Raw genomic sequence first — 57,671 nt, 5'->3', positions numbered from 1 at the left:
GCCTTTTTCGTCAAAGCTTACTTTTGTTACAACTCCTTGATAATCTTGCACTTTGCGAACTTCTTCTGCTACTTGTTGACGTGTTGGAAGCTTGTTGCCATTTGCTTTAATTGCATTTTCAAGTCCTTTAAGCAATACGCCCATTGCATCGTAGCCGTATGCAGAATAAGACTCGATCTCTTTACCGAATTTTTGTTTATATTTTTCCGCAAATTGTTTTCCAGCGTCTGTTGCTGTCGCTAAACCAGCAGCTGAAGTCATGTACGTATTTTTCACCGCATCGCCAGCGATTTGGACAAGCGTCGAAGAGTCTAGCCCGTCACCGCCCATAATCGGCACATTAATGCCTTTATCGCGCGCTTGTTTAATCAATAAACCACCTTCTGTGTAAAGGCCGCCGAAGTAAATTAAGTCAGGTTTTTTCGCCAATACTTGGTTCAAGACGCCGTTAAAGTCTTTTTCCCCAACGGTAATTCCTTCAAAACCAAGAATTTGCGCACCAAGTTCTTCCGCGCCTTTTTTGAACGCTTCCGCTAAACCAGTACCGTAAGCGGTTTTGTCTTGAATGATAAAGATTTTCTTCGCGCCAAGTGTTTCAACGGCGAATTTCGCGCCTGCAGGTCCTTGGAAATCGTCACGGGCACAAATGCGGTTAACTGTTTTTAGCCCGCGGTCTGTTACGTCTGTTGCTGTGTTTGCTGGAGAGACCATTGGAATGCTGTACTTTTCATAAATTTCTGACGATGGAATCGCTACGCCGGAGTTTAAGTGACCAACAACACCAAATACTTGTTTATCAGCGCCGATTAACTGCGCGTTCGCTACCCCTTTTTTCGGGTCGCCTTGGTCATCGTATGGAACAAGCTCTAATTTAAAGCCAAGCTTTTCAAAGTTCGCTTGTTGTTCTTCCAACGCCAATTGCGCACCGAGCTTAATTGATTCGCCCAGCGTTGCACTTCCACCAGAAAGCGGGCTTTGCGTCGCAATTTTAATGACGTTGCTGCCGCCACCGCCACCTCCGTTTCCACCGTTATTGGCAGTGTCGTTTTTCTGACCACCTGAGCATCCGGCTAAAATACCGACTGCCAGTGTCGTTGTTGCAAGAATGGAAAGCGTTTTCTTTAAGACCATTCGAATCCCCCTTTTTCACTTTTGAAAATTTTTTTTATTTTAAGAAAAATATAATATGAATTGTCCAAATAGACAAGCATTATTTTTTTACTGGAAAAAACTTTTTTCGTCATAATGCGCTTTTCAACACGGGAATAATACATTTATGACGCTTTTGCGGCACAATATTTCGTCCCTCTAAATATTATCGTTACAAAAGTTACTAAATATTTTCCTATTGCAATTCAGTGCTGTTTTTTTAAAAAACGTGATGTCCATCACATTTGCTCAAAATTTCACAAATCATTCACGAATGGGTACTCCCGCTTTTTTATAAATGTAGTATGCTATATCTAGAAACTGTTATATAGATTTTTGCGACTCTGTTATAGTCTTTAATAAATAAGGGGGAAGCTGATATGGAACAAATGGTAATGACAAAAACTCCGTTAGATCCGTGGCGAAACTTTAAAGGATCGAAATGGAAAAAGGAAATTAACGTCCGCGATTTTATTTTAAACAACGTCACTGTGTACTATGGAGATGAATCGTTTTTAGAAGGACCGACGGAAGCAACGAAACAGCTATGGGAACAAGTGATGGAATTGTCGAAACAGGAGCGGGAAAAAGGCGGCGTTCTTGATATGGACACCGAAATCGTTTCGACGATTACTTCCCATCAACCTGGCTACTTAAACAAATCGTTAGAGAAAGTCGTCGGTTTCCAAACTGATAAACCGTTTAAACGTTCTCTTATGCCGTTTGGCGGCATTCGCATGGCGGAACAATCGTGCGAAGCGTACGGCTACGAAGTGAGCGACGAAGTGAAAAAGATTTTTACGGAATATCGTAAAACGCATAACCAAGGGGTGTTCGACGCCTACACAGACGAAATGAAAGCGGCGCGAAAAGCTGGGATTATTACTGGTCTTCCTGACGCATACGGCCGTGGCCGCATTATCGGTGACTACCGCCGCGTGGCATTATACGGCGTTGACCGCTTAATGGAAGAGAAGAAAAAAGACTTGCGCAACACGGGCGCACGGACGATGAGCGAAGATATTATTCGCCTTCGCGAAGAACTATCGGAACAAATTCGTGCGCTTCAAGAATTAAAACAAATGGCGCTAAGCTACGGCTACGACATTTCGGAACCAGCACGCAACGCTCGCGAAGCATTTCAATGGCTATATTTTGCGTATCTTGCAGCGATTAAAGAACAAAACGGCGCGGCAATGAGCTTAGGGCGTGTATCAACGTTCCTTGACATTTATATCGAGCGCGACTTGCAAGAAGGGGTCTTAACAGAAAAAGAAGCGCAAGAACTCGTCGACCATTTCGTCATGAAATTGCGCCTTGTCAAATTCGCAAGAACGCCGGAATATAACGAGCTATTCAGCGGCGACCCGACATGGGTAACAGAGTCGATCGGCGGCGTCGCGATTGACGGACGTCCGCTTGTGACGAAAAACTCGTTCCGTTTCCTTCATACGCTTGATAACTTAGGCCCGGCGCCAGAGCCGAACTTAACCGTGCTTTGGTCGAAACAATTGCCGGAAGGCTTTAAAGAATATTGCGCGAAAATGTCGATGAAAACAAGTTCGATCCAATACGAAAACGACGATTTAATGCGCGCAGAATTCGGCGACGATTACGGCATTGCGTGCTGCGTATCGGCGATGCGAATCGGTAAACAAATGCAGTTCTTCGGCGCGCGGGCAAACCTTGCGAAAGCATTGCTATACGCGATTAACGGCGGTGTCGATGAAAAATTAAAAATCCAAGTTGGCCCAGAATTTGCACCCGTTACTTCGGAATACTTAGACTATGAAGAAGTCATGCGCAAATACGACCAAGTGTTAGAATGGCTCGCAGAGCTTTACATTAATACATTAAACATTATTCATTACATGCACGATAAATATTGCTATGAGCGGATTGAAATGGCGCTTCACGATACGCATATTTTACGCACAATGGCAACTGGTATCGCTGGATTGTCGGTTGTCGCTGACTCATTAAGTGCGATTAAATATGCGAAAGTAAAAACAATCCGTGACGAAAATGGCTTAGCCGTTGACTTTGAAATCGAAGGCGACTTCCCGAAATACGGAAACAACGACGACCGCGTCGACTCGATTGCTGTCGACATTGTCGAACGGTTTATGACAAAATTGAAAAAACATAAAACATATCGCGATTCGAAGCATACGACATCGATTTTAACGATTACATCGAACGTCGTATACGGCAAAAAAACAGGAAATACGCCAGATGGTCGCCGCGCAGGCGAACCGTTTGCACCAGGGGCTAACCCATTGCACGGCCGCGACACAAAAGGCGCGTTAGCTTCGTTAAGCTCTGTCGCCAAATTGCCTTATGAACATGCACTAGACGGTATTTCGAACACGTTCTCGATTGTACCGAAAGCACTTGGGAAAGACGAGCAAACTCGCGTCCGCAACCTTGTCGCCATTTTAGATGGTTATGCAGAAAAAGGCGGACACCATCTCAACATTAACGTCTTTAACCGTGAAACGTTGTTAGATGCCATGGAACATCCGGAAAAATATCCGCAATTAACAATTCGCGTTTCTGGATATGCGGTAAACTTTATTAAATTGACGCGCGAACAACAAATCGATGTCATTAACCGCACATTCCACGAAAGCATGTAATAAACTCCCCCTCACGCCTCGCTGTTCGTGAGGGGGTCATTTCTATTTGGAAGGAGAAATTTCCATGAAAGGATTTGTTCATTCGATTGAATCATGCGGCACGGTAGACGGTCCTGGCCTTCGCTACGTCGTTTTTATGCAAGGGTGTTTGCTGCGCTGCCAATATTGCCATAACGCCGATACGTGGGAAATTGGCAAAGGAAAAGAAATGACCGTCGAGGAAATTATCGCTGACTTACAGACGTATCTCCCATTTATTACTGCCTCCGGTGGCGGAATTACCGTCAGCGGCGGCGAGCCACTTTTACAGATCGATTTTTTAATCGAACTATTTAAAGAATGCAAAAAGCTTGGCATTCATACGACGATTGATTCGTCTGGTGGCTGCTACACAACGGAAGCATCATTTCAACGGAAATTAGACGAATTGCTTCAATATACGGATTTAATTTTGCTCGATTTAAAACATATCGATGAAAAAAAACATCGTAAACTAACTGGGAAAACGAACACCCATATTTTACAGTTTGCCAAGCTCTTATCCGAAAAGCGAATACCGGTTTGGATTCGTCACGTGCTCGTTCCGACGATTACCGACGACCCAGACGATTTGCGCCGGCTTGCCGCGTTTATTCGGACGTTGAACAATGTAGAGAAAATTGAAATTCTCCCTTATCATAAATTAGGAGTATATAAATGGAAAGAACTCGGGCTTGCATATCCGCTCGAGGGCATTGAACCACCTTCAGAAGAAACGGTTCAAATGGCGTACAACATTTTGCACGAAGCTGCCCCTCTTACGTAAGAGGGGTAGTTCGTTTAAACACGCGCTTCAATTGTTCCCACGTCACTTGCTCTGTTCGTTCGACAAGCCAATCTGGTGACAGCGGAGCTAAATGCTTTCCAATTCCGACCGAGAACATGCCCGCTTGCTTAATCGCTTGAATGCCTGCCTCTCCATCTTCAATAGCCACACAATCACGTGGATTGACACCTAGCTCGCTTGCTGCAGCTAAAAAAATCTCCGGATGGGGCTTCAATTGCGCAATCGTTTTCACGTCTACAATAACATCAAAAAACGAGCGAATTTCGAGGCGCTCTAAGACGGTGAATGCATTAGAACTAGACGATGCCAATGCGATTGGCACACCGTCGTTGCGAATCTGTTGCAAAAGCGAATACATTCCCGGCAATATATGTTGCGGGGTTAATTGCTCAATTAATTCCCGATAATACATCCCTCGACGTTCCCCAAGCTTCATCTTTTCCTCGTTCGTCCATTCACATGCTTTTTCTCCAAGCAGCGCTTCAACCATCGCCTGTCGACTCATTCCTTGAAGCTGCTGATTGAGCTGATGGTCAAACGGAACGCCAATTTCATCTGCCACCCGCTTTGTCGCAATATAATATAACTCCACCGTATCGGCAATGACCCCATCTAAATCAAAAATAACGGCTTGAATCATTACGACCCTCCTATTTTTTACCTATCTACCAAAACTAGCACCTGCTTACTTTCAACAATAAGTAAGTCAATGTTATTTTTCAATAAGAAAAGCGTAAAGCGCCCGCCTATCGGCGAAGATCGCACAAGCCCCACCGAGGAGGTTTTCTTACCTTTCAAAATAAAAGCTGAGGCAATTGCCTCAGCTCCAGAGGGGAGGTTAGGGATCTATGATTATACTCCTTTAAACGCTTGTCGGTAGATGTCTGCTAAATCACTGACAAGCGGGAGTTTCGGGTTAGCGGTTGTACATTGGTCTTCAAAAGCAAGTTCTGCTAATTTGTCGACTTTGCTTTCGAATTCTTGCTTGCTGACACCGCATGCTTCAATGCTCAACGGAATATCCAATTCTTTTGCCAGCTTAATGATTGCTTGGATGAGGCTTTCGACGCCTTCTTCCGTCGTTCTTGCTGGCAAGCCGAGCATTCTTGCGATTTCCGCATAACGTTGATCGGCAATGAAATATTCGTATTTCGGGAACGCTGTAAACTTTTTCGGCTTCGTTGCGTTATAGCGAATAACGTGCGGCATTAAAATCGTATTCGCGCGTCCGTGTGGAATATGGAATTCCGCACCAAGTTTGTGCGCTAAACTATGGTTAATGCCTAAGAACGCATTCGCAAACGCCATCCCTGCAATTGTCGATGCGTTATGCATTTTTTCACGAGCTAATTCATCGTTGCCATTTTTATATGCTCTTGGCAAGTATTCGAATACAAGCTGAATTGCTTTCATTGCCAAACCGTCTGTGTAGTCGTTTGCCATGTTCGATACATATGCTTCGATCGCATGTGTTAATACGTCCATTCCTGTATCGGCTGTGACATGTTTTGGCAACGTCATGACAAATTGTGGGTCAATGATCGCAACGTCTGGCGTTAATTCATAGTCTGCCAATGGGTATTTTACATTGTTTTCTTTATCGGTAATGACCGCAAACGATGTCACTTCTGAACCTGTTCCAGACGTTGTCGGAATCGCCACAAATTGTGCTTTATGACCAAGCTTCGGATATTTGAAAACACGTTTGCGAATATCTAAAAATTTTTGTTTTAATCCGTGGAAGTCTGTTTCTGGATGTTCGTAGAACAACCACATTGCTTTTGCTGCGTCCATTGCCGAACCGCCACCAAGCGCGATGATGACGTCTGGTTGGAAGCTTCTCATCATTTCGGCGCCTTTCATGACCGTTGTAAGCGATGGATCTGGCTCGACTTCTGAGAAAATTTCACAATGGACATAGTCCGGGCGTTTCCGCAAATAGTAAAGCACTTTATCGACATAGCCAAGTTTCACCATGCCAGGGTCAGTAACGATAAATGCTTTCGAGATATTCGGCATTTTCGCCAAGTATTGTGTCGAGTTTTTCTCGAAATAAATTTTTGGCGGTACTTTAAACCATTGCATATTGACCGTCCTTTTCGCCATTTTCTTGATATTAATGAGGTGGATTGCACCTACGTTCGTCGATACTGAGTTTCCGCCAAACGTACCGCAACCAAGCGTTAAGGACGGAATGTACGCGTTATAAATGTCACCAATTGCCCCTTGCGAAGATGGCGCGTTCACAATGATACGACCTGCTTTCATCCGTTGTCCGAATTGAGTAATGACATCTTGGTCATCGGAATGAATGACTGCTGAGTGTCCTAATCCGCCGAACGCTAACATTTCTTCGCAACGTTTTAGCCCTTCTTCTGTGCTATTTACTTTATAGCAAGCCAATACCGGGCTTAATTTCTCACGAGAAAGCGGATATTGCGGTCCGACCCCTTTTAATTCCGCCACTAAAATTTTTGTATCTTTCGGTACGTCGACACCAGCCATTTTCGCAATTTCGTATGCTGGTTTGCCGACGATGTCTGGGTTGACAGCACATTTGTCTTCGTTAATAACCAATTTTTCTACTTTTTTCTTTTCTTCTTCATTTAAGAAATAGCAACGGTTGTCGATCATTTCTTTTTTCACTTGATCGTAAATTTCTTTATCGATAATAACCGCTTGTTCCGAAGCACAAATCATTCCGTTGTCAAATGTTTTCGATAAAATTAAGTCGTTTACCGCACGTTTAATGTTCGCTGTTTTTTCAATATAGCAAGGCACGTTACCAGGCCCTACCCCTAACGCTGGTTTTCCTGAACTGTACGCAGATTTTACCATACCCGCGCCACCAGTCGCTAAAATGAGCGAAACGCCTGGATGCGTCATTAATTGTTGCGTTGCTTCCAATGAAGGAGTTTCAATCCATTGAATGCAATGTTCTGGCGCCCCTGCTTTAACCGCTGCATCACGCAACACTCTTGCTGCTTCGCTGCTACATTTTTGTGCAGATGGGTGGAAAGCAAAAATAATCGGGTTGCGTGTTTTAATGGAAATTAATGCTTTGAACATCGTCGTCGATGTTGGGTTCGTGACTGGTGTCACCCCAGCGATAACCCCAACTGGTTCGGCAATTTCCACAATTCCTTCATGCGGATTTTCGCGAATAATGCCAACCGTTTTATCGTATTTAATGTTGTGGTATATATACTCTGTGGCAAAAATATTTTTGATAATTTTGTCTTCATATACACCACGTTTTGTTTCTTCTACTGCCATTTTCGCTAACGGCATGTGCTGATCGAGTCCAGCGAGCGCCATTTCTTTGACAATTTTATCGATGGTTTCTTGGTCGTAGTTGCGGAATTTTTCTAGCGCTTTTTGAGCGTTTGCGACAAGCTGGTCAATCATTTTCGTCACTTCGATCTTTTTCTCTAATACTTTTTCTTCCACCGCCATGTTGATGCCCTCCTAATTATTTGTGAAACACTTCACAAAACAGAAGAAAAATTTTAGATGAGCGTTTCCTCATCTAGTACAATTTCATTATAAACGATGTACTGGCACTTAGGTATGTCAATTTTGTGAAATGTTGAACAAACTTTTTTACAAAATTTCTCATTAGAAGGGGGCCAAAGCCCCCTTCATTCACAGACAGGGTTTCGTGGAATTTTCGTGAAGGAAATATCGTTATACATACGTGTATTTCGTTTAATAATGACAACATAGTTCACTGTCCATATATAAGAAGGAATATCGTTTCCTTCTTCAAACATCATCGCCTCAAACTCATCACCAATCATTTCTTCAAAGCTTTCTAACGTATACGTAGCTGCGTCTGTCGAAAAGTCCCGCCATTCACAAAGAATCATCGTCTTCACTCCTACCTGCTGTTTGTCTTTATTGTAATATGTTTTTCCTTATTATCACGTACAATACATTGAACAAATTATGAATCTTGTATTGTCACATATGCTTGACGTGGGTGGTTTGGCTGCTCGGGATATTTCAACCGTATTTTTCCTTCCTCTAATAATTTAGACAAGTAGTTATTGCGCAATCCGTCTGCCGTCCGATCCAATAAATAGGACAATTCTTTTAGCATGAGCGGGCGTTTCGCACAAAGCTGTAAAATAATTTGCTCCATCATCGCTGGAGAAAGCCTTCTTTTCTTCCGCGCTAAAGAAGCAATTTGCCATAACGAATCCTCCACCTCTATATGCTCCTCACCGCTTTTATTATTTACGGACTTAGAATGCTTATTTACGTAGTCCGGTTTGTTATTCACGGAGTTTTCGCGGTTATTCACGGAGTTGATATTATTATTTACGGAGTAAATCTCGTTATCCACGGAGTTAAGGGAGTTATTTACGGAGTAGTCCCCGTTATTTAAAGAGTTTGAATTTTTATTTATGGAGTTCGGCGCGTTATTTATGAAGTCGGCAGTTAGATCCTCTCCCCAGTCAACAAACTCTACCTCTCCATGCTGTATTACTAATGGTTGTTCTTCTGTTTCAGATGCCACTGCCGTTTCTTCTGGAAACATGACAGCGCTCGGTTCTGTCGGTAATACAAATATCGTACGTGCTGGATCCGCTTGTTGAATGACCTCCGGCTGTTTCCAACGTTGTCCTTCCCATACGGACGAAAGGTATGGAAGTCCGAATCCCGCTCTTTTGCATAACCCAATTAAAATAAACATCTTAAACACATTCGGATTGCGTAAATGGCTCATTCCACTTGTCCAAGCAGATTCTACCGGAATGCGAAGCAATCCCGGATTAGAAAGCCGATAGGTGTTACGTTCTTTCTCAATAACAATCCCGCCTTCCCCGAAATAATCGGCATGAACAAGTGCGTTAATGACCGCTTCATGCAACGCTGGTGCAATGGAGCGCTCATGTGGGGAAATGGTATCCATTACTTTAAAATAAAAATCGTATACGTTTCCTGACCATGTTCCATCTTGAGAAGTAAATCGCTTCGACCAGCCACCTTGATAAGTTGTTTGTATTTCACGATACTCTAAAAAATATTGCGGCAGCACCTCTGTAATGATTCGTTCTTCGCTGAACATTAAAAGCCCTGCGATCGTAATGCCTTCTTTACTGCTGTTTCTCAATTTCCCCCATGCACCAATTTTGTATAAAAATTCTTTCATCTCTAGCCCATTCCACGGGTGATTCGGTTTTGCCTCCGCAAATTTTTCCCGATAATGCTTGACAGATTCAAAATTTAATTCGTTCAACCCGTAATGTTCTAAAATGACGTTATCTTTCCATCCAGAGGAATGATGCTCTAAGTTATTTGTATAATTATTCACTTCCAATCTCCCTCTTACGCTATAGTATGAAAATAAATCCCTTTTCTCTCTGTTTCTTATTTTATCACCTTTCTTGGAACGAGAGGCAAAAAAGAAAATGAACGAGTCACGGATAATTTTTTTAGTTTAAGGAAATTTATGTATGTAGATAGAATCAGAAGGAGGAATAGCAAATGCACTCACTTCCGCAACTTGTCGAACCGTATTGGCGAACGTCCACTGTGCTCCCGTCTTTTTCGCCGTTAACAGAAAATATTCATGTCGATACAGTCATCGTTGGTGGCGGTATTTCCGGTATTACAACCGCCTATTTATTAGCGAATGCTGGGGTAGATGTTGCGCTTATTGAAGCCGACCGTCTATTAAACGGAACAACGGGGCACACTACCGCAAAAGTGACAGCGCAGCACGATCTGATTTACGATGAATTGCTTCATCATCTTGGCGTCGAAAAAGCGAGGATGTATTACGATGCCTGCACAGAGGCGATGCAATGGATAAAAACAACGATTGAGGCACAACGTATCGACTGCGATTGGAAAGAGGAAGAGGCGTACATTTATTCAACAACAGACGCTTCACTCCATAACCTAATTAACGAATGGAAAGCGTATGAAAAACTAGGTATTTCTGGTGCAGTTCAAGAAACGATGCCGCTATCGCTACCTATTCGTGCAGCGCTCGTCATGAAACACCAAGCCCAATTTCATCCATTGAAATATTTACAAAAGCTTGTCGAAGCCATTCAACAAAAAGGTGGAAAAATATATGAGCAAACGCCCGCGGCTGATGTAGAGCAAGGGGAAACGTTAACCGTCATTACAAGGCAGCATAAACGGCTCACATGTCGCCATCTTGTCGTCTGTTCCCATTTTCCGTTTTATGACGGTGGGTTTTATTTTTCGCGCATGTATGCGGAACGCTCGTATGTGCTTGCCGTTCAAAGTGATAAAAAATATCCCGGCGGCATGTATTTAAGCGCCGATGAGCCGAAACGATCCATTCGCTCAGTGGACACGCCTAATGGGGAACTGCTTCTTATCGGCGGAGAAAGCCATAAAACCGGGCAAGGAATACCGACAATCGAACATTACGGGGCATTGCGGTCGTTTGCGTCCGAGTTATTTCCAGTCACTGCCATTCCTTATCGCTGGTCCGCCCAAGACTTAATAACGCTTGATAAAGTGCCGTACATCGGCCATATGACAGCCAACACAAAAAACGTCTATGTCGCGACAGGCTACCGAAAATGGGGGATGACAAACGGGACAGTGGCAGGCTTGTTGTTAAGCGATTTAATTTTAGGGCGGGACAATCGTTACAGCGAGCTTTATACGCCGTCGCGCTTTTATGCCGACCCGAGCGTCAAACATTTCGTCGTGCAAAATGCAGATGTCGCCAAGCACCTTGTAGAAGGAAAAATCGAGGTCGTCGTACGGACGCCAGACGATTTAGCGAATGGGGAGGGCGCGGTTGTCCTTGTTAACGGCAAACGAGCAGGTGCCTATAAAGATGAAAACGGAATGTTGTCGATCGTCGATACGACATGCACCCATTTAGGATGTGAAGTCGAATGGAATAGCGGCGACCGCACATGGGACTGTCCATGCCATGGCTCTCGTTTCTCTGTCCACGGTGACGTCATCGAAGGTCCAGCACAGCAACCGTTACAAAAAATCGAATGAGCATGGAGCGGGGCTGACCAAAAAGAGTATCTTTCTTCAAAGAAAATACAGTATATAGTTTTTAAAAGGTGTTTCGCGCGTATATGTTGTTATAAGAAAGGGTGTCCCGTGCCTTTCGGGACACTCTCACTCTACGTTCATTCCGATCCGAAGCGACGCCGCAATGTGACGGGCGGTACGCTCTATGTAATCCGCAGCCTTTTCCATCGCTTCCGAAAGCGATACAACACCTGGAACGATCGTATAAAGGGCGTCTACTCCATAATCGAGAACAACGTCGCTGTCGTCTGCTAGCGACCCGGCCAATGCAATGACCGGAATGTTTTTCGTTTTTGCTGCTTTCGCAACGCCAATTGGCACTTTCCCATAAACGGTTTGGCTGTCAATTCGACCCTCTCCTGTCACGACAAGCGACGCATTCGCTAACTTTTCCGCGAATTGAACCGCTTCCAGCACGATGTCAATTCCTCGTTTTAATTCGGCAGGCAAAAATGCTAATAACCCTGCACCGAGTCCTCCTGCCGCTCCAGCACCAGGAACATTGATTTGTTTCCCGAGCGTTTTAGCGATGATGTCTGCATAGTGCTGTAAATGGTCATCTAGCTGTCGCGCCATTTCGAACGTGGCGCCTTTTTGCGGCCCGAAAACAAACGATGCTCCTGTTGGCCCTGTTAACGGATTCGTTACGTCGCACGCGACGTCCATCTTGACGTGTCTTAGCCGTGGATCTAGCAAAGACATGTCAATTTGTGCTAGTCGCGACAGGCTGCCGCCACCAAATCCAATTTCTTCCCCGTTCTCATCTAATAGTTTTACTCCGAGCGCTTGCGCCATCCCTGCACCACCGTCATTCGTCGCGCTTCCACCGAGTCCGATGATGATATGCTGTACCCCATAATCAAGCGCTGCCTGAATAAGTTCACCTGTCCCACGGGTTGTCGTAACGAGCGGATTCCGCTTTTCCCGCGGGACAAGATGCAGCCCTGACGCAGCCGCCATCTCAATCACCGCCGTTTTTCCATCGCCAAGCAAACCAAAAAAAGCGGAGACCGGTTCACCTAACGGTCCGGTAACTTGCTTTTCGATGATTGTTCCTCCTGTCGCATCTACAAGCGCTTGAACCGTTCCTTCTCCACCGTCCGCAAGCGGAACTTTTACATACTCCGCCTCCGGAAAGACGCGACGAAATCCTCTTTCGATGGCGTTAGCGACTTCCAATGCCGACAAACTTTCCTTAAACGAATCCGGTGCAATGACAATTTTCATCTTCGCTCCCTCCTTTATTTCCATCATATTACTTTTACAAGATGGCGACAAACAAAAAGCTGGTTCGCAATAGAACCAGCATCCAGCTTCCTTATTTTTTCAATTGTCCAGCTACTTTTTTCGCAACGACTTGCTCTTTGTTCTCCATTTTGCGATATTCGATGTGCAACGGGTCTAATCCGTATCCTAAAGAGCCGTATACGTTTCCTTGACGCGGTTCAATCAGCTCGGTTTGTTGATAATAAAGCCTCGGTGTTTTCCAAAGCGCCCGCAACGCTTGCAACATCGGCATTTCATGATAGCGGTCTGGCCACATTTTCTTAATGTGTGCTTTTACCAGTGGGTAATATTTTGAACTCATGCTTGGAAATAGATGATGCTCCGTATGGTACGAAAAGTTAAAATGGAGCACATCGACCCATTTCGGAACGGTGACCGATAAGCTATTGGCCAGTGGGTCGTTCACGGGCACTAATGGATTTAAGCGATGGTTCGTCGAAATGTAGCTCATGACGATGAAATTAGCAATCAATAGCGGCAATAAAAAGATAAAGAACCAATTAGAAAATCCTACAACGAACAATAAGCCAATCCATGTTACCCACGGCAACAAAAACTGAAAGAACACAATGCCGCGATTTTTCGGGTGAAAGTCTTTGAGAAAATAAAACAACATCCTTGTCGAATGAATGGTAAACGTAATCGCTAACGAGCAAAAAGCAAAAAACGCTCGAATCGTAAACGGAATAGTATACACCCAGCGCAAGAAGCGGCTTTTAGCTAATTTTTCTACCGCTGGCCATGCATCCGGGTCCTTCTCTTCATCTTGTGTATGGGCATGGTGTGTGACATTATGCCACTTTCTCCATAGTTTCGGACCTGTACATAGCGGCCAAAAAGCAACCGCGCCAAGAAAATCGCGCAACCACGGGGTTCGCACGACAGTACCGTGCAAAATTTCATGCCCTAAAAACCCTAACGCAGCAAAACTAAACCCTAGCACCACCGAAATGATCGTTTTCCATATTGGATGAAGATCAAGTAAAGAAATAGCGAGGATACCGCTCAACGCGATAAGCAAATACGCTAGACCACCGAAAAGACGAGAAGGGACGGGTTGAAATGCTTTTTTCGGCAAATGCGGGGAAATTCTCGCCGCATACCAGCCGAACGAATGAAATTCTTTCATTTAATGGCTCCTTTCAAAATGAACCTTCTGCCGAATCAAAATGGACAAAAGGCATTGCACATTCGCCGCACAATCAGTCGCAATATTCTGAAAAGACCGTTTATGCGGTTATTCTTACTTATGCTTCATCCTACCATCTTTCCTCTTGTCCTGTCAATTATTTTTTATTACCAGGTATTATTATTACGTGCTAATTTTCAACAAAAAATCGCTTTTCTGCCTCCGACTCACCTAAAGCAGAAAAGCGATACTTATCTTATGCGGACGTTCGACTTTTGGAATAGTGGCTTCGTTCAGGCAAATATTTTTTATAAACGTAAGGAGACGTCATAAGTGAAATAAGTGCACCGTAATCAACGTTGAATTTTACTTCATCCCCAACCTTTAACTCGATATTTTTCGTATCAAGAATAATATGGTCGCTGCTTGCCCCAAGAATGTCTATCGGCAATAGCGGTGTTAACCCTGGCACGAAGACATCTTGCCGACCGATGCCAACGATGGCACGCCGGATGAGCCCGCGATCGCCAAACGTAATCGTTTCGCCAAATGCGTTTCGCCCTCGCTCTCCAAATGGCACCGACGGCTTCGTTTTTGCTTCAATCACTTCCGCTACTAAGCAAAACGCATCTTGGTACAGCCCAGGAATCGGAGTTCCGTTCACTGTTTCCCTTCCTAAAAAAATCGATTCCCCGAGGCGAATATGGTTTACCGTTCCGACATCTTTTGTTTGTTTCACCCAATGGTAATTAGCAGAGTTGCCGCCCGAAACATATGGGAGAAATAACGAAAACCGCTTTTGGATTTGTTTTACGATAGAGGAAAATTCACACATTTTTTGCTCAGTCGGAATCACGCCGCCAAAGCAAGCGAAATTCGTGCCAAGACCGACAAGCTGAATGTTTGGCAACTTTAACACTTCTTCGATCATCGCAGGCAAATCTTCGGGCATAACCCCTTCGCGCAAGTCGCCCATTTCGACCATTAAAATAATCGAATGTTTCTTCTGTTGCTTTGCTGCTTCGTTTGCCAATGCACGAATCACATCTAGTTCTGTGTTCATGCTAATGTCAGCAACTTGAACGACGGACGCCACTTCGCTTAATGCTGGCGTCCTTAACAACATGAGCGTCGCATTCAAACGCGTTGCTTTTAATCGTCGGAGGCGGGAAATTTTCGTATCGGCTAAACTTGTAATCCCGCTTTCCACGAGCGTTTTCGCAATCTCGATACTAGCGTCTACTCCTTTGACGACCGCTGTCACTTGAACACCTTTTTTCTCATATAATTTTTTTAGCACGCTAGCATTATGGCGAATTTTGTGCAAATCAATTTCCACCCTCGGGGTGAGCGCTGTTCTCATACGGCCACCCCTGACGGACGTTTCTTTTTCAATGACGGGAAGTAGTCGATAAGACGGTCAATTACTTTATCTGGTCCCATTTTTAAGACGTCTGTTACTGGCATGCGGAACGTTTGTTCATATTCTATAATCGTTTTTTGTAGTTCATCATCCGTCATTCCTTCGTGGTTTAACGTAATCGCGACGACTTTTGTTTGGCCGAAATGTTCAATTAACTCGATTTCGCTTTGAACAGACGGCATTTTCATGAACGGGAAATCGCCGAGAACTTTTCGTTTTGGCGGATGTTGCAAAATTACTGCTTGCGGCCTTGCTCCTTTTAAAATGCCGCATGAACTGACGTACGCAGGATGGCTTAATGCTCCTTGTCCTTCGACGATAATAATGTCCGGCTGCTCCGTTTCGTACGCTCGGACGATTTCTCGTTCCAATTCTCCAATCATATATTGGAGCGGAAACGCGTCCATGGCGAAACCGTAAGAAGCGCCTTGAATGAGTCCTGTCTGCCCAGTAGCAATAAACGCAGTGCGATAGCCGCGCGCTTGTAGTCCTTTGTCCACAATCATTGCCGTCGTCCGTTTGCCACACGCCCCATCGGTGCCAAGCACAGCAACGACTGGTGCCTTTACTTGCAAAATGCGTCCGGTAAATAGCGTCCATTCTTTTTTCGGCCGCGGTTTGCGAATATCGCGAATTTCTACGCCGCAACGTTTGGCAATTGCCATCATTTCTTCATCTTCTGTCAAAAATTCTTGTAGGGGATTAATAATATGCATTCCTGCTTCCATTGCATCGATTACTACTTGCCGTTCTTCTTGTTTGAGAAAAGCATTTGCAGGAGCAATTCCAAGGATAAAGTAGTTCGGTTTTTCTTTCACAGAGGTAATCGCTTCTTGAAGGTCTTTGTAAATCGGAATACCGTTTCGTTTTTTGTCTAATACTTCACCTGCATCTTGTCCAGCTTTCGTACTGTCAATAACCGCCGCAATTTCATACAGTCCAGAATTGCGGACTAATCCGTTTGCCGTTTTTCCATCCATGGAACCAAATTGATTTTCACAATAAACAATGGCATACTTCTTCACGAGAAACCCCTCCATTTCATGTGAAATCAATTTTTTCCACGAAAAAGAACACCTTAACCCTTGTTTCGGAAAGATGTTCCTTCATAAAAATAGTCATTCTATCAATAATTATAAAAAATTTAGTGAAAAATGTAAAATATTTTCCCTTTGCATATCCACAAGGGGAAAACTAGCTATTTGTGGTATGGTTCCCCCCGATTAATCCGAAATGCGCGGTAAATTTGTTCTAGAAGGATTAAGCGCATCAGCTGGTGCGGGAACGTCATTTTAGAAAAAGAGAGCAGTTCGTCAGCACGCTCGATCACTTGGCGGCTTAGACCGAGCGAGCCGCCGATGATAAAGACGACTTTACTTTTGCCGTAAGTCGCAAGCTTATCTAAACTTTCAGCAAATTGCTCCGAGGATTTCATCGTTCCCTCAATGGCTAAGGCGATAGTATACGCATCATGCGGGATTTTCGCTAAAAGGCGCTCGCCTTCTTTCGCTTTTATTTGCTCCATCTCTTGCTGGCTTAAATGTTCTGGCGCTTTTTCATCCGCCACCTCAATGATCTCTATCTTCGCATACGTCGATAACCGCTTCGCATATTCATCGATTCCTTGCTTCAAATATTTTTCTTTTAACTTACCAACAGATAAAACCGTTATATTCACATAACATCCCCACTTTACAAACAAGTTATCAACAGTATTTATCCACATATACACATAACCAATCCACATATTGTGCTAAAAACATTCGTTCCCTACCATATATTCTGCTCGTTTCGCGCAAAATTCACACAATTTCGTTTGTTTATCCACAGGTATTGCTATGATTTCTGGTGCTCGCTCTTTGTTATCCACATACATATCAATCGCTACCTCCACATGTTCGAAACAACAATACATATTATTCGCCCCCTTATCCACTTGTGGACAAAGAAAACAGGAGCGTCGTTTTCGCTCCTTGTTTTTTATCCACAATCATTCTGTCTTCTTGCAACGAGATGTTTCGTTAAAACGATTCTTTCGTCAACCGCACCGTCACCGTCGCCTTTTTCCCATCACGGTAAAATGTGACTTTTAAATCATCGCCAATCGTCTTTTTCGTATATAAATATTTTCGTAAGTCTAACACGTTTGTGATTTTTTGCCCATCTAACGCGACAATGACATCAAATTGGCGCAACCCTGCTTGTGCTGCTGGCGATCTCGGCACTACTTGAATAATCGCAACCCCTTCGGTTACGTTTGGCGGTAAATGCAACGTTTCTTGCAAGTGATACGATGAAATATCGCTTAACGACCGAAGCTCTACCCCTATATATGGTCGACGGACTTGCCCGTACTTTTCTAAATCGGCAATAATCGGTCTTGCCGAGTTAATCGGAATCGAAAAGCCGATTCCTTCCACCGCTTCTTGGGCAATTTTCATCGAATTAATGCCAATCACTTGCCCTTCAATATTGACTAATGCTCCACCACTATTGCCAGGGTTAATTGCCGCATCGGTTTGCAATACTTCTGCATTCCAATCTGGCAACCCGTCTTGGTCTAAATCAACTTCAATCGTCCGATTTTTTCCTGAGATAATTCCTTGCGTCACTGAGCCAGCAAATTGTAACCCGAGCGGGTTCCCAATTGCAATCACTGGTTCCCCTAACTTTACAGCATCCGAATCACCGAACTCTGCGACTTTTTTCACATGCTTTGCATCAATTTCGAGCACTGCTAAATCTGTTAATGCATCGCTTCCTAATAAGCGCGCACGAACGCGCATCCCATCTTTTAAACTCACTTCCAATTGGCTTGCATTTTCCACGACATGGTGGTTCGTGACGATAAATGCTTTACCGTTCGCTAGTTTATAAATGACTCCTGAACCAGTTCCAGCCTCACCGCCTTGTGACCAAAAATTTGCTTCTTGAATATTCACAACGCCGACAACGGCATCGGATACTTTGTCAATCGCCTTCGTCACTTGCGACACAACGTTTACTGATACGTTTTCTTGGACGGTTGGCTGATTACCCGCCTCTTCCTTGCTCGTCTGTCCGCGCTCTTTTGGCGTTACTGAATAAGGCAAGACATCCCATGTGGAAAGCACAGGAATGGAAAACACCACTAATAATGCCCCGAGCAATGCACCGACTAAAGCAGCGAGGAACGTGCCGCGCCGATTCCCTTTTTGCTTTTGCCGATACGGTTCATAATGGTCGTCATAGTAGCCCATCTTTCCCTCACCTATCCTTTCTCGCTAGTATGTACCCATCTTTTTATTATACTGCTTTCGCTTGCCAAAAATCCATGTCAAACACATTAGCCCATCTTTCCCAAAATAGCGCCTACACATACGCTAAGTCTGTCGGGATTTTCGGATCCGTATCATAAAGAACGAATTGCTCCCCGACCGAAAACCCTCGATTAACCAATAGTTGTTCCACCGTCATACGAGCAAGCTCTTTCATATTGTTATCTTGGCTTAAGTGAGCTAAATAAATTCGCTTCGTCCTCTCCCCAATTACATCAGCAAGCGCTAGCGCCGCATCTTCGTTCGACACGTGACCAACGTCGCTCAAAATGCGGCGCTTAATGCTCCACGGATAAGGACCCATCCGTAACATCTCGACATCGTGATTGCTTTCAAATACAAACACGTCGGCATGTTCAATCGTCCGTTTCATCCGTTCACTCACATATCCTGTATCCGTCATTAGCGCTAGCTTTTTTCCCTCATGATGAAACACATAAAACATCGGCTCGGCCGCATCATGAGAAACGCCGAACGATTCGACATCTATCCCCCGAAATGAACGAATCGAGCCGGTTGGAAAGACAAATTTTTGGTCGGTCGGAATTTCACCGACCAACCCTTCCATCGCTTTCCACGTTTTTTCGTTTGCATAAATCGGCAGTTGGTATTTGCGGGCAATGACCCCCAACCCTTTAATATGATCGCTATGTTCATGCGTCACTAAAATTGCCGTCACATCTTTTAGATGACGGCCAATTTGTTGAAAAAGTTGCTCGAGCTGCTTGCCGCTCAACCCTGCATCGACAAGCAGCCGCTCTGTTTCTGTTTCCACGTAAAAAGCATTCCCTGTACTTCCACTAGCAAGCACGCTAAATCGCATCATTCCACTCACTCCAACACGCTTCCTTCATCGTTAATAATTTGTCCTTCAAATGCATGAATAAAATAATCTTTCTTCCCATTTACGACTACGTGCCAAGTCGGTGTTAACACTTGTGAAGCTGTAAACTGTACGAGCGCATAATACCCGAGTTCAATTGTTGTCACCCGATCGCCAGGTTTTAAATAATCTTTTTTATACAGCGTTTCAATCGCTTTTATCGCTGGAATAATGTCTTGTTTTTTCTCGTATTTCTCTAAATCGTCTAACATCGTTTGCTCATATGAAACCACTTCTTTTTTGTCATTCAAATGCAATAAAAGCATGCTGCTGACGTTTTTATAAATCATTTTATTGCCATATGTTTGAAAACAAACGATTGTTCGCGATTTCTCATCAAATGTCCAAAAAGCATACGATTTCCCATTAATAATGTTCTTCTGTAAGAAATCACTTAAGCTAATCGGATCTTTCACATCGGTAAGCGCTACCGGATGAGTAAACACTGACTGCAATACCGACTGATTGCTCGTCGTAATTTTTTGGTTTGTCAATTTCTCTATTTCTTGTCGGGTAAAAATTTTGCTTTTGCCACTTACGTACGATGCTTTCGTCACTTCTTTCGGAATATCAACATACGTAATCCCGTTTGCCTCTAACTGTTCTTCAATCGTTGTTTCTAAAATGACATCCAGCTGGCTACTAGTCCGCTTTTGCATAAATTGATAGCCTAAAAAAAGGTCGAGGATAAGGAACGTAATGATAAAAATCGTTTTCGTCTTACTCCAATCCACCGACTCCCCCTCCTCGTCCTCCGGTTGTTTCTTTTAACGAAATCGGTTTCCACGTTCCATCATACAGGCAAAACCATGCTGGTTCCAAAACAATAACCTTTCCTTTTCCTTGATCTTTTACTAGTTTGTATCCGAGCGCAATGCCATCGACTAATTCCTTTCGAAACCCTTTTTGTTTTTCAAGTTGTTTTATCACTTCTTGACCAGCCCACACTTTTGTCGATACGCTCACACGGTCAGGAATTTCTAAGCGGAACAACGGACGCTGGTATTTATTCACCTCATTTGCTCCCCATATTTGAATGATTTCCGACATCCCGTAATCATTAAAGACAGGGTAGTTATTCGCATAAAGCCGAAAGACAATTTTCCGTTTTTCCTGATCCCATTCTGCAAAATGATACATATCCGTCCATCCGCCATGTTCGTTCACAAAATCAATGCTTTTTTGAATTAATGCTGCGCTATCTTCGTTCGCTGAACCTTTTGTGTTTTTCGCCGCTGGATTTACATATAAAAGCAATTTTTGCAGAAAGTCAACGTCCATCAACCTTGACCCATCCGTATATTCCTCACCAAATGCTAATATATCCTTTTTCACAAAGCTAGGATCGCTAAATAGTGCTTCTTTAAATTTATCCGGATCAAGCTCATCCGTATAATATTGTAGCCGGCTCATCACCATTTCCTTTTCCGGCAAAAAAAATGTTTTCGTTTCGCTCACGTTATAGGCTAAATAGCGCGGGAGTTTTTCCGCTTTTTCATAAAACTGATTAATTTCTCCTAACGACACATCACTCACCGTCGCTTTATACACTCTGCGATGGTCAGTCGAAATGAAATAAGCAATAACATCTTTGTTTTTCTCAATTGGAACAACAATCGTATTAAAACTAACCCCGTCCATCCCTTTATCATCAATTTGGAAAAGATCGCGGTAAATATTCATTGGGATATCGTCGGGATAAATGATTTCAATCGCTTCTTTCCGATGGACAAATGATAAAAACTCTTCTTTGGAGATGGTGGACGAAATGTTTTCAAAATCATCGAACGTCCATTTTTTCATCTCTTTCAGAAGCTTCGTCATCTCCCCTTCATCTACCATCCCGTAATGAGCATCATTTTTATGAATGATGATTTGTGAAGGACGGACAATCATTGATGTTTCCACTTGGGTGTTGCTAATCGATACGTTTTGAATATATTCATCGGTTTGAATCGCATCATACTGCGGATGATACGTCCACAATTCCCACGTAAACGCAATGCTTGTCAACACTAAAAACGTTAACAAAATCGTTTTCGCTGTCTCATACTTCATCCCAGTCATCCTCTTGTATTCGTTCAAATGGCAATGTAAAGAAAATTGTCGTTCCTTTATTTTCTTGGCTTCGCGCCCAAATTCTTCCCCCATGGGCGACGACTACTTCTTTTGCGATTGCTAGCCCTAACCCTGTTCCGCCAAGCTTCCGTGAGCGTGCTTTATCGACACGGTAAAACCGCTCAAATACTTTCGATAAATCTGATTTAGGGATGCCTACCCCTTCATCGGTGACACTGACTAAAATTTCATCGTTTAACTCTTTCACACGAAACGTAATGTTTCCACCATGCGGAGAATATTTTAAGGCGTTCGAGATAATATTATCGAGCACTTGCGTAATTTTATCTTCGTCAATTTCAATAAAAATTGCTTCGTCCGGTATTTTGCGAATGAATGTAATATTCTCATTTTTCGTTAGCTCAAATCGGTCAATGACTTGGTGAAAGTAATGGGAAAAATTGACCCATGATTTGCTTAATTTATAATCTTTGCTGTCTAGTTTCGAAAGCTGCAATAAGTCGTTCACAAGCCGAATCATTCGTTCGGTTTCTGTTTGCGCTACTTCGATAAACCTTGGCGCAATTGTTTCATCTCTCCACAAACCTTCTCCAAGCGCCTCTAAATAGCTTTTCATCGTCGTTAACGGCGTCCGAAGCTCATGTGAAACATTAGCAACGAACTCCCGACGCTCTTGGTCGATTTTCTCTTGCTCTGTTATATCATGAAGCACGACAATCAATCCGTTCACAAATCCAGTTTCTTTTTGAATGACAGACAAAGAAGCGCGCAACACATACAATTCTTCTTCGGTACTAAAATCTAAAATGAGCGAATCGCGCTCTTCAATTAACGTTTCAAACGTATATTGCCCTTCTAGCCCCAGTACATCGATAATCGAACTAGAAAGCACTGTTTCACGTGAAACATTTAAAATGTTTAACGCAGCATCATTAATTAAAATAATGCGGCCACGCCGATCGGTAGCGATGACCCCGTCGGTCATATGCGTAAGCACAAGCGCTAATTTCCGACGCTCTCCTTCAGTCGTTGCTTGTGCTTCTTGCAACTTTTTCGTTAAGTTATTAAACGTCATCGCCAATTGACCAATTTCATCGTACCCGTACACTTTTACTTTACGGGAGAAATTTCCTTTTGCCATCGCGAGCGCCTGTTTGCGCATATCGGAAATCGGACGAGTAATCGTGCGAGATAAAAAAATTCCCAATACTGCCGTAATCGCCAAGGCAATGCCTGTCCCTGTCGCGAAAATCATATTGATTTGTTTCATTTGGGAAAAAACGTTTTCCATCGACGCAATGACATAAATGGCTCCTTTAATCTCACCATTTAGTTTTACTGGCGTCGAAGAAATGTACATGCGATGGCCTGTTTTCGGATCAATTAACGTTCGGTCGACAACTTCTCCTGTCACAAGCGCGCGCTTGACAAAAATTTCGGTCGTCCGCTTCCCGACGATATTTTGCATGTATGGATTCGATGTCGCCAATACTTTTCCTTTATCATCAATGACGCGAACTTCGGAAATATCTTGTGAAATAAAATCGTGAAGCAGCGAGCGAATTTCTTCTTCTAGCGTCGGATCTTTTTGATCATCCCGCTCTTTGCTCATCGCCTGCTCGACATTATACGCTAGTAGCGTTACTCGTTCGTTTAAGGAACTTTTGAAGTTTTGTACGAGCTGCGTTTCTAATTCACGAACAAAATATACGCCAATAATTTGCATCGCTACAAGAATAAGCAGTACGTAAATCAACACAAATTTAAAATGAATGGAACGAAAAGGTCCTACTTTTTTCATGCTGTCTCGTTTACTCCTGTTCTGGATTGCGTAAATAATAACCGACGCCGCGGCGTGTCACGATCCATGCCGGATGAGAAGGATTGTCTTCAATTTTTTCCCGCAAGCGGCGAACCGTTACGTCTACTGTGCGAACGTCTCCATAATAGTCGTATCCCCATACGGTTTGCAATAAATGTTCCCTTGTCATCACTTGTCCAATATGTTTGGCCAAATAATGAAGCAGCTCGAATTCACGATGGGTTAATTCGATCGTTTCGCCCCTTTTTAGCACAATGTATGCGTCTGGGCGAATAACAAGCGAGCCGACTACGATTTCGCTCATATCATTTGCTTCGTCTTGTGCCCCTGCAATTGGTTGATGACGGCGCAAATTTGCTTTAACACGTGCAAGCAACTCTCTTGTGCTGAACGGTTTCGTTACGTAATCGTCTGCGCCTAGTTCTAGACCAAGTACTTTATCGATCTCTGAATCTTTTGCTGTCAGCATAATAATCGGCATATCGTATTTTTTTCGCACTTCTCGGCATACTTCCATGCCGTCTTTTTGCGGAAGCATAATGTCGAGTAAAATAAGATCAGGAATAAGTTCTTCGACTTTTTGCAGCGCTTCGACGCCATCGTAAGCGCAAATGACCTCGTATCCTTCCCGCTGTAAATTAAATTGCAAAATATCGGCAATCGGTTTTTCATCATCGACAACAAGAATTCGTTTTTCCATCTTAATTCACATCCTTCCTATGTTGATGGATTATTCGGACGTTTCCCCGACATTCAAAAAAAAGAGCATATATTAATAATGTACCATGTTATGAGCGCGAATTCACTTATTACCGATGCCAATCCGTGAGAAAAACGACACAAAAAAGCATAGACACAAAACGTCTATGCTTTTCTTTCCTTGCTAACCGGTCGGCTTCACCGAGGATCGTTCTTCGCTTTTCTTATGCGTATACGCTGCGGATGATGTTTGTTTGCGAGCGGTCTGGGCCGACAGAGAAAATCGAGAGCGGGATGCCTGTTAATTGAGAAATTCGCTCTACATAGTGTCGAGCGTTTGCCGGTAGTTCGTCTAAATGTTTGACACCTGTAATGTCTTCCGTCCATCCAGGGAGCTCTTCATATACCGGTTCACATTCTGCCAACACTTTTAAGCTCGCTGGAAATTCCTCGATAATTTGCCCTTTGTAACGGTACGCTACACAAATTTTTAACGTTTCAATTCCTGTTAGCACGTCAATGGAGTTTAAGGATAAGTCTGTAATGCCGCTCACCCGGCGAGCGTGACGGACAACGACGCTGTCAAACCAACCGACGCGGCGTGGACGACCTGTCGTCGTTCCGTATTCCCGACCGACTTCGCGAATGCGATCGCCAATTTCATTTTTCAGCTCCGTCGGGAATGGACCGTCGCCGACACGAGTAGTATACGCCTTTGCCACTCCTACGACATGCTTAATTTTCGTCGGACCGACGCCTGAGCCAATCGTCACACCGCCAGCGACGGGATTCGATGATGTAACGAACGGATACGTTCCTTGGTCAATATCCAACATGACACCTTGCGCCCCTTCAAACAAGACGCGGCGCCCTTCATCTAGGGCATTATTCAACACAACCGACGTATCGCATACGTATTTCGCGATTTGTTGCCCGTATTCATAATACTCTTGTAAAATGTCTTCGAGCTTAAACCCTTCCACCCCGTATACTTTTTCGAACAAAACGTTCTTTTCTTGTAAGTTGCGAGAAAGCTTTTCTTCAAACACTTCACGGTCTAATAAATCGACGATGCGAATCCCAATGCGGGCCGCTTTATCCATATACGCTGGGCCGATTCCTTTTTTCGTCGTTCCGATTTTATTCGCGCCTTTCCGCTCTTCTTCTACTTCGTCTAATTTGAGATGGTATGGCAAAATGACATGAGCGCGATTGCTAATGCGTAAATTGTCGGTAGAAACGCCCCGTTCGTGCAAATATCGCAACTCGGCAACAAGCGCTTTCGGATCGACGACCATCCCGTTTCCGATGACACATATTTTATCTTTATAAAAAATTCCGGATGGAATAAGATGCAATTTATATTTTTCCCCATTAAAAACAATCGTATGTCCTGCGTTATTTCCACCTTGATAGCGTGCAATTACTTCTGCATTTTCGGATAAGAAATCCGTAATTTTTCCCTTTCCTTCATCGCCCCATTGTGTCCCAACAACGACTACTGAAGACATGGCGAGCACCTCCGCTTTCCTCGATATAAACATAGTAAGTGTAGCACTTTTATTCACTAAAGTCAATAAAACACGAACATTAAATAGGTGTTTCTAACATTTTATTCGTATACAGAAAAACGCGCTCGAAGCGGGAGCGCGTTAAGCACCTGGGGGAATTTGCGTATCATCAAATCTTCGCTCTAGGTTGACGAATTTATTGTATTCTTTAATAAAGGCTAACTGGACAGTCCCGACTGGACCGTTCCGCTGCTTAGCGATGATAATTTCAATAATATTTTTGTTTTCCGAGTCTTTGTCATAGTAATCGTCGCGATATAAAAACGCCACAATATCCGCATCTTGTTCAATGCTTCCGGATTCACGAATATCAGACATCATCGGGCGTTTATCTTGGCGCTGTTCTACGCTACGCGACAGCTGCGATAGAGCGATGACAGGTACTTCTAATTCACGGGCAAGCGCTTTTAACGAACGAGAAATTTCGGATACTTCTTGCTGGCGGTTTTCACGGTTTCTTCCGCTTCCTTGAATGAGCTGTAAATAGTCAATTAACACCATGCCAAGCCCGCTTTCTTGTTTGAGGCGGCGGCATTTTGCCCGAATTTCACTGACGCGAATGCTTGGCGTATCATCAATATAAATGCCCGCATTGGATAAACTCCCCATCGCCATCGTTAACTTTCCCCAATCTTCTGGCGTCAGTTTTCCTGTCCGCAAATTTTGTGCATTAATGTTTCCTTCGGCGCAAAGCATCCGCATCACAAGCTGCTGCGCACTCATTTCTAAGCTAAAAATCGCCACGTTTTCGTTTGTTTTCGTCGCTACATTTTGCGCAATATTAAGGGCAAACGCCGTTTTCCCAACGGAAGGGCGAGCAGCGACAATAATTAAATCACTTCGTTGAAAACCAGCGGTCATGCGATCCAATTCGGTGAAGCCGGTCGGGATTCCTGTAATTTCTCCCTTTCGGTTGTGAAGCATTTCGATATTATCATATGCTTGCACGAGCACGTCTTTAATGTTTTGAAACGCCCCCGAATGCTTGCGCTGTGAAATCTCCATAATTTTCTTTTCTGCTTCATTTAGCAGTACATCGACTTCATCCTCGCGCGTATAGCTGTCTTGAGCGATCGATGTCGCGGTGCGGATGAGGCGGCGAAGTACCGATTTTTCTTCCACAATTCGCGCATAATATTCAACGTTTGCAGCGGTTGGAACAGAATCGGCGAGTTCGCTTAAATAGGAAACACCACCTACTTCTTCAAGCGCCTTCGCATCGGCCAATTCCGCTGTAACGGTTACTAAGTCCACCGGCTCTCCCTTATCAGCCACTTTTAACATCGCATGGAAAATTTTTTGGTGTGCGGCTCGATAAAAATCTTCTGGAATTAAAATTTCCGAAGCTAACGTTAAAGCAGATGCATCAAGAAAAATCGCTCCTAATACTGCCTGCTCTGCTTCGATGTTTTGCGGCGGAATGCGTTCTGCCAATAAGTCGTCCATCGTATTCACCACCTTTTCAATCATTTAGCGCCATCATAAGAAAAATGTGATTATATGAGGAAGCCCCCATAAAATCACATTTTCCACGGACTACTTTTGCTCGCTTACATGCACTTTTAATGTGGCCGTTACTTCCGGATGAAGCTTCACTGGCACATTTGTATAACCTAAGGCGCGAATGGCATCTTCCAACTCAATTTTGCGTTTATCAATTTTCACGCCATGCTGAGCTTGCAGCGCTTCGGCAATTTGTTTGCTTGTAATCGAACCAAATAAGCGCCCACCTTCGCCAGCCTTCGCAAACAGCTGAACGGTCAATTTTTCTAACTGCTCTTTCAACTGTTTCGCCTTCGCCAATTCTTCTTCTGCTTGGCGTTTTTCTTTATTTTTTTGCGCTTCAAGCGCCTTTAAGTTAGCTGGTGTCGCTTCAATTGCCAGTCCTTGCTTAAATAGAAAGTTTTGTGCATAGCCATCGGCTACGTTTTTAATCTCCCCTTTTTTTCCTTTCCCTTTGACATCTTTTAGAAAAATCACTTTCATGATTTTTTCCCTCCTTCTAAGTACTCATCAATGGCAGCACGCAATCGCCGTTCTGCCTCCTCAATCGTCACATTGGAAAGCTGCGCAGCAGCATTCGTTAAATGCCCCCCTCCGCCTAAACTTTCCATAATGACTTGGACGTTAATATCGCCTAACGAACGGGCACTGATGCCGATTGTGTCATCTGTGCGCTTCGAAATGACAAAGGAAGCAACTACGCCGCTGAGTGTCAACAGTGTATCTGCGGCTTGCGCAATTAACACTTGATCGTATGCTTCGTTCGGACTTCCTTTTGCAATGGCGATTCCTTTTGCGCTAATAGAAGCATTTTCAATGATTTTCGCTCGTTTTACATAACTCGCAATATTTTCTTTCAACAGTTTTTGCACTAACACCGTATCCGCACCTTGCGCCCGCAAATAAGAAGCCGCATCAAATGTACGTGAACCGGTGCGGAATGTGAAGCTTTTTGTATCGACGACAATCCCCGCCAGTAAAGCAGTCGCCTCTAACATCGTCAGCTTTGCTCGCTGCGGCTGATATTCAAGCAATTCCGTTACTAATTCTGACGTCGATGAAGCGTACGGTTCCATATAGACAAGAAGTGGGTTCTCAATAAATTCTTCCCCACGGCGATGGTGGTCAATGACGACAATATGGTCAGTACGGAAAATCAATTTTTCCTCAATCACTAACGACGGGCGGTGCGTATCGACGATGACAAGCAGCGTATCGTCTGTCATGACTTCTAGTGCTTGTTCCGGCTTAATAAACCGCGACCATAGTTCGGGATGGTTTTTAATTTCTTCAATAAGACGCTGTGCTCCGGCATCGATTCGATTCGTATCGAGCACGATAAATCCTTCTTTTTGATTGAGCTGCGCCATTTTTAAAATTCCAATTGCCCCGCCCAATGCGTCCATATCTGGGTATTTATGTCCCATCACCATTACTTTATCGCTGTCGACAATTAATTCTTTTAGCGCATGGGAGATAACGCGCGCTCGCACCCGCGTGCGCTTTTCAATTGGGTTTGTTTTCCCCCCGTAAAATTTCACTTTTCCGTTTGCTTGTTTAATAGCGACTTGATCTCCGCCGCGCCCGAGCGCCAAATCTAAGCTTGATTGTGCAAGCGCTCCTAGTTCTGGAAACGAAGGCGCGCCCGTACCAATTCCGATGCTTAGCGTCAATTGAATATTATTTTTCATCGTTTGTTCGCGCACTTCATCTAAAATAGAAAATTTATTTTTTTCTAACTGATGCAAAATTTTTTCATTCAATACAGCGACAAATCGATCAGACGATGTCCTTTTCAAAAACATCCCGTAGTCATTCGCCCATTTGTTTAATATGGACGTCACTTGGCTGTTCAGTTGGCTTTTCGCTTGGTCGTCCATTCCTTGCGTAATTTCATCATAGTTATCAAGGAAAATAACGCCTAACACGACTCGCTCTGCCTCGTACTGTTTTTCAATCTCGACTTGGTCGGTGACATCAAAAAAGTAAAGAAGCCTTTCTTCCCGCTTAATGACCACTTTAAACTTTCGATCGTAAATGTCGATTAATTCTGTGTCGCTTTCTTGTTTCAAAAGAGGAATTAACTGTTCCGCCACATCATATAATGAACGGCCAACTAACTTCTGCTCTCCAAAACAAGACGTTAAAAAAAAGTTCGTCCATTCAATAACATAATCATCATTAATCAGCATAATTCCAATCGGCATTTCCATTAGCGCTTCTTCGCCGACTTTTTTCAGGCGATGCGACAGTTGGGAAATATGCTGTTCAATTTCAACATGTAGCTCCCGCTGTGAGCGTATCACATAATAAACGACAAATAAGAGGAGCAAAAGATCGGCTAGCCCCAATATCCATTGAAAATATGCCAATAACGCAAGAGAGAGAAAAGAAATGGCAATCAATGCATAAAAGGGGTAGCGATATGCCTTCTTTTTATAAAAATGAGACATGTATGTCAGCTCCTAAACCATCATTCTTTCGCTTATTGAACGCGTTTTCGCAATTCAAATCCTAAATCAATTATACCTAATATCGCGATAAGATAAAGTAAAAAAGGGATAAACAAGCAAACTATTGTTCCAGCAACGACAATTCCTTTAGCAATTTGTTTACGATACGCGATATAGTAAAGAAAAGAAAAACCTTGAATAGCAAATAAAAGCTGTAATACGTAATATAAATTGATGACCACAATAAACGCAAACGTCCCTTGTTCTAACGGGAAAAAAGTGGCGATTAGCACGAGCAAATAATACCACACTAGCTGCCGTGGCAACATTAACTGGCGAAACGGTGGCCATGTTCCAACAGATAACTTTAACCGTTTTAAAATCGGAACAGAAACGATGATCGTCAAATACGCAAATGCAAGCGCAGTAATCACGAATAGCGTTGGCGTAACGTATTTGATTACCTTCAATCCTTGCTCAAAACGAGCAATGGTTGCCTCCGGCGGCTTTTTCCCTGCGCTTTCCATTACTTGCACAGCGGTGTGAAAAGAATCGCTGATGACAGAAATCGTTTGCGCAATGATATCTAGATCGAAAAACTTGACGGATACGACATAGTTGATAACGATATTTACTAAAAAAGCAATAGTCGCCACCGCTAACACGACATACCGATTTTTTTGTTTTGCTAACAGTGCACCGATGACAATTCCACCCGTTCCAAACATAACAGCAGCAAAAGCAGATAATACGGAACTAATGAGCGTTGAAACAATGACAGCGGCAGTTAATAACACAAGAGCTGGACGGTAGCCGTGCCGCATCGTAAAAACGATAAAAGGGAGCGATAAAAATAAGCTAATCATCATCCCGAGCAACGGCACGTATAAAGAGGCTAAAAACAACACGATAAAAATGGCAAGCTGAATTGCTGCTTCTGTCAACGCATATGTATTTCTCACATCCGACCCTCCTCGTATAAAAAAAGCAGTAAGGCTTCGTCCCCCTTACTGCTTTTCGTCTTATTCGCCTGCTACGTATGGTAATAATGCCATTTGGCGAGCGCGTTTGATTGCAATTGTTAATTTCCGTTGATATTTTGCGCTTGTGCCAGTCACACGGCGAGGTAAAATTTTTCCACGCTCAGAAATAAATTTCTTTAATGTATCGACATCTTTGTAGTCGATATGCGTAATCCCGTTCGCTGTGAAGTAGCAAACTTTCCGACGTTTTGCACGTCCACCTTTACGTCCTGCCATCGGTTATCCTCCTTCCTTTTTTAAAAAATAATGGTATTAGAAACGGTTATCACGTTCAATAATTAAAACGGCAAATCGTCATCCGAAATATCGATCGGTTGTCCATCATGAGCAAACGGATCTTCATCGATGCGACTGAAATTTTGGTCAGGTGTGTGACGTTGGTTCTGATTTTGTCCAAATGGATATGGCTCCCCGTAGTAGCCACCTGTTGCTGTACCACGTTGTTCTGTGCTACCTCTCGGTTCAAGAAATTGAACACTATCAGCAACCACTTCGGTTACGTACACACGTTTTCCGTCTTGACCTTCATAACTTCTCGTTTGCAACCGTCCGTCCACGCCAGCTAAACTTCCTTTTTTCAAGAAATTAGCGACATTTTCTGCGGGACGACGCCAAACAACACAGTTAATGAAATCTGCTTCGCGTTCGCCCTGTTGGTTTGTAAACGGGCGATTGACCGCTAGCGTAAATGTGGCAACAGCAACTCCATTTGGAGTATAGCGCAATTCAGGGTCTTTTGTAAGTCGCCCTACAAGAACTACGCGATTAATCATCAGAACCACTCCTTAAAAATCGGAATTATTCTTCCTCTTTTACGACAATGTGACGAATGATGTCTTCGCTAATTTTCGCTAAACGGTCAAATTCTTGCACCGCTTTTGGCTGAGACATCACGTTCACAATCATGTAGTAACCGTCACGGAAATCGTTAATTTCATACGCTAAACGACGTTTACCCCATTCTTTTACACTCGTAATTTCCGCACCATTTTCTGTTAAAATGTTGTTAAAACGCTCAACAACTGCTTTCCGACCTTCATCGTCGATATTTGGGCGGATAATGTACATGATTTCATATTTTCTCACTGTCCGTCACCTCCTTTTGGTCTAAACGGCTCTATAAAAGAGCAAGGAGCAATATGCATTACTCACATTTTCTGATTATATCATGATAAAACGACCGTTGCAATACTACACATTAAAACGGAAATGCATAATATCGCCATCTTGCACTTCGTACTCTTTTCCTTCTAATCGTACTTTTCCAGCTTCACGAGCCGCTGCCATCGAACCGCAAGCCAATAAATCAGCAAAAGAAACAGTTTCTGCGCGAATAAACCCGCGTTCAAAATCGGAATGAATAATGCCGGCACATTGCGGTGCTTTCATTCCTTTACGGAACGTCCAAGCGCGCACTTCTTGTTCTCCAGCCGTAAAATACGTCGCCAAACCTAACAGGCTGTACGCTGCGCGAATAAGTTGGTCTAGTCCCGATTGTTCAATTCCTAATTCTTGTAAAAACATTTGTTTTTCTTCTTCGTCGAGCTGGGCAATTTCTTCTTCCACTTTCGCACATACGACGATTACTTCCGCATTGTCACTTTTTGCAAACTCTCGCACTTGTTGAACGTAAGGGTTCGCCTCTGGATTAGCTAAATCTTCTTCGCCGACGTTCGCTACATATAGCATCGGCTTAATGGTTAGCAAATGGAGATGTTTGACGACTTTCATTTCTTCTTCCGTAAATGACAACGTCCGCGCTGCTTTTCCCGCTTCAAACGTTTCTTTTAGTCGAACAAGAATGTCGTGCTCAAACATCGCTTCTTTATCTTTTTGCTTTGCCATTTTTCCAACGCGGTCGATGCGTTTCTCCACCGTTTCAAGATCCGCGAAAATTAGTTCTAAGTTAATCGTTTCAATGTCGGAAAGCGGGTCGACTTTTCCAGCAACATGGGTAATATTTTCATCAGAGAAACAACGAACGACTTGGCAAATGGCATCGACTTGGCGAATATGGGATAAAAACTTATTTCCTAGTCCTTCGCCTTTACTCGCTCCTTTTACAATTCCGGCAATATCGGTAAATTCAAATACGGTCGGTACTGTACGTTTTGGCTTAACCAGTTCTGTTAACTTTTTTAATCGTTCATCAGGCACTTCAACAATTCCGACGTTCGGCTCAATCGTACAAAACGGATAATTCGCAGACTCCGCGCCTGCTTTTGTGATCGCATTAAATAACGTCGATTTTCCGACGTTCGGTAAACCGACGATTCCTGCTGTTAATCCCATTTTTCCACTCCTCTTTCACCGTCAAATCTTTTCTCATTATAGATAGTAAAAAATAAAATGACAAGCACGTTCATTCGTTTATTTTCTCGATATTTACTAAGCAATCATACAACGTACTTCCTTGTCCGTTGTCTGATTCACGATTGGATGTCAATATGTTGACGCTTCCGCCAAATTTCCCCCATTGCCCTTCATCGATATTCATTGTTTTCGCATGGGCATTCGGTAAAATTTTCACGATGCCAGAAAGCTCGCCGCGATCATTAAAAACTTTTGCACGGTCACCGTCTATTAGCCCTTTTTCGTCTGCAATGTCTTTCGATATTTCTATTTTAATCGATTGCAGCGATTCGATTAAATGGTAATGTTGCGAATGATTCGAGCGCAGCGGATGAATCGTTAATAACCGATATGGGTATTTTTCCGCGAGCTTATGGTCTGTTAGCTCAGATTCCGCTGGATATGCAAGACGTAATTTTCCATCCATTCCTTTTTGAGAAGCTAACTGCGAAGTGAATTCATATTTTCCGCTTGGCGTTTGAAAACGGTAATCTGACCAAGGCACTGCCTTTACCGGCAATAGCATACGTTTTTCCTGTCTTAGCGCGTCAAGTGTAATTCCATACTTTTCTAGACCGCGTAAGCCCATTGCTAAAAATTCTTCCCGCGAAAAAGCAAAGTCTTTCCCGAATCCTAATCGTTCGGCTAGCTGCGTCCAAATCCAAAGCTCCTGCCTCGCTTCCCCAGGAGGTGTAACGAGCGCTGGACCGTAATTAACGTACGCATGATACATGGACGAATAATAAATGTCTTCCTCTTCAAATACGGTCGTCGTCGGCAACACATAATCTGCCGCTTCTGCTGTATCAGTCATAAACTGTTCGAACACAACGACCGTTTCGACCGATTGAAATGCTTTTTTCACAACATTCGTATTTGGTACTTGGGTGAGCGGATTACCGCACGTCACGATAATCATTTTAATTTCTGGGTCGGTTGCCTGTAAAATTCCTTCTGCTTGTTTCATCATCGTAAAGGTACGTGAAGCGGTTTTTCGTTCCGGCAATGTTAATATGTCTATCGAAAAGCTTTGCCCGACTTGCAAGTTGCCAAAATTCGCACCGCCCCCAGAAATCCCCACATTTCCGCTCATCGCCACGAGCGCATCAATAAGGCGAATCGTATTGCCACCGTTTGCATATCGCTGCATGCCAAGCCCTAAATAAGTCATCGTTGGGCGATCTCCATAAAGGCGAGCGAGCCACGTCATCGTCTCCCGTTCTACCCCAGTCAATCGTTCGATTTCTTCAAGCGTAATCGTTTGTAACAACGCTTCGATGTCCGCAAATCCGAACGTATAGTTTTCGATAAAAAAGCGATCTTCTAGCCCTAACCGCAATAGTTCTTTCATGATGCCAATCGCTAAAAAGCCGTCCATGCCAGGAGCAATCGATATATATTTATCGGCGATTTGCGCGGTTTGGTTATAGATTGGGTCGATTACTACTAATGTCGTTCCTTGGTTTTGCACCGCTTTTAAGTATTGAAACAAATGCATGTTCGTCCGCGCAACATTTCGCCCCCAAATAACGACATGTTTACTATGATAAATATCTTCAGGCGCATGGCTATAAGCATTGCCAAAATCCCACGTTTGCGCTTCGATTCCAGCCCCCCAGCAAAGACTTCCTGTCAATTCCGTCACTCCACCATAGCAGTTGAAAAAGCGACGAGCTACATTTGTTAACAACCCACTATTAGCGTAGTCGTGGCTATGAAGAACGGTCGTCGTTTTATACTTCGCCCGAATTTCCGCCATTTTTTCCGCGATTTCGTCCAATGCTTGTTCCCAAGAAATGCGGACAAATTGCCCGTTTCTTTTTTTGAGCGGGTAAAGCAGCCGCTCCGATGAATTCGTGCGCGCTTCTAACATTCGCCCGCGTCCACAAATTTTTCCTTTCGTAATCGGGTGTTCGTCATCGCCATCGACTTTTACGACTTTCCCATGTTCAACCGTCACTTTTAGTCCACACGTATCCCAACAGTTTAATGGACAAGAAGAGATATGAACCCCATCCATCCCCTTTCCCCCTCTATTCCTCATGCTTTTCCAATACTTTTCTCAACTTCCGAACAAATTCTTTGCGCGGAATTAACACACTATGTGCGCATCCTTCGCATTTAATGCGGATATCCGCTCCCATACGAATAATTTTCCAACGGTTTGTGCCACACGGATGCGGCTTTTTCATTTCGACAATATCGTGTAAGCCAAACTCCTTCTCCATTACGTTCCCTCCTACACATCAGTTTTTGCTTGTTTTGTTTCTTCTTGACGATTATAAAGAACAAGACGTGGAAATGGAATTTCGATGCCGTGTTCATCTAAACGAAGCTTAATTTCTTTCCGTATCGCTCTAGCAATAAACATATGGCGCATTGGCTTCGTTTCGCACGTCACACGCATGACGACTTCGGAGTTTGTGAAATTTTGAATTCCTAACAATTCTGGCGGAGAAACGATATCTTCGTACTTCGCTGGCAATTCCGCCAACAACTCACGAATCACTTCCTCCGCTCGCTCAATATCTCCTTCGTAAGAAACGCTAACGTCTACTACCGCGACACTGTTATGCAAAGAAAAATTCGTCACTTGCGTAATCGTTCCGTTCGGGAGAATATGAACTTCTCCGGTCCAGCTTTTAATTTTTGTCACTCTTAGCCCGATTTCCTCGACATACCCTTCAAATGTGCCAATCCGAACATAATCGCCAACCGCAAATTGATCTTCAAAAATGATAAAAAACCCGGTAATGACATCTTTTACTAAGCTTTGTGCCCCAAAGCCGACAGCAAGCCCAACAATCCCCGCTCCAGCAAGCAATGTACGAACTTCGACGCCAAACGTATCTAAAATCATCACGAGCGCAATAAAATAAATCACGTACGTCACCACGTTATCAAGCAATCGTAACAACGTCGCCTCTCGCCGTTCGGAAATTCGGATTGGCGCCTTCTGCCGCACTTTAAAAATATTATGGACAGCGATTTTTAATATTTTCGATGCAACCGCTGCCACGACGATAATCGTAATCATCTTCACGATGCCTGTACTTACTTTCAACCAAAACGCTTCATTCGTGAAAAACGCAAGCAGATGCTGATAAAACGTTTCGATGCTGTTCACTTTTTTCTCACCTCGACATACGTTAAAATACTCTACTTTATGCATACCAATTATTTTACCAACATCTAGAGAAAAAAGGTAGCCTCTGCGCTTCAGAAGAAAAAGTGCAACGAATGTATATAATCCCTGTTTTTTCCGTATACTGTTTAATACTTTATTGGCTATTAGGAGTGAATAAGATGAGTTTATCATCCATTTTTTTTCAATCTAAAAATGAAAAAGAACGCATTTTCTATGACGAAAAAGGAGCAACCACATTAGTTGCCATGCGCCTTTTGTCATTACTTCCAACCTCGTTAACGAAACCGCTCGCCATTGTTTGTATTGGAACTGACCGTTCAACAGGCGATGCGCTCGGTCCGCTCGTCGGCACGATGTTAAAAGAGAAAAATATGACGTATTTTCACGTATACGGAACATTAGAAGAGCCTATCCATGCCGTAAATTTAGAAGAAAAAATTACTGCCATTCGCTCCATTCATGAAAATGCCTTTATGATTGCTGTCGACGCTTGTTTAGGGCGATTAAAAAGCGTCGGAGCGATTACGATTGCCGAAGGACCTGTCCGACCAGGAGCTGGCGTAAATAAACAATTGCCCTCAGTCGGCGATCTTCACATTACAGGCGTTGTCAACGTCAGCGGCTTTATGGAGTTTTTCGTTTTGCAAAATACACGTCTTCATTTAGTGATGAACATGGCAAAAACAATTGCCAACGGTATTTATGAGGCAGATCGTTATTTAAAGCGAAGAGATTACCTTCCTAGCAATTGGGGCAATGAACAATCTAAACCGCGCTAAATGGGAAATCCCCTCTTTGTTTTCCAACAAGAAGGGATTTTTTATTATGAGATGTACATGATAACGACAATGAGAGCTGTGACAAGAATACTCGGAAGTAAATTCGCTACGCGAATGTTGGTTATTCCAAGCAAATTGAGACCAATCGCCATAATTAAAATGCCGCCGGTCGCTGTTGATTCTGCGATAAACGAATCCATCAATCCTTTTGGCACCAATGTCTCAATTTTTGTCGCTAATAACGCAATCGTTCCTTCATAGAAAACGACAGGAAATGCAGAAAACAAGACGCCAATGCCGAGTGTCGTTGTTAAAAGAATACTCGTAAAACCATCAATGATCGATTTTGTATATAATACGCGATGGTCGCCACGCAACCCGCTGTCTAGCGCCCCGATAATCGCCATCGCACCGATGACAAATAGTAGCGTCGCTGCCACAAAGCCTTTTGCAATCGCTCCTTGCTCTCGTCCCCCGATTTTTTGCTCTAACCAATAGCCGAGCCGATTCAATTGATGATCCAAATCCCATAACTCTCCTAAAATGCCACCAAAAACAAGGCTGCAAATGACAACAAGAAACTGCTCGCTCTTTAGCGCCATTTGGATGCCTAATAGCGCTACCGCAAGACCGATACCGCTCATAACGGTTTCTTTCATTTTCTCCGGAATTCGATGAAACAATTTTCCAAGCAGTGCACCGATAATAATACAAATTCCGTTAACAATTGTTCCTAATAAGGCCAACTCGTTCTCCCCTTTTCCAAAAAAAGAAACCATCTTTTTTTGATGGCATTATTCATCCCATTTAACGTCAAATAGTTGTAAAATTCGCTCTAAATCATCATTTGAGAAAAATTCAATTTCAATTTTTCCTTTTTTCCGATTTTGTTTAATCGTAACATTGGTGCCTAGTTTCTCTCGCAGTAGTGATTCGCTTTGTTTCACAAAAACGCTTTTTTCTTTTTTCGGTTTGCTTGTTTCACGTGAAACATTTTGATTCATGTCGTGAATGAGTTTTTCTAGCTGACGGACATTGAGCTGTTCTGCAACGATTTTATCCACTACCGCTTTCATTTTTTCTTTTTTCTTTAATCCTAGTAATGCGCGTCCATGCCCCATTGACAACGTACCGTCATTCAGCAGCTGTTGAATCTCTTTTGGCAACGCTAGTAGACGCAAATGATTGGCAATATGCGGACGGCTTTTTCCAACACGAGCGGCTAATTGCTCTTGTGTCAACTGGAGATGTTCGATTAACGTTTGGTACGCCATCGCTTCTTCAATCGGTGTTAAATCTTCGCGCTGCAAATTTTCTAGCAAAGCAAACTCCATCATTTGCTGCTCTGTTAAGTTGCGAACGACGACCGGAACGGTTTTTAAGTTCGCTTCTTTCGCCGCACGAAACCGTCTCTCGCCGACAACAATTTCATATCCTTTAATGCTTTGCCGAACAATTAACGGCTGTAAAATCCCATGCTCGATAATCGACTGCTTTAATTCTTCAATCGATTCCGGGCGGAATGTTTTGCGTGGTTGATAAGGATTTGGGCGTAGCTCTTTAATGCTTATTTCTTGAATGGTTTCCCCTTCTTTTACTTCCAAATTCGCAAACAGCGCGTTTATCCCTTTTCCAAGTCCTTTAGCCACGTGCTAACACCTCCTTCGCCAGCTCAATATATACTTCTGCTCCCTTTGACCGGACATCATACAAAATAATCGGTTTTCCGTGGCTTGGCGCTTCGCTTAATCGGACGTTGCGCGGAATGATTGTATCGTACACTTTTTCACGGAAATATTTTTTTACTTCTTGAATGACTTGTATCCCTAAATTCGTTCGCGCATCCAGCATCGTTAATACGACCCCGTCCAGTTTTAAGTTTGTGTTTAGATGTTTTTGAACAAGCCGAATTGTATTTAATAGCTGGCTAAGTCCTTCAAGCGCATAATATTCGCACTGCACTGGGATTAAAACTGCGTCTGCAGCAGTTAGCGCGTTTAATGTCAATAACCCTAAAGAAGGCGGACAGTCGATGAAAATAAAATCGTAGTGCTCTTTAATCGGTTCAAGCGCGTTTTTTAATAAAATTTCCCTTGATACGACCGGCACTAGTTCAATTTCTGCACCAGCTAATTGAATGGTAGCCGGGATAATATATAAATGTTCAATGTTCGTCGGTCGAATAATTTCTTTTGCTTTCATTCCTTCTACTAAAAGATTATATACGCATTCGTCGATATCTCCCTTTTCGATCCCAATGCCGCTTGTGGCATTTCCTTGCGGATCGATGTCGACAAGCAAGACTTTTTTGCCGAGATGCGCCAAACAAGCGGCTAAATTTACGGCCGTTGTCGTTTTCCCCACTCCACCTTTTTGGTTTGCTATCGCAATGATTTTGCCCACGATGACACCTACCCTTAATTACTCATATGTTTTATTCTATCACGAAATAAAAAATGGAGGTATTTTCTATAAGGGAAATGCGAGAAAAAACCTCATCACCTGCTTCATGATGAGGTTTTTTCTGCCTATTTTTTCGGAATGCGGATGGTAATTTGGTAGTAGTCTTCAAATTCTTCTTCTTCTGAATCGATAGACATCCCGCTATCTGCGACCATCGCTAACGATTGCCGAATCGTATTCACCGCGATTCGAACATCTTTGCTAAATGATTTTCGTTTTGGTTTTTGTTTTGCTTGATTTGCTTCGAGCATTTTTAACACGCGGTCTTCGGTTTGCTTTACGTTGAGTTGCTTTTCAACGATTTCTTTTAATAGCTTCAGCTGTTTTTCTTTATCTTTTAAAACAATTAACGCGCGCGCATGCCGCTCCGTAATCGTCCGTTGCAAAAGTGCTTCTTGTACTTCTTGCGGCAACTTCAATAAACGAAGCTTATTAGCGATTGTCGACTGTCCTTTGCCGAGCCGCTGCGCTAGTGCTTCTTGTGTTAAATGATGTAGCTCTAACAGCTTCGCATACGCCATCGCCTCTTCAATCGGCGTCAACTCTTCCCGCTGCAAGTTTTCAATCAGCGCAACAGAAGCGGTTTCTTTATCGTTTAAGTTTTTAATAATCGCAGGGATGTCTGTCCAACCAAGCTGCTGAACCGCGCGCCATCGTCTTTCGCCGGCGATAATTTCGAACTTGCCGTCGTCGCATTCACGAACGACAATCGGCTGAATAATCCCGTGCGTTCGAATCGTCAGCGCGAGCTCGGCAATTTTTTCGTCATCAAAAATCGTCCGCGGCTGAAAACGGTTTGGGACGATTTGCGTAACTGGAATTTTCCGTACTTCCTCCGTGTCCGTTTTCTCAATCATTTCCTCTTGTTCTTTTTCTCCAAAGCTGAAGAAGCGTGAAAAAGGATGCTTCATTTCCCCACACCACCTTATAAAAGCTCTCCCCTAATGGTTACTCAATCGGAAGTTTATTTGGCACTCCTGGTTTCCGCGGATATTTGTTCGATGTTTTCCGTTTTTTCTGAATCACAATAATCGTACGTTCACTTTCCTCGACCGGCAGTGTAAACGAATGAACAGCAGCGATTTCTCCGCCTAATACTTTAATCGCTGTTTGTGCTTGTGCTAATTCTTCGCTCGCCGCCGCTGCTTTCATCGCGATAAATGTGCCATTTACTTTGACAAGCGGAAGGCAAAGTTCACTTAAGACAGACATGCGAGCAACCGCGCGAGCCGTCACGACGTCAAATGACTCACGAATGCCTTCTTTTCTGCCAAACGTTTCCGCACGGTCATGATAGAACGCTACCCCCTCCAATTCTAATTCTGAGGCAAGTGCGTGAAGAAACGTAATGCGCTTTTGTAATGAATCGACAATGGACAACCGAATGTGCGGAAAACAAATTTTTAGCGGAACGCTCGGGAAACCAGCGCCTGCGCCAACATCACAAAGCGACATCGGCTTAGAAAAATCGTAATAAAACGCTGGTGAAATGGAATCAAAAAAATGTTTTACATAAACGTCTGGCTTGTCCGTAATCGCTGTTAAATTCATTTTCTCGTTCCATTCCACTAACAGCTCGTAATACCGTTCGAATTGCGCTAGTTGCCAAGGAGAAAGGGAAATTCCCTTCTCCTCAAGCAATGTCTGAAACTGTTTTGTCTCCATATGCCAATCCCTTCACTTTTTATTCATTCGACACTCGTGCGATTCTTCCTTGTTCCAAATAAACTAATAAAATCGAAATATCGGCTGGGTTTACACCAGAAATTCGGGATGCTTGCGCAATCGAGAGCGGTCGCACTTGTTTTAATTTTTGCCGCGCTTCTGTCGCAAGCCCAGTAATCGCGTCATAATCAATATCCTCTGGAATTTTTTTATTTTCCATTTTTTTGAGCCGTTCGACTTGCTGTAGTGATTTTTCGATATATCCTTCGTACTTAATTTGAATTTCTACTTGTTCAATAACATCAGCTGGAATATCTTCCTCTGCTGGCGCCAGCAGTTGAATATGTTCGTACGTCATTTCTGGTCTTCTTAATAAGTCTGCTGCACGAATGCCGTCTTTTAGTTCGCTTCCTCCTGCTTTTCGAATGACTTCTTGCACTTGAGGCGTCGGCTTAATAATAAACGTTTGTAGCCGTTTCTTCTCTTTTTCAATTGCCGCTTTTTTCGCCAAAAATTTTTCATAACGAGCATCGGAAATAAGCCCGATTTTGTAACCGATGTCTGTCAAGCGCAAATCGGCATTATCGTGACGAAGCAACAGGCGGTATTCCGCGCGTGACGTCAACAAGCGATAAGGTTCGTTCGTTCCTTTCGTGACAAGGTCATCAATTAGGACGCCAATGTATGCGTCCGAGCGGCTTAAAATCAATTCTTCTTTTCCGAGCGCTTTTCTTGCAGCGTTAATCCCTGCAATCAATCCTTGTCCTGCCGCTTCTTCGTAGCCAGATGTCCCATTAATTTGCCCTGCAGTATATAAATGTTTGACAATTTTTGTTTCAAGTGTCGGCCATAGCTGTGTCGGCACGACCGCATCGTACTCAATCGCATAGCCCGCTCGCATTAATTGTGCTCGTTCAAGCCCTGGAATCGTCGCTAAAATTTGCCGCTGAATATGCTCCGGCAAGCTCGTCGATAGTCCTTGAACATACACTTCTTCTGTATTCCGCCCTTCCGGTTCTAGGAAAATTTGGTGGCGTGGCTTGTCGTGGAAGCGGACAATTTTATCTTCAATCGATGGGCAATAGCGCGGTCCCGTTCCTTTAATCATGCCTGAATACATCGGCGACAAATGCAAATTTTCATCAATCATTCGATGGGTTGCCTCCGTCGTATAAGTCAACCAGCACGGGAGTTGGTCTGTAATATACTCCGTCGTTTCATAAGAAAACGCGCGCGGCACTTCATCTCCTGGCTGAATTTCCGTTTTGCTATAATCAATCGAACGGCTATTGACCCGTGGAGGAGTTCCTGTCTTAAAGCGCACGAGTTCAAACCCGAGTTCTTCTAAATGCTCTGATAGCTTAATCGACGGCTGCTGGTTGTTTGGCCCGCTAGAATATTTAATATCGCCAATAATAATTTCCCCGCGCAGAAATGTTCCTGTCGTAATGACGACCGCTTTCGCATAATAATGCGCTCCTGTATGGGTAATTACTCCTTTACATACCCCGTCTTCGACAATTAACCGTTCCACTTTCCCTTGCAATAGCGTTAAGTTTTCTTCATTTTCTAGCGTCTTTTTCATTTCGTGTTGATACAAAAACTTGTCAGCTTGCGCCCGCAACGCCCGAACAGCCGGACCTTTCCCAGTGTTCAACATGCGCATTTGAATATACGTTTTATCGATGTTTTTTGCCATTTCTCCGCCCAATGCGTCAATTTCACGAACAACAATCCCCTTCGCTGGACCGCCAATCGACGGGTTGCATGGCATAAATGCAACCATATCAAGATTTAATGTAATCATGAGCGTCTTAGCTCCGATGCGCGCCGCAGCTAATCCTGCTTCACAACCCGCATGGCCCGCACCGACTACGATAACGTCATACGTACCGCCATGGTATTCCATACTCTAACCTCCTTTTATTTCCCTAAACAAAACTGCGAAAAGAGCTGATCAATTAAGCTTTCGTGAACCGTATCACCAATAATTTCACCAAGCAGTTCCCACGATCGTGTTAAGTCAATTTGCACGATATCAATCGGTACACCAGCTTCAATGCCAGTGATTGCCTCTTCGATTGCTTGCTTCGCTTGGTGAAGGAGAGCAATATGCCGCGAATTGGACACATATGTTAAATCGCCTGCTTCAACCCCTCCAGTAAAAAACAGCCGCGCAATTGCTTCTTCTAATTCATCTATTCCCTTTTCTTCCAACAACGATGTCGTAATGACTGGACGGCCTGCCGCGAGTTCCCGAACACGTTCCATTTCAATTTTTTGCGGCAAATCCGTTTTATTGACGATAACGATCACTTCTTTCCCTTCGACAGCCGCAAAAAGTTGTTCGTCTTCTTCTGTTAACGGTTCATTATAGTTTAGTACCAATAAAATTAAATCGGCCGCCTTTACCATTTGCTTTGAACGCTCGACACCAATTCGCTCAACAATATCCTCCGTTTCCCGAATGCCCGCCGTATCGATTAATTTTAAAGGGACGCCACGCACGTTGACATATTCTTCAATTACATCCCTTGTTGTACCAGGGATGTCCGTAACAATTGCTTTATTTTCATGAACAAGGTTATTTAACAGCGACGATTTCCCAACGTTCGGTCGACCAATAATGGCCGTAGCCAACCCTTCTCTCAATATTTTCCCTTGTTGAGCGGTTTGTAATAATCGCTCGATTTGCTCGCGGACGTATGTTGCCTTTTCTCGAAGCAACTGATGCGTCATTTCTTCGACATCATCGTATTCTGGATAATCAATGTTTACTTCCACATGGGCAAGCGTTTCTAAAATCGTTTGCCGCAAATGGCGAATCATCTTGGATAGTCGGCCTTCCATTTGGCTAAGTGCAACGTGCATTGCACGATCGGTTTTGGCGCGGATTAAGTCAATGACTGCTTCCGCCTGCGATAAGTCAATCCGCCCATTTAAAAACGCCCGCTTCGTAAACTCTCCAGGTTCTGCTAGGCGCGCGCCGTTCGTCAATACAAGCTGCAACACGCGGTTCACTGACATTAAGCCACCGTGGCAGTTAATTTCAACGACATCTTCCCGCGTAAATGTTTTTGGCGCTTTCATGACCGATACCATTACTTCCTCTATCGTCTGCCCGTTCGCCGGATCAATGATGTGGCCGTAATGAATCGTATGGGAAGGAACTTCTTTTAGCTGCTTTCCGCCTACTCCCTTGAAAATGCGATCAGCAATAGGAATTGCTTTCTCTCCGCTCAATCGGACAATCGCGATCGCTCCTTCCCCCATCGGAGTAGAGATAGCCGCAATCGTATCAAATTCCATCTTAGTTTCACCTCACTTTAAAGAGTGTTATCTATTGTAAACAAAAAACATTTTCTATCCACATCCATTAAGAAAGTAATCATTATCCATTTTAACTTATCCACATGTGAATAACAATAAGTTTCCCACTGGAGGAGCAACAGAAAAAAGAGGCCGTCTCACCTGATGAGATAGCCTCTTCGCCCGCGCTAGTACTGTCGATTTGTTCGTACGGGAGCGATAATGATATAACGGTTCGGTTCGGTTCCAACAGAGTACGTTTTCACCTTCCCGTTTGTCGCTAATGTCGCATGAATCACTTTTCGCTCATACGCAGGGAGCGGTTCTAATTTGACTTCTTTTCCTGTTTTGAGCGCTTTTTCCGCTAGCTTTTTCGCAAGTTGCGCCAATACTTCTTGGCGTCTTGCCCGATAATTTTCCGCATCAACAGTAATATGAATATACCCTTTCGCATACCGATTAGCGACAAGCTGCGTCAATAGCTGTAACGAATTTAATGTTTGCCCGTGCTTCCCGATTAAACGCGCCACTTGTTCCCCGGCAATCATAAATTGAACATCTTTTTCTTTTTCTGTCTTTTCAATATGAGCGGAAATTCCCATTTGCTCAATGACCTTTTTTAAAAAGGCTTCGGCCTCCTCCACAGGATGCGGTACCACCGTTGCCTTTACCACCGCTGGCTTATTGCCGAAAATCCCGAATAACCCTTTTTTCCCTTCGTCCAACACACTAATTTCCACGCGATCTTTTGAAACTCCTAATTGATTTAATGCAAGCTCAATAGCTTCATCAACAGTGGAAGCGGTCGCGGTTACTTCTTTCACTTTTTCTGTCCCCCTGAATGAGTAGATTTTAAATCAGGACCTTTGATGAAATACGTTTGCACAATGGAAAAAATGTTTCCTACTACCCAATAAAGCGACAACGCCGCTGGAAAGCTAATTCCAAACACAATAATCATAATTGGCATCATCCAAAGCATCATCGCCATTTGCGGGTTTTGTTGTTCCATCCCCGCCATCATAATTTTTTGCTGGATAAACGTAGCGACACCAGCAATAACCGGCAAAATATAGTACGGGTCTTTTGCGCCTAAATCAAACCATAAGAACGAGTGGTCAGCGATTTCTCGTGTCCGCATAATCGCGTGATAGAAACCAATTAAAATCGGTGTTTGGATAAGCAAAGGGAAACAGCCAGCAAGCGGGTTCACGCCGTGTTTTTGGAACAGTAACATCGTTTCTTGTTGCAGTTGTTGTTGTGTTTGCATATCTTTGGAGCTATATTTTTCTTTCAATTTTTGCAGCTCCGGCTGCAACGCCTGCATCGCTTTCGAATTTCTTGTCTGCTGGATCATTAATGGTAAAATCGCTACGCGAATGATGATTGTTACAATAATAATGGACAGTCCGTAATTTCCTCCGAATAGCTTGGCCACATACTTAATCAACCATGAAAGCGGATAAACGATATATTCGTTCCAAAATCCTTTGCTTTCCGGCGTGATCGGCTGATTAACTTGCGAACATCCTGAAACGAAAGCCACAAGTAAAATAAGCGTGACTATGAACCAAATTCGCCTTTTCACCTTCATTTTCCTCCTCACTTTTCCTCGTATTATCATTCATCATCGTTGAAATGGTTGATTGACTAGAACCCCTGCTTTTTTTAGCACGTGGATTAAACTTTTTTTCACCTCGGCATAATTCATTTCCGACGTCGGTATTCTTGCAATTACTACATAATCTTTCCCTGGCGCTATTTGCTCACGCAATTCTAAAAAGACTTGGCGGATATAACGTTTCACTTGGTTTCTTACGACCGCTTTGCCAATCTTCTTGCTCACCGATAAACCGAGGCGGAAGAAAGGTTGCTCGGGACGATCGAATACATAAACGACAAACTGCCGGTTCGCCATCGATTTTCCTTGTTGAAACACTTGTTGGAATTCCTTATTTTTTTTGATTCGGTATTTTTTTTTCATCCCAAGGCCAAACACTCCATCAATGTATATTTAGAAAAAAGACCACTGACGGTTCAGTGGCCTTATGCGGATAATACTTTTCTTCCTTTGCGGCGACGACGTGCAAGCACTTTACGTCCGTTTTTCGTGCTCATGCGCGCGCGGAAGCCGTGAACTTTGCTACGTTTACGCTTGTTTGGTTGGTACGTGCGTTTCATTTATGACACCTCCCTGAGGAATAACTGTTACAGGCAGTCTTTCTAATTATAGTGAACAATACGGCAAAATGTCAACCGTCCCAGGTGGTTCTTTTAGCGTTTTTTCGTTGTGGATAAATTCATCGCCATTTTTCTTTTTTCCCCAACATTTATCGACATCTTTTTCACAATGTCTTGTGGTGTGGATAACGTTTTTTCCACAATATATGGGCATTGTGGATATTTTTTTAAAATCATTGCAACTCCTCATGTTATTTGATATTATATTCTTGTTTTCACTCTGGATTGTTTATCTGGATAACTCCATTATCCACAGAATGTGAATAACGTGTGGACACTTTATTCAGAGGTGTAGAAAAAAATATTCACATCTTGTGAATTTTGTCGAAATGTCGTTTTCTTTCCTTATTATATTATTTTTCCACATGCGCATTTTTATAAACATATATGCACGAAGTTTTTAAGGTTGTACAAAAGTTGTACAACCGGGGAGAAAAGGAGGGCCAACGGGTGGAAAATATCGATGATTTATGGAATAAGGCGCTTGCGGAAATTGAAAAAAAAATTAGCAAACCTAGCTTCGAAACGTGGTTAAAATCAACAAAAGCTCACTCATTGAAAGGCGACACACTCGTAATCGTAGCCCCTAATGAATTTGCTAGAGATTGGTTAGATTCCCGCTACGCGCATTTAATAGGCGAAACACTCTATGACATTACCGGTGAAGAGCTAACAATTAAATTTATTATCCCACATAATCCGGAGGAAGAATTAGAGCTCAAACCGACAACAAAAAAACAGCGAAAACTCGAAGAAGAGCAAACCGACTTTCCACAAAGCATGCTCAACCCAAAGTATACGTTTGATACGTTCGTCATCGGTTCAGGAAACCGCTTTGCTCACGCGGCTTCCTTAGCTGTAGCTGAAGCGCCAGCGAAAGCATATAATCCGCTTTTTATTTACGGCGGAGTTGGTTTAGGAAAGACGCATCTAATGCATGCGATTGGTCATTACGTGATCGAGCATAATCCATCCGCGAAAGTCGTCTATTTATCTTCTGAAAAGTTTACAAACGAGTTTATTAACGCCATCCGCGACAATAAAGCCGACGATTTTCGCAATAAATATCGAAACGTGGACGTTCTACTAATTGATGATATTCAGTTTTTAGCTGGAAAAGAACAGACGCAAGAAGAATTTTTCCATACGTTTAATACGCTGCACGAAGAAAGCAAGCAAATCGTGATTTCAAGCGACCGTCCACCAAAAGAAATTCCAACTCTCGAAGACCGCCTTCGTTCACGGTTTGAGTGGGGACTAATTACTGACATTACTCCCCCTGATTTAGAAACTCGAATCGCCATTTTACGTAAAAAAGCGAAAGCAGAAGGATTCGACATCCCTAACGAAGTGATGCTTTACATCGCGAATCAAATTGACTCTAACATTCGCGAATTAGAAGGAGCACTTATTCGCGTTGTCGCGTATTCATCCTTGATTAATAAAGAAATTAATGCCGATTTAGCGGCTGAAGCATTGAAAGACATTATTCCTAGCGCCAAACCGAAAGTGATTACGATTCAAGACATTCAGCGGGTAGTTGGAGAACATTTTAATTTAAAGATGGAAGACTTCAAAGCGAAAAAACGAACAAAATCGGTAGCGTTTCCGCGCCAAATCGCCATGTACCTTTCTCGCGAGCTGACAGATTGCTCCCTACCAAAAATTGGCGAGGAGTTCGGGGGCCGAGATCATACGACCGTCATTCATGCGCACGAAAAAATTACGAAATTGCTGCAAACAGATAGCCAATTACAAAAACACATTAAAGAAATTCAAGAAAAGCTAAAACATTAATTATTTTTGTGAATAATAGAAAAAGGTTGCGCACAGTCTATCCACATGTGGATGACTGTGTTTCCTTTGTTTTTTTGTGCTTATCCACATGTTAACAAGCCCTACTACTATTACTATTATTTTTTATATATAAAAATAAACCTATTTTTGCATTTAGGAGGAGATGTTTGTGCGACTCACCATTCAACGGGAGTATTTAGCTCAAAGTGTGCAAGACGTGATGAAAGCAATTTCTTCACGAACAGCAATTCCTATTTTGTCGGGCATTAAAATGGTGGCAATGGAACAAGGGGTAACATTGACCGGAAGTGACTCTGATATTTCGATTGAATCATTTATCCCTGCGGAAGAAGACGGAAAAATGATTGTAGAAATACTAGAGCCAGGAAGTATTGTGTTGCCTGCTCGCTTTTTCGCAGAAATTGTAAAAAAACTCCCACAGGATACAGTAGAAATTGAGGTGCAAGCGTCACACGTCGTTCTCATTCGCTCTGGCAAAACCGAATTTAACTTAAATGGTTTAGATGCAGAAGAGTATCCACGTCTTCCGCAAATTCAAGAAGAGCATGTCTTCAAATTGCCGACAGACCTATTGAAAACAATCATTCGGCAAACGGTTTTTGCTGTGTCAATGTCGGAAACACGCCCGATCTTGACAGGTGTCAACTGGCGAGTGGAAAATGGAGAGCTTATCTGTATTGCAACAGATAGCCATCGTCTTGCTTTACGAAAAGCGAAAATCGAAATGGAGCATCATTTATCTTATAACGTTGTTATTCCTGGAAAAAGCTTAAACGAACTAAGCAAAATTTTAGACGATACGAACGAAGCGGTTGAAATCGTGATGACAGAAAATCAAGTATTATTTAAAACAAAGCATTTATTATTTTTCTCCCGACTTCTTGATGGCAATTATCCAGATACATCCCGTTTAATTCCAACAGATAGCCAAACGGATGTTATTATTAATGCGAAAGAATTTTTCCAAGCGATCGACCGGGCTTCCTTGTTAGCACGAGAAGGAAGAAACAATGTTGTCAAATTAGCGACGTTATCCGACAACAAGCTTGAAGTTTCCTGCATTTCTCCAGAGATCGGCAAAGTGACAGAAGAAATTCAATGCGAAGCAATCGAAGGGGAAGAGCTAAAAATTTCTTTTAGCGCGAAATACATGATGGATGCCTTAAAAGCATTAGAAGGTACAGAAATTAAAATTAGCTTCACTGGAGCAATGCGCCCATTTATCCTTCGTCCGCTTCATACGGATTCCATGCTTCAGCTGATTTTGCCAGTCAGAACGTACTAATAGGTTAAAGCTGCTAGAAAAAAGAGTTTCTAGCGGCTTTCTTTTCTATTGACAAATTTTTTAGTAAAATAAAGTAATGGACAGTTTTTAACGAAAGTGAGCGGTGAATACATGAAACAAATCCAAATTTCAACGGAAACCATTACCCTTGGACAGTTTTTAAAACTGGCAGATGTGATTGATACAGGTGGAATGGCAAAATGGTTTTTACAGACGAAAGAAGTATATGTAAATGGGGAACGAGAGACGCGCCGCGGCCGTAAGTTAACAAATCGGGACGTTGTCGATGTCCGTGAATTTGGTACTTTTGTTGTAAAAGGGGTAGAGTAGGTGAAGAATCTTTGCTCTTGACACAATTATCGCTAAAAAATTATCGGAACTACAGCAGCCAAGAAGTGACATTTGCTAATCATGTCAACATCATTTTAGGGGAAAATGCGCAAGGAAAGACTAATTTGATGGAAGCGATTTACGTGTTAGCGATGGCCAAATCCCATCGAACGGCAAATGATAAAGAATTGATTCGTTGGGAGGAGGAATATGCTAAAATAGAAGGGAGAGCGATGAAACGAAATGGTCCGCTCTCTTTACAGCTTGTTGTATCAAAAAAAGGGAAAAAAGCAAAAATAAACCATATAGAACAACGAAAATTAAGTCAATACATTGGTCATCTTCCCGTTGTTTTGTTTGCCCCAGAAGACTTATATCTCGTCAAAGGGGGACCTCAAGTAAGGCGACGTTTTATCGACATGGAAATCGGACAAATTTCCCCTGTCTACATGCACGATTTAAGCCTGTACCAAAAAATATTACAGCAGCGAAACCACTATTTAAAAGCGTTACAAACAAGGCAACAGCGCGATGAAACGATGCTTTCTGTATTAACGGAACAGTTGGTGGAATTGGCTGCGAAAATTACGTTAAAACGGTATGAGTTTTTGCAGCTGTTGCAAAAGTGGGCAGAGCCTATTCATCACGAAATTAGCCGAGGGGTAGAAAACCTCTCTATTCGTTACCATCCGTCGGTTGACGTATCAGAAAAGATAGAATTGTCGAGAATAGTAGAAGCGTATAGTGAAAAATTTGTTAAAATAAAGGAGAAGGAAATTGAACGGGGGTTGACGCTTGCTGGTCCACACCGTGATGATTTATCGTTCGACGTAAACGGAAAAGATGTCCAAACGTTCGGCTCACAAGGTCAGCAAAGGACCACCGCTTTATCTGTTAAATTAGCGGAAATTGAATTGATTTTCACAGAAACGGGTGATTATCCGATTCTTTTATTAGACGACGTTCTTTCAGAACTTGATGATTTTCGGCAAACGCATTTGTTGAATGCGATTCGCCAAAAAGTCCAAACGTTCGTTACGACGACAAGCATTGATGGAATTGAGCATGACGTCATAAAAGAAGCAGCTGTTTACCGCGTGCGTTCTGGCCAAATAACCCAATGAGTTTTGACTGTCAAAGGAAAGCGTAGGTGATTAGCATGACAATGGAACAAAAAATCGAACATATGTATGATGAAAGTCAAATCCAAGTATTAGAAGGGCTTGAAGCCGTTCGGAAACGGCCTGGAATGTATATTGGTTCTACCGGACCGAAAGGACTCCATCATTTAGTATGGGAAATCGTGGATAACAGCATTGACGAGGCATTAGCGGGATACTGTACGGAAATTCATGTAACGATTGAAGAAGATAATAGCATTACGGTTGCGGATAACGGGCGCGGTATCCCTGTCGGCATTCAAGAGCAAATGGGGCGACCAGCGGTAGAGGTCATTATGACTGTGCTGCATGCTGGAGGAAAGTTTGGCGGCGGTGGATATAAAGTATCCGGAGGGCTTCACGGCGTTGGTGCCTCTGTTGTTAATGCGCTGTCGCAAGAGTTGGAAGTTTTTGTTTACCGTGAAGGGAAAATTCACTACCAAAAATATGAGCGCGGTGTTCCGTGTGCTGATTTGCAAGTGATTGGCGAAACTGACCGAACAGGCACAACCACACATTTTAAACCAGACCCAGAAATTTTTACAGAAACGACCGAATACGATTACGATACACTCGCGAACCGATTGCGCGAATTAGCGTTTTTAAATCGCGGTATCCGTATTATTCTTGAAGATAAGCGCGGAGAAAAGCGGAGCAACGAATACTATTATGAAGGTGGAATTAAATCGTACGTCCAACATTTAAACCGGACGCGCGAAGTGCTTCATGAAGAACCGGTATATATTTTTGGTGAACGAGACGGGATTTATGTAGAAATTGCCCTTCAGTATAACGATAGTTATACGAGCAACATTTACTCGTTTGCGAATAACATTCATACGCACGAAGGCGGAACGCATGAGGCGGGCTTTAAAACCGCACTAACGCGTATCATTAACGACTATGCGCGCAAACATCATATTTTCAAAGACAATGACGCGAATTTAACTGGGGAAGATGTCCGCGAAGGGTTGACGGCAATTATTTCTGTAAAACATCCGTCCCCACAATTTGAAGGGCAGACAAAAACGAAGCTTGGAAATAGCGATGCAAGAACAGCGACAGATGCCATTTTTTCCGAGCAGTTTGAAACGTTTTTATTGGAAAATCCAACCGTTGCTCGGAAGATTGTAGAAAAAGGAATGATGGCTGCCCGTGCACGTGTAGCCGCAAAGAAAGCACGCGAATTGACACGGCGAAAAAGCGCGCTAGAAATTTCTAACTTGCCAGGAAAATTAGCAGACTGCTCATCGAAAGATCCGTCGATTAGCGAATTGTACGTTGTTGAGGGGGATTCAGCGGGCGGTTCTGCAAAGCAAGGACGTGATCGGCACTTCCAAGCTATTTTGCCGTTGCGTGGAAAAATTATTAACGTCGAAAAAGCAAGGTTAGATAAAATTTTATCAAACAACGAAGTGCGAGCAATTATTACTGCGCTAGGAACAGGAATCGGGGAAGATTTTGATATTACGAAAGCACGTTATCATAAAGTTATTATTATGACCGATGCGGATGTAGACGGTGCCCATATCCGCACATTGTTACTGACGTTTTTTTATCGCTATATGCGGGAGTTGATTGAGCATGGCTACGTATACATTGCGCAACCACCGCTTTATAAAATCCAACAAGGAAAGCGGGTCGAATATGCTTATAACGACCGGCAGCTCGAAAAAATTTTGACGCAACTTCCAGAAAACCCAAAACCAGCTATTCAACGCTATAAAGGTCTTGGAGAAATGAACCCAGAACAATTATGGGAAACAACGATGAATCCAGAAACGCGGACATTGCTTCAAGTAAGCTTACAAGATGCGATTGAAGCCGATGAAACGTTTGAAATTTTAATGGGCGATAAAGTAGAGCCGCGTAGACAGTTTATTGAAGAAAATGCTCGATACGTAAAAAATCTAGATATTTAAAGTTGTACGGAGAGTGTCGCTTATCACCCTCCCCCGGATAAAAATGAGTTTACAAGGGAGGTTTTGGCAAAATGTCAGAAAACCAAAATTCACGAATTCGCGAAGTGAATATTAGCCAAGAAATGCGCTCGTCTTTTCTTGATTATGCAATGAGTGTTATTGTGTCACGTGCTTTGCCTGATGTTCGAGACGGGTTGAAGCCGGTTCATCGCCGAATTTTATACGCGATGCACGATTTAGGAATGACTGCGGACAAGCCTTATAAAAAATCCGCACGCATCGTTGGAGAAGTTATCGGTAAGTACCATCCACATGGGGATGCGGCTGTTTATGACACGATGGTGCGGATGGCGCAAGATTTCAACTATCGTTATATGTTAGTGGACGGGCATGGGAACTTCGGATCGATTGATGGCGATGCAGCGGCAGCTATGCGTTATACGGAAGCGCGCATGTCGAAAATCTCGATGGAACTATTGCGTGATATTACGAAAGATACGATTGATTATCAAGACAACTACGATGGTTCGGAAAAAGAGCCGATTGTTTTGCCCTCACGCTTTCCAAATTTACTTGTCAACGGCTCCTCAGGGATTGCGGTGGGGATGGCAACAAATATCCCCCCACATCAGCTCGGTGAGGTAGTAGATGCACTTTTAGCATTAAGTCAAGATCCAGAAATGACGGTTGCTGAATTGATGGAATTTATCCCTGGACCAGATTTTCCAACCGGTGGGCAAATCATTGGTCGTAGCGGCATTCGGAAAGCATATGAAACAGGTCGTGGCTCGATTACATTGCGAGCAAAAGTGGAAATTGAACAAAAAGAAAACGGCAAGGAAAGCATTATCGTTTACGAACTTCCTTATCAAGTGAACAAGGCGAAATTGATTGAACGAATTGCAGAACTTGTCCGTGAGAAAAAAATTGATGGCATTACTGATTTGCGGGATGAATCAGACCGAAACGGCATGCGAGTTGTCATGGAAATTCGTAGAGATGCCAATGCGAAAGTGATTTTAAACAATTTATATAAACAAACAGCGTTACAAACGAGTTTTGGCATTAATATGTTGGCGCTTGTGGACGGACAACCGAAAGTACTAAATTTAAAAGAATGTTTAATTCACTATTTAGATCATCAAAAAATCGTTATTCGCCGTCGTACAGCGTATGAACTGAAAAAAGCAGAAGCACGAGCGCATATTTTAGAAGGGCTACGCATTGCGCTTGACCATTTAGACGAAGTCATCCACTTAATTCGTCACTCACAAACAACAGAAATGGCGAAAGAAGGGTTAATGCAAAAATTTTCGTTAACGGAAAGACAGGCGCAAGCGATTTTAGATATGCGCTTGCAAAGATTGACTGGCTTAGAACGGGAAAAAATCGAACAAGAATACCAAGAGCTTGTTCGACTTATCGCGGAATTGCGTTCGATTTTAGCAGACGAAGAAAAAGTATTGCAAATTATTCGAACCGAGCTAACAGAAATAAAAGAACGATTTAACGATGAACGAAGAACCGAAATTATAAGTGGTGGTGTGGAAGAGTTTGCGGATGAAGATTTAATCCCTTGCGAACAAATCGTCGTGACGTTGACACATAAAGGTTACATTAAGCGGATTCCGCTTTCTACGTATCGGAGTCAAAAGCGTGGCGGAAGAGGAGTTCAAGGAATGAATACGAGCGAGGATGATTTTGTTGAACATCTCCTCATTACATCAACACACCATACTATTTTATTTTTTACAAATAAAGGAAAGGTATATCGAGCGAAAGGATATGAAATCCCAGAGTTCGGTCGAACAGCAAAAGGACTCCCTATTGTTAATTTGTTAGAAATCGATAAGGAAGAGTGGATTAATACGATTATTACAATCGATGAGTTTGATGATAATTCGTTCTTGTTCTTTACAACAAAACAAGGGATTGCCAAACGCTCTCCGCTCTCTTCGTTTGCTAACATTCGCAACAACGGGCTAATTGCTATTTGTCTTCGCGAAGGCGACGAATTAATTTCTGTGAAGTTGACCGATGGTTCCAAACATATTATTGTTGGAACGAAACACGGCATGCTCATTCGTTTCCCAGAAACGGATGTGCGAACGATGGGAAGAAGTGCGACAGGGGTAAAAGCAATTACGTTAGAAGGCGATGATGAAGTCGTCGGAATGGAAATTTTAGAAGACGCTGACGATGTGCTTGTTGTCACGAAAAATGGATACGGAAAACGGACAAAAGCCTCAGAATATCGCATTCAGACGCGTGGGGGAAAAGGATTAAAGACGTGCAACATTACCGAGAAAAACGGGACAGTTGTTGCAGTGAAAACAGTGACAGATGAAGAAGATTTAATGTTAATGACAACGAACGGGATTTTAATTCGAATCGCCGTAAGCGATATTTCCCGAATGGGAAGAAATACAAAGGGCGTCAAACTTATTCGTTTATCTGGCGACCATGAATACGTTGCAACGGTTGCGAAAGTTTCACGCGACGAAGAAAAAGAATTAGAAAGCGGAGAGGAAGCATAATCCGATTTGACTGACAAAAATCTACGCCTTCAGCTGACGGAGGAAAGTGTTAGGCTTTCCTTCGTCAGTTTATCATTCTAAAAAGCTCGCTTCCATCGAGGGCGAAGTGAGAAAAAGTGGGGGAAACTGGGGGAGGAATATGTTTCGAGTAAAAATCCAGCAACTGCAAGAAGGATGTATTTTAGCAGAAGATGTTATCGGTAAAACACAAAAACCAATTATTCCTAAAAATACCGTATTAACACCGACGCTGCTTCATGTGTTGGAAAAATTTTTGATAGAAGATGTTTACGTCGAATCTGTTTTAGCGAATGGCCAGCCGTTTAAACCAGCAGAAGTGATTCCACAAAATTCGCCTAGCGGAACCGTTCAAGAAGAAGAGTTAATCACCCTTTATTTAAAAGCAGTGCAGCGGTATAAAAAAGTATTTCAATCATGGCAATCTGGGCTGGCAATTGATATTAACGAGGTGCGTGCAATCCTCTTACCGTTGCTAGACCGTTTAGTTGATAACCGGAGCGAGTTGCTTACGCTATATCGTTACACAACCAAAGAAGATTATTTATGTCATCATGCGGTAAGTGTCGGGCTATTATCCGGATTTTTAGCGAAATGTTTGAATTATAGTAAAGGTGACTATTGTCAAATTGCGCTAGCTGGTTTTTTGAGCAATTGTGGGATGGCGAAAATTGATGAAAAAATTTTAATGAAAAAATCTGCCTTGACATCAGAAGAGTATAAAGAAGTAAAGCAACATTCTGTTTTCGGATATAAAATGGTGCAAAAAATCTCTTTTATACAAGAAGGAGTAAAATTAGCAGTATTGCAGCATCACGAACGAAATGACGGAAGCGGCTATCCGTTCGGGATTACTGATAAACAAATTCATCCATATAGCAAAATCGTTGCGGTCGCTGACGTATATCACGCGATGGTATCGGAGCGCCTTTATCGAAAAAAAGAGTCTCCGTTTAAAGCGTTGGAACAAATTCAGAAAGAAAGTTTTGGAAAACTTAGTGTCGAGGTCATACAAATTTTATTAGATAGTTTAACATCGTTTAACGTCGGAACGAAAGTGAAGCTATCGAATGGAGAAACAGGAGAAATCGTCTTTATCCATCGCAAAGAACCGACGCGGCCGATTATAAAAACGACTAACGAAACGTTTATTTCATTGAGCGAACAACGTGACATTTACATTGAAGAGATTTTACATGACTCATAATATTTCCTCTCTGCGTGAAAAGCAGGGAGGAAATATTAAAAAATACTTGCTAAAAATGAAGTACATTAGTATAATAAACATTGTCTGAAACAACTTTAAATAAATTAAAAAAAATGTTTGACATGAAGTTGTTCATTTGTTATTATGTAATAGCTGTGTTGTTGAAAATGTTCTTTGAAAACTGAACAAAACGAAGCGTCCTCGTTCAATGAACGAATAAACATGAGTTTGGAAGAAAACTTTCGATGGAGAGTTTGATCCTGGCTCAGGACGAACGCTGGCGGCGTGCCTAATACATGCAAGTCGAGCGGACCGAAAAGAAGCTTGCTTCGATTCGGTTAGCGGCGGACGGGTGAGTAACACGTGGGCAACCTGCCCTGTAGACGGGGATAACACCGAGAAATCGGTGCTAATACCGGATAATACGAAATGTCGCATGACGTTTCGTTGAAAGGCGGCGCAAGCTGTCGCTACAGGATGGGCCCGCGGCGCATTAGCTAGTTGGTGAGGTAACGGCTCACCAAGGCGACGATGCGTAGCCGACCTGAGAGGGTGATCGGCCACACTGGG

Annotated in this window: 52 protein-coding genes and 1 rRNA gene (1 of these 53 running past the window's edge); 12 read left to right on the top strand and 41 right to left on the bottom strand. The window is 43.0% G+C overall.

The window, feature by feature from the left end:
• Nucleotides 1–1,131, bottom strand: partial view of a branched-chain amino acid ABC transporter substrate-binding protein gene (locus GGR02_RS02640; RefSeq protein WP_183183202.1) — the 5' portion only. The gene continues 87 nt to the left of window position 1, outside the view; only the first 1,131 of its 1,218 coding nucleotides appear in the window; it begins with the start codon at nt 1,129–1,131; its stop codon lies beyond the left edge, outside the window.
• A 407-nt stretch (nt 1,132–1,538) separates the two neighbouring features.
• On the opposite strand from GGR02_RS02640, the gene pflB reads away from it, so the two are divergent.
• Nucleotides 1,539–3,788 (top strand): formate C-acetyltransferase, encoded by a 2,250-nt coding sequence (gene pflB / locus GGR02_RS02635; RefSeq protein WP_373286614.1) that lies wholly within the window; start codon nt 1,539–1,541, stop codon nt 3,786–3,788.
• Between the two features lie 64 nt (nt 3,789–3,852).
• Nucleotides 3,853–4,593, top strand: coding sequence for a pyruvate formate-lyase-activating protein (gene pflA / locus GGR02_RS02630; protein WP_183183200.1), 741 nt, complete (start codon nt 3,853–3,855; stop codon nt 4,591–4,593).
• Here pflA and pgmB read toward each other — a convergent pair.
• The 4 genes from pgmB to GGR02_RS02610 all read right to left on the bottom strand — a co-directional run bounded on the left by pgmB (nt 4,586) and on the right by GGR02_RS02610 (nt 9,934).
• Nucleotides 4,586–5,254: a beta-phosphoglucomutase gene (gene pgmB / locus GGR02_RS02625; RefSeq protein ID WP_183183199.1), complete on the bottom strand. Its 669-nt coding sequence runs from the start codon at nt 5,252–5,254 to the stop codon at nt 4,586–4,588. The two genes, pflA and pgmB, sit on opposite strands and share 8 nt — an antisense overlap.
• Before the next feature lie 212 nt (nt 5,255–5,466).
• Nucleotides 5,467–8,070, bottom strand: a complete 2,604-nt coding sequence (gene adhE / locus GGR02_RS02620; RefSeq protein ID WP_183183198.1) for a bifunctional acetaldehyde-CoA/alcohol dehydrogenase — start codon at nt 8,068–8,070, stop codon at nt 5,467–5,469.
• A 185-nt stretch (nt 8,071–8,255) separates the two neighbouring features.
• Complete coding sequence (locus GGR02_RS02615) at nt 8,256–8,483, bottom strand: hypothetical protein (protein WP_183183197.1); 228 nt, start codon at nt 8,481–8,483, stop codon at nt 8,256–8,258.
• 77 nt (nt 8,484–8,560) lie between these two features.
• Nucleotides 8,561–9,934: a transcriptional regulator gene (locus GGR02_RS02610; RefSeq protein WP_183183196.1), complete on the bottom strand. Its 1,374-nt coding sequence runs from the start codon at nt 9,932–9,934 to the stop codon at nt 8,561–8,563.
• 173 nt (nt 9,935–10,107) lie between these two features.
• Between GGR02_RS02610 and GGR02_RS02605 the strand changes: the two genes are divergently transcribed.
• Nucleotides 10,108–11,619, top strand: a complete 1,512-nt coding sequence (locus GGR02_RS02605) for an FAD-dependent oxidoreductase (RefSeq protein ID WP_183183195.1) — start codon at nt 10,108–10,110, stop codon at nt 11,617–11,619.
• 126 nt (nt 11,620–11,745) lie between these two features.
• On the opposite strand, the gene GGR02_RS02600 is transcribed toward GGR02_RS02605, so the two are convergent.
• The 24 genes from GGR02_RS02600 to GGR02_RS02485 form a co-directional block, all read right to left on the bottom strand.
• A complete protein-coding gene (locus GGR02_RS02600) occupies nt 11,746–12,885 on the bottom strand; it encodes a glycerate kinase (RefSeq protein ID WP_183183194.1) in 1,140 nt (379 codons plus the stop codon).
• A 91-nt stretch (nt 12,886–12,976) separates the two neighbouring features.
• Entirely contained in the window at nt 12,977–14,074 is a 1,098-nt protein-coding gene (gene desB / locus GGR02_RS02595; protein WP_183183193.1) for a Delta(10) desaturase DesB, read from the bottom strand.
• 256 nt (nt 14,075–14,330) lie between these two features.
• Nucleotides 14,331–15,437 (bottom strand): alanine/ornithine racemase family PLP-dependent enzyme, encoded by a 1,107-nt coding sequence (locus GGR02_RS02590; RefSeq protein ID WP_183183192.1) that lies wholly within the window; start codon nt 15,435–15,437, stop codon nt 14,331–14,333.
• Nucleotides 15,434–16,522 (bottom strand): DUF1611 domain-containing protein, encoded by a 1,089-nt coding sequence (locus GGR02_RS02585; protein ID WP_229706128.1) that lies wholly within the window; start codon nt 16,520–16,522, stop codon nt 15,434–15,436. The genes GGR02_RS02590 and GGR02_RS02585 overlap by 4 nt, the downstream gene beginning before the upstream one ends.
• 173 nt (nt 16,523–16,695) lie before the next feature.
• Nucleotides 16,696–17,223: a 23S rRNA (pseudouridine(1915)-N(3))-methyltransferase RlmH gene (rlmH, locus tag GGR02_RS02580; RefSeq protein ID WP_221210675.1), complete on the bottom strand. Its 528-nt coding sequence runs from the start codon at nt 17,221–17,223 to the stop codon at nt 16,696–16,698.
• A gap of 27 nt (nt 17,224–17,250) precedes the next feature.
• The gene (locus tag GGR02_RS02575) at nt 17,251–17,412 is read right to left on the bottom strand and encodes a CxxH/CxxC protein (protein ID WP_183183190.1); all 162 of its coding nucleotides are present in this window, start codon (nt 17,410–17,412) and stop codon (nt 17,251–17,253) included.
• A 106-nt stretch (nt 17,413–17,518) separates the two neighbouring features.
• Nucleotides 17,519–18,736 carry a S1C family serine protease gene (locus GGR02_RS02570; RefSeq protein WP_183183189.1) on the bottom strand — a complete coding sequence of 406 codons (1,218 nt, stop codon included), beginning with the start codon at nt 18,734–18,736 and terminating at the stop codon, nt 17,519–17,521.
• 112 nt (nt 18,737–18,848) lie between these two features.
• Nucleotides 18,849–19,637: an MBL fold metallo-hydrolase gene (locus GGR02_RS02565; RefSeq protein WP_183183321.1), complete on the bottom strand. Its 789-nt coding sequence runs from the start codon at nt 19,635–19,637 to the stop codon at nt 18,849–18,851.
• A gap of 8 nt (nt 19,638–19,645) precedes the next feature.
• Nucleotides 19,646–20,431 carry a two-component system regulatory protein YycI gene (locus tag GGR02_RS02560; protein ID WP_183183188.1) on the bottom strand — a complete coding sequence of 262 codons (786 nt, stop codon included), beginning with the start codon at nt 20,429–20,431 and terminating at the stop codon, nt 19,646–19,648.
• Complete coding sequence (locus tag GGR02_RS02555) at nt 20,418–21,764, bottom strand: YycH family regulatory protein (protein ID WP_183183187.1); 1,347 nt, start codon at nt 21,762–21,764, stop codon at nt 20,418–20,420. Before GGR02_RS02555 ends, GGR02_RS02560 begins: the two co-directional genes overlap by 14 nt.
• On the bottom strand, nt 21,745–23,577 hold the full coding sequence (gene walK / locus GGR02_RS02550) for a cell wall metabolism sensor histidine kinase WalK (RefSeq protein ID WP_183183186.1): 1,833 nt from the start codon (nt 23,575–23,577) through the stop codon (nt 21,745–21,747). Before walK ends, GGR02_RS02555 begins: the two co-directional genes overlap by 20 nt.
• 10 nt (nt 23,578–23,587) lie before the next feature.
• Nucleotides 23,588–24,298 (bottom strand): response regulator YycF, encoded by a 711-nt coding sequence (yycF, locus tag GGR02_RS02545; protein WP_183183185.1) that lies wholly within the window; start codon nt 24,296–24,298, stop codon nt 23,588–23,590.
• Between the two features lie 223 nt (nt 24,299–24,521).
• The gene (locus GGR02_RS02540; RefSeq protein ID WP_183183184.1) at nt 24,522–25,808 is read right to left on the bottom strand and encodes an adenylosuccinate synthase; all 1,287 of its coding nucleotides are present in this window, start codon (nt 25,806–25,808) and stop codon (nt 24,522–24,524) included.
• A gap of 141 nt (nt 25,809–25,949) precedes the next feature.
• Nucleotides 25,950–27,314 carry a replicative DNA helicase gene (gene dnaB / locus GGR02_RS02535; protein WP_183183183.1) on the bottom strand — a complete coding sequence of 455 codons (1,365 nt, stop codon included), beginning with the start codon at nt 27,312–27,314 and terminating at the stop codon, nt 25,950–25,952.
• Between the two features lie 90 nt (nt 27,315–27,404).
• On the bottom strand, nt 27,405–27,854 hold the full coding sequence (gene rplI, locus GGR02_RS02530; RefSeq protein WP_183183182.1) for a 50S ribosomal protein L9: 450 nt from the start codon (nt 27,852–27,854) through the stop codon (nt 27,405–27,407).
• The gene (locus tag GGR02_RS02525) at nt 27,851–29,824 is read right to left on the bottom strand and encodes a DHH family phosphoesterase (RefSeq protein WP_183183181.1); all 1,974 of its coding nucleotides are present in this window, start codon (nt 29,822–29,824) and stop codon (nt 27,851–27,853) included. The genes rplI and GGR02_RS02525 overlap by 4 nt, the downstream gene beginning before the upstream one ends.
• Before the next feature lie 32 nt (nt 29,825–29,856).
• Nucleotides 29,857–30,786, bottom strand: coding sequence for a YybS family protein (locus GGR02_RS02520; protein ID WP_183183180.1), 930 nt, complete (start codon nt 30,784–30,786; stop codon nt 29,857–29,859).
• 60 nt (nt 30,787–30,846) lie between these two features.
• A complete protein-coding gene (rpsR, locus tag GGR02_RS02515) occupies nt 30,847–31,083 on the bottom strand; it encodes a 30S ribosomal protein S18 (protein WP_183183179.1) in 237 nt (78 codons plus the stop codon).
• 62 nt (nt 31,084–31,145) lie between these two features.
• The gene (ssb, locus tag GGR02_RS02510) at nt 31,146–31,640 is read right to left on the bottom strand and encodes a single-stranded DNA-binding protein (RefSeq protein ID WP_183183178.1); all 495 of its coding nucleotides are present in this window, start codon (nt 31,638–31,640) and stop codon (nt 31,146–31,148) included.
• Nucleotides 31,641–31,665: 25 nt separating this feature from the next.
• On the bottom strand, nt 31,666–31,953 hold the full coding sequence (gene rpsF / locus GGR02_RS02505) for a 30S ribosomal protein S6 (protein ID WP_183183177.1): 288 nt from the start codon (nt 31,951–31,953) through the stop codon (nt 31,666–31,668).
• A gap of 105 nt (nt 31,954–32,058) precedes the next feature.
• Nucleotides 32,059–33,159 (bottom strand): redox-regulated ATPase YchF, encoded by a 1,101-nt coding sequence (ychF, locus tag GGR02_RS02500; protein ID WP_183183176.1) that lies wholly within the window; start codon nt 33,157–33,159, stop codon nt 32,059–32,061.
• A gap of 70 nt (nt 33,160–33,229) precedes the next feature.
• Nucleotides 33,230–35,239 carry a molybdopterin-dependent oxidoreductase gene (locus GGR02_RS02495; RefSeq protein WP_183183175.1) on the bottom strand — a complete coding sequence of 670 codons (2,010 nt, stop codon included), beginning with the start codon at nt 35,237–35,239 and terminating at the stop codon, nt 33,230–33,232.
• Between the two features lie 13 nt (nt 35,240–35,252).
• Complete coding sequence (locus GGR02_RS02490; RefSeq protein ID WP_183183174.1) at nt 35,253–35,447, bottom strand: DUF951 domain-containing protein; 195 nt, start codon at nt 35,445–35,447, stop codon at nt 35,253–35,255.
• Nucleotides 35,448–35,458: 11 nt separating this feature from the next.
• Nucleotides 35,459–36,346, bottom strand: coding sequence for a mechanosensitive ion channel family protein (locus GGR02_RS02485; protein ID WP_373286612.1), 888 nt, complete (start codon nt 36,344–36,346; stop codon nt 35,459–35,461).
• A gap of 179 nt (nt 36,347–36,525) precedes the next feature.
• Between GGR02_RS02485 and yyaC the strand changes: the two genes are divergently transcribed.
• Nucleotides 36,526–37,146 (top strand): spore protease YyaC, encoded by a 621-nt coding sequence (gene yyaC, locus GGR02_RS02480; protein WP_183183172.1) that lies wholly within the window; start codon nt 36,526–36,528, stop codon nt 37,144–37,146.
• A 44-nt stretch (nt 37,147–37,190) separates the two neighbouring features.
• Here yyaC and GGR02_RS02475 read toward each other — a convergent pair whose 3' ends face one another.
• The 12 genes from GGR02_RS02475 to GGR02_RS02420 form a co-directional block, all read right to left on the bottom strand.
• Nucleotides 37,191–37,892, bottom strand: coding sequence for a DUF554 domain-containing protein (locus tag GGR02_RS02475; protein WP_183183171.1), 702 nt, complete (start codon nt 37,890–37,892; stop codon nt 37,191–37,193).
• Between the two features lie 48 nt (nt 37,893–37,940).
• A complete protein-coding gene (locus GGR02_RS02470) occupies nt 37,941–38,795 on the bottom strand; it encodes a ParB/RepB/Spo0J family partition protein (protein ID WP_183183170.1) in 855 nt (284 codons plus the stop codon).
• Entirely contained in the window at nt 38,788–39,549 is a 762-nt protein-coding gene (locus tag GGR02_RS02465; protein WP_183183169.1) for a ParA family protein, read from the bottom strand. Before GGR02_RS02465 ends, GGR02_RS02470 begins: the two co-directional genes overlap by 8 nt.
• 125 nt (nt 39,550–39,674) lie before the next feature.
• Nucleotides 39,675–40,520 carry a nucleoid occlusion protein gene (noc, locus tag GGR02_RS02460; protein WP_183183168.1) on the bottom strand — a complete coding sequence of 282 codons (846 nt, stop codon included), beginning with the start codon at nt 40,518–40,520 and terminating at the stop codon, nt 39,675–39,677.
• Between the two features lie 37 nt (nt 40,521–40,557).
• Entirely contained in the window at nt 40,558–41,274 is a 717-nt protein-coding gene (gene rsmG, locus GGR02_RS02455; RefSeq protein WP_183183167.1) for a 16S rRNA (guanine(527)-N(7))-methyltransferase RsmG, read from the bottom strand.
• Between the two features lie 19 nt (nt 41,275–41,293).
• A complete protein-coding gene (gene mnmG / locus GGR02_RS02450) occupies nt 41,294–43,183 on the bottom strand; it encodes a tRNA uridine-5-carboxymethylaminomethyl(34) synthesis enzyme MnmG (RefSeq protein WP_183183166.1) in 1,890 nt (629 codons plus the stop codon).
• Nucleotides 43,184–43,197: 14 nt separating this feature from the next.
• A complete protein-coding gene (gene mnmE / locus GGR02_RS02445) occupies nt 43,198–44,583 on the bottom strand; it encodes a tRNA uridine-5-carboxymethylaminomethyl(34) synthesis GTPase MnmE (protein ID WP_183183165.1) in 1,386 nt (461 codons plus the stop codon).
• Nucleotides 44,584–44,771: 188 nt separating this feature from the next.
• Nucleotides 44,772–45,407, bottom strand: coding sequence for an RNA-binding cell elongation regulator Jag/EloR (gene jag, locus GGR02_RS02440; RefSeq protein WP_183183164.1), 636 nt, complete (start codon nt 45,405–45,407; stop codon nt 44,772–44,774).
• On the bottom strand, nt 45,404–46,177 hold the full coding sequence (spoIIIJ, locus tag GGR02_RS02435; RefSeq protein WP_183183163.1) for a YidC family membrane integrase SpoIIIJ: 774 nt from the start codon (nt 46,175–46,177) through the stop codon (nt 45,404–45,406). Before spoIIIJ ends, jag begins: the two co-directional genes overlap by 4 nt.
• 33 nt (nt 46,178–46,210) lie before the next feature.
• A complete protein-coding gene (gene rnpA / locus GGR02_RS02430) occupies nt 46,211–46,567 on the bottom strand; it encodes a ribonuclease P protein component (protein WP_183183162.1) in 357 nt (118 codons plus the stop codon).
• 62 nt (nt 46,568–46,629) lie between these two features.
• On the bottom strand, nt 46,630–46,764 hold the full coding sequence (gene rpmH, locus GGR02_RS02425) for a 50S ribosomal protein L34 (RefSeq protein ID WP_003397591.1): 135 nt from the start codon (nt 46,762–46,764) through the stop codon (nt 46,630–46,632).
• A gap of 93 nt (nt 46,765–46,857) precedes the next feature.
• A complete protein-coding gene (locus GGR02_RS02420) occupies nt 46,858–47,001 on the bottom strand; it encodes a hypothetical protein (RefSeq protein WP_183183161.1) in 144 nt (47 codons plus the stop codon).
• Nucleotides 47,002–47,274: 273 nt separating this feature from the next.
• Between GGR02_RS02420 and dnaA the strand changes: the two genes are divergently transcribed.
• The 8 genes from dnaA to GGR02_RS02380 all read left to right on the top strand — a co-directional run.
• Nucleotides 47,275–48,621: a chromosomal replication initiator protein DnaA gene (gene dnaA / locus GGR02_RS02415; protein WP_183183160.1), complete on the top strand. Its 1,347-nt coding sequence runs from the start codon at nt 47,275–47,277 to the stop codon at nt 48,619–48,621.
• Nucleotides 48,622–48,790: 169 nt separating this feature from the next.
• Nucleotides 48,791–49,927 (top strand): DNA polymerase III subunit beta, encoded by a 1,137-nt coding sequence (gene dnaN, locus GGR02_RS02410; protein ID WP_183183159.1) that lies wholly within the window; start codon nt 48,791–48,793, stop codon nt 49,925–49,927.
• Nucleotides 49,928–50,038: 111 nt separating this feature from the next.
• Entirely contained in the window at nt 50,039–50,257 is a 219-nt protein-coding gene (gene yaaA / locus GGR02_RS02405; RefSeq protein ID WP_183183158.1) for a S4 domain-containing protein YaaA, read from the top strand.
• An 11-nt stretch (nt 50,258–50,268) separates the two neighbouring features.
• Nucleotides 50,269–51,381 (top strand): DNA replication/repair protein RecF, encoded by a 1,113-nt coding sequence (gene recF / locus GGR02_RS02400; RefSeq protein WP_183183157.1) that lies wholly within the window; start codon nt 50,269–50,271, stop codon nt 51,379–51,381.
• Nucleotides 51,382–51,416: 35 nt separating this feature from the next.
• The gene (gene gyrB / locus GGR02_RS02395) at nt 51,417–53,339 is read left to right on the top strand and encodes a DNA topoisomerase (ATP-hydrolyzing) subunit B (protein WP_183183320.1); all 1,923 of its coding nucleotides are present in this window, start codon (nt 51,417–51,419) and stop codon (nt 53,337–53,339) included.
• 71 nt (nt 53,340–53,410) lie between these two features.
• Nucleotides 53,411–55,876 carry a DNA gyrase subunit A gene (gene gyrA / locus GGR02_RS02390; protein ID WP_183183156.1) on the top strand — a complete coding sequence of 822 codons (2,466 nt, stop codon included), beginning with the start codon at nt 53,411–53,413 and terminating at the stop codon, nt 55,874–55,876.
• A gap of 139 nt (nt 55,877–56,015) precedes the next feature.
• Nucleotides 56,016–57,101 carry an HD-GYP domain-containing protein gene (locus tag GGR02_RS02385; RefSeq protein WP_183183155.1) on the top strand — a complete coding sequence of 362 codons (1,086 nt, stop codon included), beginning with the start codon at nt 56,016–56,018 and terminating at the stop codon, nt 57,099–57,101.
• Nucleotides 57,102–57,343: 242 nt separating this feature from the next.
• A 16S ribosomal RNA gene (locus GGR02_RS02380) occupies nt 57,344–57,671 on the top strand; the annotation flags it as partial.

It is taken from the genome of Anoxybacteroides voinovskiense (genome assembly GCF_014196205.1).
In the GTDB taxonomy this organism is placed as follows: domain Bacteria; phylum Bacillota; class Bacilli; order Bacillales; family Anoxybacillaceae; genus Anoxybacteroides; species Anoxybacteroides voinovskiense.
This window is presented reverse-complemented; position numbering and strand designations above follow the sequence as displayed.

Bases quoted from the DNA above. Each gene is read 5' to 3' on its own strand.
- pflB (WP_373286614.1), top strand. From the start codon at position 1,539: ATGGTAATGACAAAAACTCCGTTAGATCCGTGGCGAAACTTTAAAGGA.
- pflA (WP_183183200.1), top strand. From the start codon at position 3,853: ATGAAAGGATTTGTTCATTCGATTGAATCATGCGGCACGGTAGACGGT.
- pgmB (WP_183183199.1), bottom strand. From the start codon at position 5,254: ATGATTCAAGCCGTTATTTTTGATTTAGATGGGGTCATTGCCGATACG.
- adhE (WP_183183198.1), bottom strand. From the start codon at position 8,070: ATGGCGGTGGAAGAAAAAGTATTAGAGAAAAAGATCGAAGTGACGAAA.
- GGR02_RS02615 (WP_183183197.1), bottom strand. From the start codon at position 8,483: ATGATTCTTTGTGAATGGCGGGACTTTTCGACAGACGCAGCTACGTAT.
- GGR02_RS02605 (WP_183183195.1), top strand. From the start codon at position 10,108: ATGCACTCACTTCCGCAACTTGTCGAACCGTATTGGCGAACGTCCACT.
- GGR02_RS02600 (WP_183183194.1), bottom strand. From the start codon at position 12,885: ATGAAAATTGTCATTGCACCGGATTCGTTTAAGGAAAGTTTGTCGGCA.
- desB (WP_183183193.1), bottom strand. From the start codon at position 14,074: ATGAAAGAATTTCATTCGTTCGGCTGGTATGCGGCGAGAATTTCCCCG.
- GGR02_RS02590 (WP_183183192.1), bottom strand. From the start codon at position 15,437: ATGAGAACAGCGCTCACCCCGAGGGTGGAAATTGATTTGCACAAAATT.
- rlmH (WP_221210675.1), bottom strand. From the start codon at position 17,223: ATGTGGATAAATACTGTTGATAACTTGTTTGTAAAGTGGGGATGTTAT.
- GGR02_RS02575 (WP_183183190.1), bottom strand. From the start codon at position 17,412: ATGTATTGTTGTTTCGAACATGTGGAGGTAGCGATTGATATGTATGTG.
- GGR02_RS02570 (WP_183183189.1), bottom strand. From the start codon at position 18,736: ATGGGCTACTATGACGACCATTATGAACCGTATCGGCAAAAGCAAAAA.
- GGR02_RS02565 (WP_183183321.1), bottom strand. From the start codon at position 19,637: ATGCGATTTAGCGTGCTTGCTAGTGGAAGTACAGGGAATGCTTTTTAC.
- GGR02_RS02555 (WP_183183187.1), bottom strand. From the start codon at position 21,764: ATGACTGGGATGAAGTATGAGACAGCGAAAACGATTTTGTTAACGTTT.
- walK (WP_183183186.1), bottom strand. From the start codon at position 23,577: ATGAAAAAAGTAGGACCTTTTCGTTCCATTCATTTTAAATTTGTGTTG.
- yycF (WP_183183185.1), bottom strand. From the start codon at position 24,298: ATGGAAAAACGAATTCTTGTTGTCGATGATGAAAAACCGATTGCCGAT.
- GGR02_RS02540 (WP_183183184.1), bottom strand. From the start codon at position 25,808: ATGTCTTCAGTAGTCGTTGTTGGGACACAATGGGGCGATGAAGGAAAG.
- dnaB (WP_183183183.1), bottom strand. From the start codon at position 27,314: ATGGACGACTTATTGGCAGAACGCATTCCGCCGCAAAACATCGAAGCA.
- rplI (WP_183183182.1), bottom strand. From the start codon at position 27,854: ATGAAAGTGATTTTTCTAAAAGATGTCAAAGGGAAAGGAAAAAAAGGG.
- GGR02_RS02525 (WP_183183181.1), bottom strand. From the start codon at position 29,824: ATGTCTCATTTTTATAAAAAGAAGGCATATCGCTACCCCTTTTATGCA.
- rpsR (WP_183183179.1), bottom strand. From the start codon at position 31,083: ATGGCAGGACGTAAAGGTGGACGTGCAAAACGTCGGAAAGTTTGCTAC.
- ssb (WP_183183178.1), bottom strand. From the start codon at position 31,640: ATGATTAATCGCGTAGTTCTTGTAGGGCGACTTACAAAAGACCCTGAA.
- ychF (WP_183183176.1), bottom strand. From the start codon at position 33,159: ATGGGATTAACAGCAGGAATCGTCGGTTTACCGAACGTCGGAAAATCG.
- GGR02_RS02495 (WP_183183175.1), bottom strand. From the start codon at position 35,239: ATGGATGGGGTTCATATCTCTTCTTGTCCATTAAACTGTTGGGATACG.
- GGR02_RS02490 (WP_183183174.1), bottom strand. From the start codon at position 35,447: ATGGAGAAGGAGTTTGGCTTACACGATATTGTCGAAATGAAAAAGCCG.
- yyaC (WP_183183172.1), top strand. From the start codon at position 36,526: ATGAGTTTATCATCCATTTTTTTTCAATCTAAAAATGAAAAAGAACGC.
- noc (WP_183183168.1), bottom strand. From the start codon at position 40,520: ATGAAGCATCCTTTTTCACGCTTCTTCAGCTTTGGAGAAAAAGAACAA.
- rsmG (WP_183183167.1), bottom strand. From the start codon at position 41,274: ATGGAGACAAAACAGTTTCAGACATTGCTTGAGGAGAAGGGAATTTCC.
- mnmG (WP_183183166.1), bottom strand. From the start codon at position 43,183: ATGGAATACCATGGCGGTACGTATGACGTTATCGTAGTCGGTGCGGGC.
- mnmE (WP_183183165.1), bottom strand. From the start codon at position 44,583: ATGGAATTTGATACGATTGCGGCTATCTCTACTCCGATGGGGGAAGGA.
- spoIIIJ (WP_183183163.1), bottom strand. From the start codon at position 46,177: ATGAAGGTGAAAAGGCGAATTTGGTTCATAGTCACGCTTATTTTACTT.
- rnpA (WP_183183162.1), bottom strand. From the start codon at position 46,567: ATGAAAAAAAAATACCGAATCAAAAAAAATAAGGAATTCCAACAAGTG.
- rpmH (WP_003397591.1), bottom strand. From the start codon at position 46,764: ATGAAACGCACGTACCAACCAAACAAGCGTAAACGTAGCAAAGTTCAC.
- GGR02_RS02420 (WP_183183161.1), bottom strand. From the start codon at position 47,001: ATGATTTTAAAAAAATATCCACAATGCCCATATATTGTGGAAAAAACG.
- yaaA (WP_183183158.1), top strand. From the start codon at position 50,039: ATGAAACAAATCCAAATTTCAACGGAAACCATTACCCTTGGACAGTTT.
- gyrB (WP_183183320.1), top strand. From the start codon at position 51,417: ATGACAATGGAACAAAAAATCGAACATATGTATGATGAAAGTCAAATC.
- gyrA (WP_183183156.1), top strand. From the start codon at position 53,411: ATGTCAGAAAACCAAAATTCACGAATTCGCGAAGTGAATATTAGCCAA.
- GGR02_RS02385 (WP_183183155.1), top strand. From the start codon at position 56,016: ATGTTTCGAGTAAAAATCCAGCAACTGCAAGAAGGATGTATTTTAGCA.